Raw genomic sequence first — 57,671 nt, forward strand, 5'->3', positions numbered from 1 at the left:
AGCCACTCCGCTGATCGAGCTTGTCGAGATCACTACAGCCGCACGGGGTAGCTGTGGTCGGTGATGTTCGGGATGAGCGTCTTCTCGACGAAGATCGCGTGCCAGATCATGAACATCAGGAGCGTCCAGAGGCGTCGGCTGTTCTCGACGGTGCCTGCGCGGTGCTCGTCGAGCATGTCCAGGATCGGCTGCTTGTTCAGCAGGTAGTCGGTCTGCGATTTCTCGATCGTCTCGCGCGCCCAGTCGTACATCTCCGGGCCGGCGAGCCAGTGGCGGATGGGGACGGGGAATCCGAGCTTCTTGCGATGCAGCACGTGCGCCGGGACGATCTGCTCGAGTGCCTTGCGGAGAGCGTATTTGGTGGTGCCATGGCTGATCTTCTCGTCGAACGGCAATGCTTCGGCGACCTTGAAGACCTCGTTGTCCAGGAACGGCACGCGCAGTTCCAGTGAGTTGGCCATCGTCATCTTGTCGGCCTTGACCAGGATGTCGCCGCGCAGCCACGTGTAGAGATCGATGTGCTGCATCCGCGCGACAGGGTCCCAGCCGTCGCTGCGCGCGTAGATGGGTTCGGTGACGTCGGTGTGGGTCCATTCGGGACGGTAGTCGCGCAGCACGGCGCGCAGCCGGGCGTCGTCGAAGCTCCGTGCGTTCCCGTAGTAGCGCTCTTCGAGTGTCAACGATCCGCGATGCAACAGACTCTTTCCGCGGGTGCCCTCGGGGATGCGGTCGGAGACCTTGCCCGCGAGGCGTCGAAGCGTGGAGGGCAGGCGGTCGAAGCCCTTCAGGGAGAGGGGCTCCTTGTAGATGGTGTACCCGCCGAAGAGTTCGTCGGCGCCCTCGCCCGAGAGCACCACCTTGACGTGCTCGCGAGCGGTCTGGGCCACGAAGTACAGCGGGACGAGTGCGGGGTCGGCGACCGGATCGTCGAGGTACCAGATGATCTCCGGGATCGCGGCGATGTACTCCTCGGGGGTGACGGTCCGCACGATGTGCCGGGCCCCAATGGCGGCCGCAGACTCCGCTGCGACGTCGGCCTCCGAATAGCCTTCGCGCTCGAACGCTGCGGTGAAGGTGATCAGATCGGGGTTGTGCTGGATCGCGAGCGCCGCGATGGCCGTCGAATCGATACCGCCGGACAGGAACGATCCGACGGTGACGTCGGCGCGCATGTGCTTGGCGACGGAGTCGGAGAGGACGTCGGCGATCTCGTCGTAGCGCTTCTGACGTGTGGCGTCGGTGAAGGGCCGGACCGAGAACTGCGGGCTGAAGTAGGGGGTGACCGATGGCGCGCTGCCGGGACGCACGGTTGCGTACGAACCGGACTCGAGCCGACGGATCGATGAGTGTAGCGACTCGGGCTCTGGAACGTACTGCAGCACGACGTAGTGCTCGAGTGCGCGCTCGTCGAGGGTGTCGGGAAGGCCGAGGCGCCCGATCAGCTCCAGGAGGCTCTTCTTCTCGCTGCCGAACGCGGTCCCGCCGGGGCCGGTCGCGATGAACATCGGCTTGATGCCGAACGGATCGCGGGCGAGGAACAGCGAGCGTGTCTCTGTGTCCCAGATCGCGAAGGCGAACATCCCGCGAAGGCGTCGGACGGCGTCGGGTCCCCAGTGATGGAAGGCCGCGACGATCGCCTCGCCGTCGCCCTCGGTGCGGAACGTCGCGCCTTCGTCCGCGGCGAGCTGCGCGCGGATCTCGAGGTAGTTGTAGATCTCGCCGTTGAAGACGAGCGCGTACCGGTCGGGGTTCTCCGGCGGTCCCCAGCGCAGTGGCTGATGCGAATGATCGATGTCGATGATCGACAGGCGATTGAAGCCGAGCACGATGTCGGCGTCGTTCCACGTGCCGGGCTCGTCCGGACCGCGGTGGCGCATGCAGTGCGAGGCGTTGGCGACGAGGTCGACGGCACCAGCCGCCGTCTCATCGGAGGTCAGCAGACCGAGCAAGCCACACACCAGTAAAGCCTCTTTCGACGTGGAAAACAGGGGCGGCGATGACGTCACCGCCGCGGTGACGAGTATGCCGTATGCGGGGTCGGGGCGACCTTCCGGATAGGGCTCGCGGGTCGTCGAAACACGCGGTCGGGAGGGCATTACCTGGGCCGGAAAACGATTTCGACGCGCGAAGTCACCCCAACCGAAAAAGTTCCCGCGAGTTGGTCTACGCTGCGTAGTACATGGCGCGAAGGCTGCGCTTCGGTGCCCGCTGCACGGTGACTGTTGCCTGCGGGTTCGATGTCGCCAAGCGTGTCATTGCAGGTCAGGTGGGATGCGACTCGGACGTCTGATCGACGGTTCCGAGCTGGCAGGAAGGCGTGAAATTGGCACACGGTGAACGGCCCCGCGTACGGCGTGCCTCGTCGGCGTCGCGGATGGCCAACCGGGTCGGCCTCAAGCGGGTCGGAGCTGTCGCGGCGCTTGGCGTCGGCGCACTGTTGATGTCGGGTTGCGACGGACGAACCGCGATGCGGTTCGGCTGGCCGCACGGTGTGACCCCCGAGGCCACGGACATGGGCAACCTGTGGAGCTGGTCGGTCATCGCGGCACTCGTGATGGGCATCATCGTCTGGGCCCTGATCTTCTGGACGATCACCTTCCACCGCTACAAGCCGGGTAAGGGCAAGGACGAGTTCCCTCGCCAGACCGCCTACAACGTGCCGCTCGAGCTGGCATATACGGCCATCCCGTTCGTGATCATCGCGGTGCTCTTCTACTTCACCGTCATCGTTCAGACCAACGTCGAGAAGAAGACCGACGATTCGAAGGTCGTCGTCGACGTCACCGCGTTCCAGTGGAACTGGAAGTTCGGCTACCGCGACGTCACGTTCGACGACGGTAGTAAGTACAACGGCTTCGTCCGCGACGGTAACCCGTTCGATCTCGAGACCGCGAACACCCGTCAGATCCACGACGGCGAGACCATCGAGCTTCCGGGCCCCGACGGTGGCCGTAGCAACGACGTGCGTGACTACCTGAAGTTCAACCAGATCGAGACTGTCGGATCGTCGGCGACGATCCCCGTTCTCGTGCTGCCGACGAGCAAGCGGATCGAGTTCGATCTGGCGTCTGCTGACGTCATCCACTCGTTCTGGGTTCCGGAGTTCCTTTTCAAGCGCGACGTCATGCCGTTCCCGAAGCAGAACCACACCGACAACCGCTTCCAGATCTCCTCGATCGACCGTGAAGGTGCATTTGTCGGTCGCTGCGCGGAAATGTGCGGCACGTACCACTCGATGATGAACTTCGAGGTTCGTGCAGTGTCGCCACAGGACTTCGACGCGTACATCAAGTACCGGCAGGAGAACCCCGGCAAGACGAACGCGCAAGCGCTGCAGCACATCTGCCAGCAGCCCGAGTCGGTTGTGACCGTTCCGTTCGATACGCGTCGGGCCACAGACGGGTCCGTCGGAGCGTCCGGTGACGCCGGCAACACGAAGCTTGCGAACTGCACGATCGGAGCACTTCAGTGAAAATCGAAGCGAGACTCTTCGAGCTGCTCACGCTCTTCTTCGCAGGTTGCGGTGTCATCTACACGGTGTTGACCGCACTCACTGAGAACGGCGTCGAGTGGGTCGGTGTCACCGGCATGTTCTTCAGCGCCGGACTGACGTTGATTGCCGGTACCTACTTCCGGTTCGTCTCACGACGCGTCGAGATCCGTCCCGAGGATTACGAGGACGCCGAAATCGAGGACGGCGCAGGCGAACTCGGCTTCTTCAGCCCGGGTTCGTGGTGGCCGATCGTGATCGCCGCGTGCGCAGCCCTGTTTGCCGTCGCATTCGCCACCGGCAACCTCTGGCTCGCGATCTTCGCGGCGGCGTGCATCATCGGTGGTGCTGCCGGAATGGTTTTCGAGTACATCGTCGGACCCGAAAAGCACTGACACACCGACCCATCTCGCATTCCATGACAGCCGCATCCGACCCTCGGGTGCGGCTTTGTCATACCGCCCACCTCGAGCCGGGGCGGATGCCCCAACTGATGCGCCTACTCGACGCGGCGTTCGACGGTGACTTCGACAGCACCGACCTCGACCACGCGCTCGGTGGGATGCACGCACTCATCGTCGACGATTCCGACGAACTCATCGGTCACGCCGCCGTCGTCGCCCGGTCGTTGCTCATCGACGACCAACCACGACGATGCGGTTACGTCGAGGCGGTCGCTGTCGCGCCAACCCATCAACGTCAGGGGCTGGGAGATGCGCTGATGGCAGCCATCGAAGACGTCATCGACAACGCGTACGACCTCGGCGCGCTCGGTGCCTCGGACGCCGGCAGGCATTTGTACGAGTCGCGGGGTTGGACCCCGTGGCTGGGCACGCTCGGTGTGCTCAGCCCGGACGGATGGGCGCCGACCCCCGACGACGAGGGGGCGGTTCTGGTTCGCAACGTCGAGATTTCCTCAACCACCGCCCGGCTCTCCTGCGATTGGAGAGCCGGGGACGTCTGGTGATGCGGCGGTCTGGTGATCCGGCGGTCTCGTGGGTGGTGCGGCCCGCCGCGTAAGGCTCAGTCCTCGTCGACGATGCTGTGGCCGTAGACCTTCAGAGTTCTGTACTCGGCGCGAAAACGCGCGGAGGTGTACGACTCGCCGACCTCGCCGTCGTGGGCGATGGTGGTGGGTTCGTCGGTGGTGAAGGCAAACTCGGGCACCTGCATCTCGTGGTAGAGCTTCGATCGCTGCAGCAGCCCGGTCACGAGGCTCGCCAGTACCCGTAGGGTCGCCAGCCGCTTGCCTGCCTCGAGGAAGCGGACGTCGAGGAGCCCGTCGTCGAGTCTTTCGCGTCGTGCCGGTGCAAACCCTGCCGAGCCGTACATCGACGTTCCGACGAGGAACAGTGATGTCTTGACGGTCTTACCGTCGATGGTGATCTCGACCGGTGTGGAGTGACGGGCGACCTGGAGCATCGCCAGTGCACTGGCAGCACCCTTGCCCACGCGGTGCTCCCACTTGGTCCTGGCGCGTACGTAATGGGGGTAGGCACCGATGCTCCCCGTGTTGAGGATGAGCCGTTCGTCGTTGAGTGTTGCCGCGTCGACGGCGGTCGTGACGCCCGCACTTACCTTGGCGAGCGCTGAATCGACGGTGTCGCACCCGATGTCGCGTGCGAAGTGGTTGAACGTGCCACCGGGGAAGACGGCGAGCGGGAGGTCGGCCGCGTGCGCCGCTGCCGCGACGGTGGCCACCGTGCCGTCGCCGCCGCACACCCCGAGCGCGCTGGCTCGTCGAGCTGCGTCACGCGCGACCGACGCGTAGTCGTCATCTGGCCCGAGTTCGATGATCTCGGCGCCCGGCAGCTCCGCCCGGACGGCCGCAAGCACCTTCTCGCTGTTGCCGTCACCCGACGCCGGGTTACCGAGGACCACCAGTCCCGAACCGTCGACGGGTAGCGGCGCAGCCTCGGTGGTGGGGGTGGGTGTCGCGATGTTGTGCGGGATGATCGGCGGCGCGATCTTGCCACCGAGCGTGGCTACCGCTGCGCCGATCCCGAACCCGATGAACACGTCGCCCGGATAGTGCGCTCCGGTGGCGACGCGGGACAGTCCGACAAGGCCTGCGAGTGCAGACATGACCAGGCCCAGTGGCGGGGACTCGAGCGCCACACCGACGGAAAAGGCTGCGGCACTTGCTGAATGGCCTGACGGCAGAGAGTTCGACGTCGGCTGGTGCGCCGCCCGCCGCACCAGTGGCACGACCGACGGTGAGGGTCGCTTGCGTTGCCGGATCCGTTTTGCGCCCTGGTTGGTGACGAGACTGGACACTGCGAGCGACGCGAGCCCGCGGACCGCTGCTCGCTGCCAGCGAGGGCGCCCGCTGAGTATGAGTCCGGCTCCGATGCCCATCCACAGCTTCGAATAGTCGGCTGCCGCGGTGAGTTTGGGCATCGTCTTATCGAGCAGCGGGCTCGGTGAACGAGCGATCGCCTGGAAGAGGTTGGCGTCGAGTGTGCCGAGCTCCTTCGTCAGCTGATGTAGTTGGTCTTTGTCGCGATGTCCGATGTGTCGCACTCGTGTCATCGTTCAACCGTAGCGGTCGGCGGGGGAGGGGAGTGCTTGTCCCACAACAACACACGGCTGCCGTCGGGAGTGCGACGGCAGCCGTGTGGAGACTGCTGTTTTCGAGAGCTGGTCAGTCGAGCGGGTTGCCGCCCTTGGCCTGCAATTCGCGCAGGGCGTCGATCTCTTCGCGTTCCTGCTCGTGCTCGAACTCGACGTTGCGCTTCTGCTGCTCGGGCGGGTCGGCGACAAGCACCGAACCGGTGCCCGGAGCGCCGGACTGCCCGAGTTTGTTCATTCGTTTCGGAACCGCAGCGCCCTCGTACGGCAACGGGATCGCGTGACCGTGATCGTCGACCGGGCCGAGCGGCTGGTGGATCTCGATGTACTCGCCCTGAGGCAGACGCTTGATGATGCCGGTCTCGATGCCGTGCTCGAGCACCGCGCGGTCGCTGCGCTGCAGGCCGATGGCCCACCGGTACGCGATGAAGTAGGCGATCGGCGGCACGATGATGAGACCGATACGACCCATCCACGTCGTCGCGTTCAGCGAGATGTGGAACTTCAGGGCGATGATGTCGTTCATACAGCTCAACGTCAGGATGATGTAGAACGAGAACGCCATCGCGCCGATAGCCGTGCGCACCGGGGTGTCGCGCGGACGCTGCAGCAGGTTGTGGTGAGCGTCGTCGCCGGTGAACTTCTTCTCGATCCAGGGGTAGGCGAACATCACGACGAACATGAGCGTGATGATCACGACGACCCAGAAGATCGCGGGAATCGTGTAGTGACCCAGGTACAGCTCCCACGCAGGCATCAGACGGGCTAGACCGTCGGTCCACATCATGTAGATGTCGGGCTGAGAACCGGCCGACACGTGTGCGGGGTTGTACGGTCCGATCACCCACACCGGGTTGATCTGGAAGATGCCCGCCATGATCGCGAGAATGCCCGCGGTGAACGCGAACATCGCTCCACCCTTGGCGGCGAACACCGGCAGGATACGGACGCCGACAACGTTCTTCTCAGTGCGTCCCGGGCCGGGGAACTGGGTGTGCTTCTGGTACCACACCAGCGCCAGGTGGGCACCGATCAGAGCGAGGATGATGCCCGGGAACAGCAGGATGTGCAGCACGTAGAGGCGCGGAATGATGATGTCGCCGGGGAACTGTCCACCGAACAGTGCCCAGTGAATCCAGGTACCGACCAGCGGGATTCCCAGCACGATGCCGCTCATCGCGGCGCGAACGCCCGTGCCCGAAAGCAGGTCGTCGGGCAGTGAGTAGCCGAAGAAGCCCTCGAACATCGCCAGGACCAGCAGCAGGCAGCCGATGATCCAGTTGGCCTCACGCGGGCGACGGAACGCGCCGGTGAAGAAGATGCGGGCCATGTGGATGATGATCGATGCCGCGAACAGCAGCGCTGCCCAGTGGTGGATCTGGCGTACGAACAGACCGCCGCGCACCTCGAAGGAGATGTTCAGGGTGGTCTCGTACGCGCGGGTCATCATGACGCCGTTGAGCGGCTGATATGCGCCGTGGTAGGTGACCTCGGACATCGACGGATCGAAGAAGAAGGTCAGGTACACACCGGAGATCAGCAGGATGACGAAGCTGTAGAGCGCGACCTCACCGAGCATGAACGACCAGTGGGTCGGGAACACCTTGTTGATCTGGCGCCGCATACCCGCGGCGAGGTGGTACCGGGAATCGACCTCTTCGGCCTGCTTCGCGAGACGATTGCTCATGACTTGCGCTCCCAGAATGCGGGTCCGACGGGTTCGATGAAGTCGCCTGCGGCAACCATGTACCCCTGATCATTGACCGTCAGCGGCAGTTGCGCCAGTGCACGCGCGGCCGGACCGAACACCGGCTTGGCGTACTCGAGTGCGTTGAACTGCGACTGATGGCACGGGCAGAGGATGCGGTTGGTCCGCTGCTCGTACAGCGAGGTCGGGCAACCGAGGTGGCTGCAGACCTTCGTGTAGGCGAAGTAGTCGCCGTAGTTGAAGCTCTCCTGGCCCTTGCGCTTGATCGCCCGGGCTGCGTCCTCGGGACGCAAGCGGATGAGCATCACGGGGTTGGAGACGTAGCGCAGTCCCCAGAGCAGCTTCTCGCGCGACTCCTCGGTCTCGCCATATCCATCGGAGACGCGCCACGGGAACACGGTCTCCATGCCGCCTGCGTCGAGGTCCTCGGGCCGGACCAGGGCCACCTGGTGCGGGTTGCCGGTATCGCGACGAAGGAAGACGGTCTCGTTGGGCTGCGATTTGGGGTTGTAGATCGGCGACCAACCGGTATGCCACAGGGGAGCGTCCTCGCGCTTGGCCCACGGGTTCTTGATGAATCCACCCAGGCCTGCGACGACGCCGGTCAGCGCGAGCGCACCGAATGCGAAGAGGCCGGAGCCGATCAGCATCTTGCGACGGCCGAGCGTCGACTTCGAGCCCGAGTCGACGAGTTCGGCGACGATGGTCTTCTTGTCGACCTCGGTCGATCCCGGACCGTCGTGACGGTCCTGGACCGCGATCTCGGACGGGATGAACTTCTTCGTGATGAGGACGAGCGCAACGCCGATCGACAGGATCGACAGACCGAACGTCACACCGAGCAACGGTGTGTTGAGGGTGTAGCGCCAGTAGTCGGAGGTCCCCGGCAGCGCGAACTCCCAGTGGTTCCACAGGAAGATCACGAAGCAGGCCAGCGCGGAGATGCCTGCGATGATCAGCCAGACGGCGATCTGGCGTTCTGCGCGCTTCTCGGCCTTCGTGCCCGGCTCAGGAAAGCGCTCACCGCGATGGATGATCTCGACGCCGTCGAGGTTGGTACCGAGCTTGACCAGTTCATCGTTGGTCATCTGGTCAAGCTCATCAGCGGACGGAGTGTCCTTGTCCGTGGTGCTCATGTTCGTGATCCCATCCACATCGCGGCGGCGACGACCGCCACAACTCCGACAAACCACATCACCATGCCCTCACTGACCGGGCCGAAGCCGCCGAGGCTCAGTCCGCCCTGGGGCTTGGATTCGGTGACGTACTTGATGAAGCCGATGATGTCCTTCTTCTCGTCCAGCGAGAGCTGGCGATTGGAGAACTTCGGCATGTTCTGCGGTCCGGTGAGCATCGCCGTGTAGATCTGCTGTTCCTTGACGTGGTCGAGCGTCGGCGCGTACTTACCCGACGACAGCGCACCGCCGCGTCCGGTGAAGTTGTGGCACGACGCGCAGTTCAGACGGAACAGTTCGCTACCGCGGCCGAGGTTGTCGCCGCGCAGCGAGTCCTGTGCGAGGACCGGCAGGACGACTTCCTTCATCGAACCGTCGGCTTGACGCTGCATGACCTTCTCGGTCTTGCGGGTGCCATCCGGATTCTTCTCGAACAGCGGACGCGGACCGCCACCCTGCGACTGGATGTAGGCGCCGAGCTGGTCGATCTGCGCGGTGTCGAACTTCGGTGGCTTGCGCTGGGCCTGAGCCTCGCCACGTGCGGCGGGCATACGGCCGGTGGAAACCTGGAAGTAGACGGCCGCATCGCCTACGCCGATCAGCGAGGGGCCGCGGTCGGCCACACCCTGCAGATTGGCGCCGTGGCAGGTGATGCACGAGCTCTCGTAGAGCTTCTTGCCGTCCTGGATCAGAGCGGCGTCGTTGGTATCTGCGACGGCGACCTGGGGCTTGGGCGACAGCAACGACGCGAGAACGCCTGCCATCATGAGGCCGGCGAGCAGCAGCAGCGCGCCACTGGCGCGGCGGCGCAACTTGCGACGCGAACGAGCCTTCTTCGCGGCGTTCGGCGCCTTGCTCGAGGTAACTGTGTCGACCTGACCGACGTCGGAAGGGCTATCCGACGGTCCCGGTGGAGATGAACTCATCGTGGTCTCTCTACTAGCGGACGGACTTCTCAGCTGTTGGCGAGAACGTGGTTCGGGATGGAACCGTTCTCGCCTCATGTCAGTTATTCGTTGCGATCGGTGTCATCGGATGAAGTGCTCATCGGATGAAGTAGATGGTGACGAACAGGGCGATCCACACGATGTCGACGAAGTGCCAGTAGTAGGACACGACGATCGCAGCAGTCGCCTGGTTCGGAGTGAACTTGGCGAGCTTGGTGCGGACCAACAGGAAGATGAAGGCGACGAGACCGCCGATCACGTGCAAGCCGTGGAAGCCGGTCGCCATGTAGAAGACCGAGCCGTAGGCGCTCGACGAGAGGGTCGTGCCCTCGGCGACCAGGTGGTAGTACTCGTAGGCCTGGCCGCAGACGAAGAAGGCGCCCATCACGAACGTCAGGATGTACCAGCGGCGCAACCCGAAGACGTCGCCGCGCTCGGCGGCGAACACGCCCATCTGACAGGTCACCGACGACAAGATGAGGACGGTGGTGACCGGGATGGCCAGTTTCAGATTCAGTTCGGTGGGCTCCGGCGGCCAACCGGCTGGGCCGGCGTTGGCGCGTGCGACGAAATACATCGCAAAGAGTCCAGCGAAGAACATCAGCTCACTGGACAGCCACACGATCGTGCCGACACTCACCATGTTGGGGCGGTTGAGCGAGTGCACGCGCGAGGTGATGGCTGTTCCCGAGGTACCTACAGCGCTAGTCACAGGTTGAAGTATGACGGTTCGTAGTACGCCCTGACCACTCGGGTCGGATATTCGTGGGAACTATTTCTCTTCCCGCTGGTAGGCGCCGGTCGGAGGTGTCTTTCGGCGTGTCAGGGGTGCCGGTGGACCCAGGGGTCGGCGCCGTGCTTTGCTCGATTCCATGGGTACCTCCGACCACGACGATCCGGAGTCGCGGCGCGACGGCCGACAGTTCGATCTCAACGGTCGGCCGATGGCGCCGCGACGCTGGGAAACGTTGCGGCGCGCGATGATCGGAGGCCGAGCCACGCCGCGCGACGTCCTCACGGTGACCGAGCGCGACGTCGTCGTGGTCGGTGAGTCCGACGACGAGGCAGCGTCGAGCTCATCGATCCTCGAGACTTCGACGCTGCGTCCCGACGCTCAGGCCGTGGTGAGGCATGTCCTGGCGCTGCCGGACCAGAGTGTCGAGGCGGCAGTGGGCCTGGCTGCGCTCGATGAGTACGAGGCGATACCCGTCGACGTTGTCGCCGACCGGTTCGCGATTCCGGCCGGGTTGGCACCGGTGGTTCTTGCGCGCGTCCAGCTCGTCGACGCGCTGCACCTCTCGCAGGAGCGCTCGCGAATGGCGAGCTTGGCGTCGAGGCACGCGGGTGTCGCGGTGGGGTGGCAGATAGTCCAGCGGCGGGGGTGAATCGCACCGCGGGCTTCGCTGCGTGCGCATCGCACGACGCAGGGCGTGACCGCGAGCAGGTCGTGTGCGCAGGTCAACTAAGGTGCATGGGGTGAGCAGCGAGCAGAGCTACACCTGGCCGCAGGTCCTCGGGGCCGTCACCGACGGCATCGACCTGACCGTCGACCAGGCACGATGGGCCATGGACGAGGTCATGACCGATAGCGCGACGTCGGCGCAGATCGCCGCGTTCGGCGTCGGCGTGAAGATGAAGGGCGCTGCGCCGGCAGAACTCGCAGGCCTGTCGCAAGCGATGCTCGACCACGCCACCCTCGTCGACACCGACCGTGCGGCGATCGACATCGTCGGAACGGGAGGCGACCGCTCGCACACCGTCAATATCTCGACGATGACGTCGATCGTCGTCGCCGCTGCAGGCGTGCCGGTGGTCAAGCACGGTAATCGCGCGGCGTCGTCGAAGAGCGGCGGAGCCGACGTGTTGGAGGCCCTGGGCGTGACGATCTCGCTCGGTGCCACCGAGGTTGCCGCGTGCATCGACCAGATCGGCATCGGGTTCTGCTTCGCCCCGGTCTTTCACCCCGCGTTCCGCTTCACCGCTCCCGCACGCCAGCAGATCGGTATCCCGACTGTGTTCAACGTGCTCGGCCCGCTGACGAACCCGGCACAACCGCGTGCGGGATTGATCGGGTGTGCGTTCGACGATCTCGCTCCGGTTCTCGCGCGTGCATTCGCAGAGCGGGGCAGTTCCGTACTCGTGGTGCGTGGCGACGACGGCCTCGACGAACTCACGACGACCACCACGTCGTCGGTGTGGCAGGTCGTCGACGGCACGGTCACCGAACTGACGATCGATCCGCGCGACCTCGGGATCGACTACGTCGACCTCTCGGCGCTGCAGGGCGGAGACGCGACGGTGAACGCCGCCATCGCGCGGGAACTGCTGTCGGGAACGACGGGTCCGGTACGCGACGCGGTGCTCCTCAATGCTGCGGGGGCACTCGTCGCCAACGAGCAGACGTCAGCCACCGACAACGCCGGGCTCACCGCGGCATTCGCGGCGGCAACCGAGCGCGCCGCGGAGTCGATCGATTCGGGCGCTGCCGCGCGGCTGCTCGACCGGTGGGCTCAGGTCAGCGGAGAACTCGCCAACAACTAGGTACCGACTGCCCGGTGTGGGTCACTTCGGTGAGGGTCACTCCTCGCCGATGGAGAAGCCACCCTCAACCGCGCTCGACGAATAGCTGCGGAACGCGATGTGGGTCGCGCTGTGTCGTACTCCCGGTAGCCGATTGATCTTTCCGGTCACGACCTCGGCGATCTGCTCGTGGTCGCGCACGCGGATCTTCGCGATCAGATCGACATCGCCCGCACATGAGTACACCTCTTCGACGCCCGGGATGTCGGCTACGGCCTGTGCCGTTTCGGGGATCTGGTGGACGTCGGCGTCGATCAGGACGATGGCGGTGATCATGCGGGCAAGCGTAGTCGGCCACCATCGGCGCGCGGGCGTGACCGGTGACCCGACGTGCGGATGCCCCGCGCCTCGTGGGCGCTGTGTGACCACTCCAGCCAGCGCTGCGCCGATCCGATGGGGGTGGCGAGCGGGTCGCTGGCGTCGACGATGCGCGTGGCGGGGTCGGACACCCAGCGATAGAGCAGACCTGCCTCCTCCGGCGAGGCGCCCCGAAGCGGGGTGTCGTCTGGCAGCACTGTCTCGGCCGCCGAGACCAGCGCCGCGACCACCGGCATCGGTGCGTGTCCCCGAGGAGCGGTGCCCGCCGCAGCGAGGCGTCCGTGCCGAATGACCGCCAACTCCCAGCCGCCTGCGCCGTCTGAGCGTGCGACGACCAGCTCGGTGATCGCGCAGAGGGAACTCAGACGCTGACTCCGTGCGAGTTGATCGATGGTTGCGGCCATCCGGTCCCTGTGGCGCGCGGCGGTCTCGTACATCTGTGCTCCCGCGACCACGTCGAGCCGGTGTGAGAGCCGCGTGAGGATGGTGTCGGATCGTCCGAGTAGTAGGTCGACGACGGATGTGACCGCGGGTAGGTAGTCGGGAAGCGTCTGGGGGCGTGTCGAGGCGGCGGCACATCCACCGACGACCTGACCGCCGTCGTCGGGGAGTCGACACCAATGATGGCTGGCGGTCGCGCCGAGACGGGTTGTGCAGGTGCGTAACCCTGCGGCGTGAGCGATGAGGTCGGCGATCGCGGTCGCCGTGGTGCGCTTACCGATCGGCCCGATGCCCACTTCTCCCGGGGTGCGGGCGACGCGCAGCCGCGCGAACCGCTCATTGCTCAGCGTCACCCACCAGCCGCGGTGGGGTTGTGTCGAGCGTCGGTTGTACGCGGGGGCGTGCGCGGCGAGCAATCGGAGCTCGCGAACTCCTGCCTCGAGCGCGTGCGCGCACTCGACGTGATCGACGCGTTCGGCGAGCATCACCATCTCGCCGATCCTGCGTCGGGGATCGGCTCCCGAGAAATAGGACCTCACACGTCGACGGAGATCCGATGCGGTGCCGACGTAGAGGACCTCGTCGCTTGGCCCGCGGAACAGGTAGACGCCCGGGCGCGCGGGGATGCGGTCGGCAAGGTGCCGCTTCGCGCGCAGTCGGGGATCGGTGCGGGGCAGGTAGCGGGTGAGCTCGCGATAGCTCTGCACGCCCTGATTCCCGACGCGCTCGAGCAGATGGTGAAAGACCTCGACGGTCGCGCGGGCGTCGTCGAGGGCGCGGTGCGTGGGGCGGACTGTGACGTCGAACAGATCGGCCAGGGCGGACAGGCGCACCGTCGGCGCCTCGTCGCGTCCGAGGATGCGTCGGGCCATGGTGACCGTGCACAGTGTTGCGCTGAACGGCCACTGCAGGTGTAGGCGCAGGGCGTTCTGCCGCAGGAACGACATGTCGAACCGGGCGTTGTGGGCGACGAGAATCGATCCGCGCGCGAATTCGATGAATGACGGCAAGACCTCGTCGATACGCGGCGCGTCGTAGACCATCGCCTCGGTGATCCCGGTCAGCGCCACGATCTGCGGAGGAATAGGTAGTCCCGGATCGACGAGGGTCGCGAACTCGCCGAGTACCTCACCGCCGCGGATCTTCACCGCGCCGATCTCGGTGATGCGGTCGTTCGTGGCACTTCCGCCGGTGGTCTCGAGGTCGACCACGACGAGCGTGGTGTCGAACAGGGACCGATCGGAGAACTCGTCGTCGAGAGCGTTCTCGACATCGGAGCCCTCGAGGTCGGAGCTCGCGAGGTCAGAGAACGAGAGCTGGTCACCAAAGGACGTCACGTCGCGAACAATAGTTCGAACCACCGACACCGATGGTTCGTTGCTGGTGAGACAGGTGTTCCGGATGTTGCGACTTGCCCTGGGCCGCCTGTAGGCGCGACATCTGCTCGACGCGGTCGACCGGACTTGTCGGTGGGGGTGCCTAGTCTCCCCGTCAGAAGGAGTCAGTGGTGCGCGACGCCGGCGGGAGGAGGGGAAGCCTCCCGACGACATGCGCATCCCCGAGGATTTCACCCCACTGAGACGGAGATCACATCATGGACATCGATTGCAGCACCTGCCCCGGTCGCGACCACGCATGCGACGGCTGTGTGATGACAGTGCTTTTCGGCCCGCTGAACAGCCAGGATGCCGCCGCTGGCGTACGGCGCGGATGGCCGAGAGAGGCCCGAGATAACGACGCCGAGATCCATGCCGCCATCGATACATTCACGCATGCTGCAATGGCCTCCAACGCCGATGCACGATCTGCAAGAGCAACCATCTGTGCAGTTCAAGCGGCCAATTCGTCGTCTGGATCGCCGACATTGCGTGCTGGCTGAGGTGCGGCCGTCGAACACGCTGTTTGTCGGTTAGTGGACAGACACGCATCCGGTTTCGTAACCTTTCCGAGACCTTTGCGAAGCGTCCCGCTCCAACAGGAGAGGTTCGCGGGGGTCACCGCTCAATCGCCAAGGCTATGAGTCTTGGCGTACCGGGGAACCACTCATTTTTTCGGAGCTTTCCGAATGGGGGTGAATCGCGCTCTCGATCCGGGTGTTCGCACTCGAATCGCATGCGTGTAGGGCCATTTCTTCCGGCCCGAACCCGACAGCTAACCCGGTCGGCGGTAGAGGGAGAACAAAAGGAGAACACCCTTCGTGGCCAAACATCGTTTGGAACAGCCCGACCGCGGCAAGGTCGCAAAGAAGGCGGTAATCGCCGGGTCGATCACGTTCGGCTCACTTGCCGCTGCCGCAGGTCCCGCTCTGGCCGCGCCGGTCACCGTGCCCAATGTCGGCGCGTTCGAGCTTCCCGGCGTCGACACCAAGCAGATTCCGGCACAGTTCCAGCAGCAGAAGGCGCCGGTCGTCAAGAAGCAGGACGTCGCGAAGGCGCCCGACGCCACGGTCGAGATCCCCAACGTCGGCAAGTTCACGCTTCCGGGCATCAGCGACAACCAGATCCCACAGCAACTGCGCCCGCGCGGCGGAGCTCCGCTGCTCGCACCGACGCAGACCGCCGGTGAGAAGGCTGTGCGCGCTGCCGAGACCAAGATCGGCTCGCCCTACTCTTACGGTGCTTCGGGCCCCAATGCCTTCGATTGCTCGGGCCTCACCAGCTGGGCATTCCGTCAGGCGGGTCTGACGATTCCGCGCGACAGCTACGGACAGCTCGGCGGCGGCACCGCGGTTGCCTCCCTCGCCGACGCGAAGCCGGGCGACATCCTGGTGTTCAACGGTGGCGGACACGTTGGCCTCTACATCGGCAACGGACAGTTCATCCACGCATCGACCTACGGCGTCCCCGTGAAGAAGGACGTCGTGAAGAATTGGAGTTTGGTCGGTATCCGTCGCTACTGAGCGGCGAGATCGATCGAGTTCGTGAGGTCGGGCAGATCACGCAGGAACGCGTGATCTGCCCGACTCGCAGTCGCTGCCCGCGACGCTCACGTTAGGGTGGAGCGCGGCGTTCGGGTCTCCTCTGTGGAGACCGGAGGCTGCTGGCGGTGAGGGGAGTGAACACAGAAGTGGTTGCGGGATCGCAGGCAATGGCGCATCGATCGCGAGCGGCATACGTCATTGTCGTGACAGCGGTGATCATCGCTGTCGCACAAGTCTTTTCGATGGCGACAGCAGGTCCGTCGAACGCGGAACCGACTCGCACACCCGATCAGCTCCTCGCCCAGTACAAGAAACTGAGTACCGACGCCGAGAAGTCGTCGGAGGCGATGCACAACGCTCAGATCGAGTACGACAAGCAGCGCGGCATCGTCACTGCAGCTCGTAAAGACTCGACCGAGGCCCAGAAGAGTCTCGAGACCTCGCGCAAAACGCTCAGCTCGTATCAGAAGCGCGTCGACACGATCGTCCGCGCCAGCTACAAGGGTGCGCGGGTCAACCGGCTCTACGCGGTGTTGGTCAGCGACTCGCCACAGTCATTGCTCGACCAGATGTCTGGCCTCGAGGTGATCTCCCGCCAGGCGTCGGCCGATCTCAAGGGGCTCAAGAAGGCTCGAGCCCAGATGGCTGCGGCGAAGGCGAAGTCCGACCGCACCGCCGCGGAGGCGACGACTGCCGTCTCCGCTGCCGAGCGTGTGCGCGGCGACCTCCAGGCCAAGCAGGCAAACCTGCAGCTGCAGGCGGTCCAGGTGCGTGCCGTGTACGAGTCGATGACCGGCAAGCAACTCGGCGCACTTCGCGGCCCCAAGTTCGACTTCGACCCCCGCGCGGTGCCGAAGGGAACGTCCGCCGCGCTCGCTGCCGTGCAGGCTGCGCTCACCCGCATCGGAGATCCCTACGTCTGGGGCGCCACCGGACCCGACTCCTTCGACTGCTCCGGTTTGATGGTGTGGGCCTACCAGCAGGCGGGTAAAACGCTTCCGCGCTCGAGCGAGGCACAGATGGGCTCCGGAACGGCCGTCGACCGCGGCAATCTTCAGCCCGGCGACCTGATCATCTACTACCCGGATGCCCACCACGTCGGCATGTACGTCGGCGACGGCTACGTGATCCATGCGTCGACGTTCGGCGTGCCCGTCAAGGTGGTGCCGATCGACCAGGCCGGGCCGTACGCGGCCGCGCGGCGATACGCCTGATGTGCGGACAGCGTGCACGCTGAGACCTCGGCTGCGCGCGTCGCGTGTGTGATCCTCGCTGCCGCGACACTCGCAGCGGGTATGTCGGCCTGTTCGTCGGATAGTCAACCGCAGCAAGCGACGTCGTCGTCGGTCACGACGACGACCACGAATCCCAACATCTACCTGCAGGAGCGCTCGGAGGGTGTCGCGCGACTCCTCGACGACCTCACCCTGGCCCTGACGGATGGGGATCGGGCTCGCCTCGACGGACTCCTCGACTCCTCGACGTCTCCGACGTTCCGCGATTCCCTGAACGTCGCGGCCCATAATCTCTCCGGAACAGGCACCTCCACACCTACCTCGGCCGCAGCGTCGCAGCCGTCGACAAACCCCCGGTCAGCAAACCCCCAGTCGCCGTCCTCACAGTCGCAGCCTTCGCCGACCACGGTGCCCGCGCGTGGAACCGCTCTGAAGCTCAAGGAGTTCGGCTACCAGCTCGCGTCGACGCAGGGTACGGAGGTCCAGATGCCCGCAGAGGTTGCCGCCCGACTCGAAGCGCAGGGCAGTACCGACTCGTGGGTCGCGCCGGTGCAGTTGCGTTATGCGCTCGGCGGTGCCGGCACGCCGGGCGTCGACGAGCCGACGGTCACGCTGGATCGCGAGCTTGTGGTGGCGCGATACGGGGACAGCTGGAAACTGGTCGGCGACGCAACGCTTCTCGGCGACGACGCCCCGGCAACCCAGCTCTGGAACCTGCCGGGTCTCGAGGCCACGGACGTGCTCACCGGGGGAGGGCCGTCGGCAGTGGTGTCGTATCCGGGTACCGACGTCACCGTGGATCGGACGCGACGCTCGCTGCGTCAGGCGGTATCGGCCGTCACCGCGTTCTGGGGTTCGGAGTGGCCGCGCCGAGCCGTCGTCGTCGCAACGGCGACACCGGAGGAGTTCTCCGCGATCGCACACAGTTCTGCGACCGACACCTCCGCCGCCGCGGCGGCCACCGTGTTCGATCGAGTCGACGGTGACACGGTGATCGGTCAGCGCGTCGTGCTCGCTCCGTCCGCCAACGACCTACCCGCCCCGGCTCTCGCCGTGGTCTTGCGGCACGAGCTCACGCACGTCGCGACGCGTTCAGTGACTGCAAAGGATGCGCCGCTGTGGATCACCGAGGGTGTTGCCGAATACGTCGGCCGTAAGGGAACCTACGTGCGTCTCGACGACGCCGCCCCGGATCTCGCCGCGCAGGTGCGCGCGGGGCAGAGTCCCGATGCGCTGCCGTCGGACGAGAATTTCGGTGTGGCGACCGACAAGTCGGCTCTGGCGTACCAGTCCGCGTGGGCGCTCGCAGCCTACGTCGCCGACCGCTACGGTGAAACACGTCTGAAGGCCCTCTATCGCGGGGTGGCGGCGTCGGGAGACGTCGGCCGACAAGACAACGCGATCGCGACTGCTCTCGGTGTCGATCGCAACCGTCTGATCGCCGACTGGCGCAGATGGCTCGCGGAACAGGTTCCGGGATAAGGAGTACGGTCCGTGCGTCGAACCCTGTTGGTGACCAACGACTTTCCGCCGCGGGCCGGTGGAATCCAGTCGTATCTGCAGAATCTCATCGACAGATTGCCGCCAGAAGACGTCGTCGTCTATGCGCCCCGATGGAAGGGCAGCGTGGAATTCGATGCGCGACAACCGTATCGCGTCTACCGGCACCGAACGACGTTGATGCTGCCCACGCCATTCGTCGCGCGTCGCGCCGCCGAGATCATCCGCAGTGAGGGCATCGAGACCGTGTGGTTCGGTGCTGCGGCACCGCTCGCGGTGATGGCTCCCGCGATGCGTAGGGCGGGCGCGGAGCGCGTCATCGCCAGCACTCATGGCCACGAGGTGGGGTGGTCGATGCTGCCCGTTGCCCGACAAGTGCTGCGCCACATCGGAAATCACACCGACGCGATCACCTACGTCAGTAAGTACACCAGGGATCGCTTCGCTTCGGCCTTCGGGCGCGCTGCCTCACTCGAGTACCTTCCGCCCGGCGTCGACACCGATCGTTTCGCGCCGAATCCTGTTGCCCGCGAAGAGGTTCGCGCACGGTTGGGACTCGGCGATGCTCCGACCATCCTGTGTCTGTCGCGGTTGGTGCCACGCAAGGGGCAGGACATGCTCATCCGTGCCCTGCCGTTGATCCGCAAAGAGATGCCCGACGTCGTGCTGGTCATCGTCGGTGGTGGGCCATACGCCGACACACTGCACCGCCTCGCCCGCGAGGAGGGCGTGGCTGATCACGTGATCTTCACCGGTTCTGTTCCGGCAGAAGAACTTCCGGACTACCACAACATCGCCGACGTCTTCGCCATGCCTGCGCGCACACGCGGCGGCGGTCTCGACGTCGAGGGATTCGGAATCGTCTACCTCGAGGCGTCGGCGACGGGTGTGCCCGTCATCGCGGGACGCTCCGGTGGTGCTCCGGAGACCGTCGTCGAGGGTGAGACGGGCACTGTTGTCGACGGCCGCGACGTCCCGGCGATCGCGTTGGCAGCACTGGCGATGCTCGCCGATCGTTCGGCGGCTGCCGCGATGGGCGCCACCGGGCGCGTTGTCGCGCAGGACAGGTGGCAGTGGCGACATATGGCAGCGCGCCTACAGCAACTGCTGTAGGCGCGCCTGCGTGATCTCGGCGGCTGTACGCCGCTACTTGGAGTAGAGCGCGTCGATGTCGTCGGAGAACTTGTCGACGACCACGTTGCGCTTCACCTTCAGGGTCGGGGTCATCTCGCCGGTCTCCTCGGAGAAGTCGGACGGCAGGATGCGGAACTTCTTGATCGCCTCTGCGTGTGAGACCGTCTTGTTCGCCTCGTCAACTGCCGCTTGGACCTCGCCGCGCAGCTTGGGATCGTTCATGAGGGAGGCGACGTCGGCGTCGGCCGGCAGACCCATCCGCTCCTTCCATCCCGGGAAGGCCTCGGGGTCGATCGTGATGAGCGCCGAGATGAACGGCTTCTGATCGCCGACGACAACCGCCTGCGACACCAGCGGGGCCGAGCGCAACACATCCTCGAGACCCGACGGCGAGACGTTCTTGCCGCCCGCGGTGACGATGAGTTCCTTCTTGCGGCCGGTGATGGTGATGAAGCCCTCGGAATCGATGGTGCCGAGGTCGCCGGTGTGGAACCAGCCGTCTTCGAGTGCCTGAGCCGTGGCTTCCGGGTTGTTCCAATAACCGTGGAAGACCACGCCGCCGCTCAGCAGCACCTCGCCGTCCTCGCCGAGGCGAACGGCGTTGCCCGCCACAGGTTTTCCGACGGTACCGATCTTGAATTCACCCGGGGTGTTCACGCTGAAGGCCGCAGTGGTCTCGGTCAGTCCGTATCCCTCGTACACCGGGATACCGATTCCGTTGAAGAAGTGCCCGAGCATCGCACCGAGGGGCGCGCCACCGGAGATGGCGAGCTCGCACTGCCCACCCAGCGCCGAGCGCAGCTTGCTGTAGACGAGGCGGTCGAACACTGCGTGCTTGACCTTGAGGAGCAGTGGGACGCTGCCCTGCTCCGACTTCACCGAGTACTCGATGGCAGTGGCGCTCGCGGCGTCGAAGATCTTGCCCTTGCCGCCGTCGGCAGCCGACTGACGGGCGGAGTTGTACACCTTCTCGAAGACGCGGGGGACCGAGAGGATCAGCGACGGCCTGAACTGGCCGAACGTGGCGACGATGTTCTTGGTGTCGCCGGTGAAACCGACCTCGACCCGGGCCTCGATCGCGACGAGGGTGATCGCGTGTGCCAGAACGTGCGCGAGAGGCAAGAACATCAGCAGTCGCTTGCCCGGGGCGAGCAGGGTGCTCAGGTTGCCCTGCAGCACACCTCGGATCTCCGAGAGCATGTTGGAGTGCGTCAGCTCGCACCCCTTGGGGCGGCCGGTGGTTCCCGAGGTGTAGATCAGCGTCGCAGGGTCGGAAGCCTTGAGAGCTGCACGGCGCTTGGCGATCTCGTCGTCCGAGACATCCTTGCCCGCCTCGATGAGGAGTTCGACGGCACCGGGGCCGGCCTTCGGATCGATCTGGAATACCTGGACGGCTGTGGGCAGATCGCCGACAGCCTCGAACTCTGCACGATGTCCGTCGTCCTCGACGATGATGGCGGAGGCGCCGGAATCCCGCATGATCCAGTCGATCTGGCCTGACGATGACGAGTCGTAGATCGGAACGGTTGTCGCGCCCGCGCACCAGATCGCGAAATCCACCAGGATCCACTCGAGCCGCGTGCGTGACAGGACCGCGACGCGGTCACCGGGCGCCACACCGGAGGCGATCAGTCCCTTGGCTATTGCCGTGATCTGCTTGGCGGCGTCGTCTGCCCGCACCGGAAGCCACTCGCCGCCTTCTTCGCGTCGAAAGATCGTCGAGGCGGGAGTGCGCTCGGCGAGACCGAACAAGATGTCAGTACAGTTCTCGTCCTCCTCGATCGTGAAATCGGCGGGGACGCTGTACTCGTTCAACGCAGCACTCATTCGTATCGACGACCTTTCGCCATCGTTGGCAATTGACACTCGTCGCCAATCGTATCCCCGGACTTTTCACGACCCACAACCGCGCCGGAGTTGCGTGACGTGTGAGGGGTCTATCCGCTCGCGTCGGGAGTATGTGAAGCTAAGAGGCGTGACGAGCATTCAAGTGGCGGATGAGACATTCGTCGCTGCGGCGCCCGCGCTGGTGGCAGCCGTGGTGGGTGATCGCGGACGATGGCGATCCTGGTGGCCCGATCTGCGCATGGACGTGGCCGAGGATCGGGGTGCCGCGGGTATGCGTTGGCGGGTCGACGGTCCGGTGAGAGGAACGATGGAGTTCTGGTGCGAGCCGGTACTCGACGGGTTCGTGCTGCACTATTTCCTGCATGCAGAACCCGCCGGTGATCCGACAGGAGTCGACGTGGCAGCGCTCAACCATCGTTACCGCGTGATCGGGAAGCGGGTGACATTCGAGATCAAGGATCGTCTCGAATCAGGTCGCGCCCCAGGCGATCCCGCGATCAGTGAAAGTGTGGCGAGCTGATGGCCGACCATACCGAGCGTTCGATCGTCATCAACGCCGACGCCGCAGAGGTGATGGCTGTCATCTCCGACTTCGAGCACTACCCGGAGTGGGTCACCGCCGCGCGGGAGGTCGAGGTCACCGAACGCGACTCGGCCGGCAGGGCGTCGCAGGTGCGCTTCCTCCTCGATGCGGGCGTACTCCAGGACACCTACGTGCTGCGCTACACGTGGGGCGCAGACGGTGATGAGGTCTCGTGGGTGCTGGTGTCGAGTGATCTGCAGAAGGACCAGCGCGGGCGGTACGTGCTCAGCCGACAGGTGCCCGGTTCGACCAAGGTCACCTACGAGTTGATGGTCGACCTGCAGGTTCCGATGATCGGTCAGCTCAAGCGACGTGCCGAGAAGGCCATCACCGACGCAGCACTCAACGATCTCAAGAAGAGGGTCGAAGGCTGATCGACCTGACGCCCATTCACATCGTCTTCGGTCCGGGGGGATCCGGGGTAAGCGCGATCGCGGCCGCGGGCGCGGTCAGCCGACCCCGGACACGGAGACCAGCGGTGCGTTCACCGCTGGCCGCAGATCGGCACACGCTCCTGATCACGGTCGACCGCTGCTCGCCGGTTCCCGACGTGCTCGGTGTGTTCCGGTCACCCAACGAGGTCGTCGCGGTGTCGGCACATCTGCACCTCCTCTGCCTCGAACGACTCACGTCGGCGACGACGTCGTGGGCGCTGTTCGCCGAACTCCTCGCCGACACCGTGCGACGCTCCAAGATCTCGTTGCCGTTCGTCGACACCCTCGCCGGAATCGACCAGGCGGAGGTGACATCGCTGCCCGGCGTCGAGGATGCGTTGTTGCTGCGGCGGATTCGTGACGAGGCGGTCAGCGGTCAGTGGCAGCGCATCGTCGTCGACCTGTCCGGGGCAGGCGACCCGTATGAGTTGCTCGACGCACCGTCGAAGCTCAGGCACATGCTCGACCGTTTGTGGCCGAGGCACCGCAGGCTCGCGGCCGCGGCCGACCGTCCTGCGGTCGCGCAACTGACCACCGCGGTCGACACCATCGACCGCGACTGCGCCGACGTCGCAGAACTACTGCGTGACGCCGACACCACCGCAGCGCATCTCGTGGTCGGGAGCGGGTATCGCGGAGCGCGGTCGTTACCGCATCAGCTCGCGTCCGTCGACCTGCTCGGACTTCCGCTGCGCACCATCTTTCTCGACGACGCCACCGCCGAATCGGGGCGTCGGGAGCTGGCGACCGACGAGATCGACAGCGTGCCCGGCGTCGAGATCCGTGGTGTCACGGCGCTCGACGCGCCACTCGACCGGCCTGCACGTCTGAAGAAGCTCGGGGTGACGCTGCTCGCGCCGTCGGGTCGCGCGCGCGGCTCGTCGGCGCTGTCGGTGGTCGGCGACGCCGCAGACGGTCTCCACACCACGTACGAATTGTCTTGGCCGCAAACGCTTCCCGACCCCGGTCGGTTCATGCTCGGACGCTCGGGCGACGACCTGCTCGTCACCGTCGACGGTCTGCGTCACTGCCTGCCGTTGCCGTCGGTGTTGCGGCGGTGCGTCGTCGACGATGCCGACTGGGATGGTGAACAGGTGCATATCCGGTTCCGTCCCGACCCGGCGGTATGGCCTCGACGGTGAGGTTGCGGGTACCGTTTCCGTGCACATGTCCCCGGTCGAGTGTCGGGGCCCGCGAGCAGCAAAGGACCAGCCGCCCGAGATGAGCAGCGACGACCGTGGCAATCCGTCGGGGGGACGGCAGACGCCGGGAGACCGCGACGACGCGTTCACCGGAGACCCCATCGGTGACCCTGTCCGCGACTTCGTGCTGGGCATCGCGGGGCAGATCGACCAACTCGCCGCCATCATCGGCGGAGGGGGACAGTCGGCGTCGAGCGGGGCGACTCGGGGAGCGGGCGCGCGACATCAGGCATTCGGCGACGTCGCAGGCGAGATCAGTTCACTCGTGGCCGAGATCGGCGATCTCGTCTCCAGGCTGATCGCCGCGCTCATCGCGGTACTCGAAGCCGTCGCGAACGCGCTACGCGCAACCCCTGCCACGCAGGCCTCGCCGACCGCGCAGTACCAACCGATCTCGGTACGGATCGGTACGTCGACGCCGCACCGGACGGCCCCACGCCAGACGACGCGCGAGCAGGGCGACGATAAGCACGGCCCGGCGCGACAGAGCCGCGCCGGGCAGGAAGCCAGCACGCACGACCCTGGCATGCACGACCCCGGCTCCTATTTCCCCGATCCCTTCCGTCCCTCCGTTGACCGCAGGCACCTCGATGGCGACACCGAGACGTGATGAGGACTGAGAAATAATGGGCGAGTTGACGATTGGCATCGACATCGGCGGCACCAGCGTCCGCGCCTCGGTGGTCGACGAACGCGGGCGGATGCTCGACACCCTGCGGGCCGCGACGCCGGGCACGGCGCTGGCACTCGAGCACTGCCTCGATCGACTCGTCGGCGAGCTCACCTCACGGTGGGCGGCGCGTGCCGTCGGCCTCGCGGTGGCGGGCTTTCTGACGCCTGATCGTCAGGTTGTCCGGTTCGCGCCGCACCTGCCGTGGCGTGAGGCGCGAGTCGCGGAGGAGATGAGCGCGCGCATCGGTCTGCCGGTGGTCACCGAGCACGACGCCAACGCCGCGGCCGTCGCCGAGTTCCGATTCGGCGCTGCGGCGCGCGGACACAACTCGCTGGTCTTGGCCATCGGGACGGGCATCGGTGCCGGGTTGCTCATCGAGGGCGAGATCTATCGCGGAAGCTTCGGTGTGGCGCCGGAACTCGGACATCTGACCGTCGTCCCCGACGGTAGGCCGTGCTCGTGCGGCAAGCGCGGATGCTGGGAAAGGTATTGCAGCGGAACCGCTTTGGTCGACACCGTCGTCGAATTGCTCGCCGATGGCGATTGGGGGAGAAGCCAGCTCGCCGCCGACGTCGCAGCCGATCCCGGTTCGCTGACGGGGCGTCGTGTGGCGGGTGCGGCCGCCGACGGTGACGCGGTGGCGATCGCGGCGTTCGCGGCCTTCGCGGCGTCGCTCGGTCAGGGGCTGGCGATGATCGCCGACATCTTCGACCCCGACCTGATCGTCCTCGCCGGCGGCGTCGGCGCGGCGTCGGGCCTGTTCCTCGACGAGGCGCGCGAGCACTACGCCAGATTGATCACCGGTTCGGGGCACCGGCAACTCGCGCGCATTCGAGGCACCCAGCTCGGCGAGAGCGCAGGCGTCATCGGCGCCGCGGAGGTGGCGCGCGCGGCACTACGGTCCGAGGATGTGGCGCTCGGCGATGCAGGGTGGTCGACGGCACACTGAGAGCACGCCCTGATGGCCCACGCAGGTGTGGGGGCTTGAGTAGAGTCATCTCACAACGTCCCGTCGGCTCACTGCGAGACTCGCCTCTCTTCGAGTTCTCACGGTGTTCTGTCCGGCGACGACTTCACCAGTGGCGACGCGGCGATGATGGAGTGAGTCTCAATGTGGTACTACCTGTTCAAGTACGTTCTCCTCGGACCGCTCCTGCGGGTACTCGGCCGTCCCGAGGTCGAAGGCCTCGAGAACCTCCCCGAGCGCGGACCGGCGATTCTCGCCAGCAACCACCTGGCCGTGATGGACAGCTTCTTCCTGCCGCTGATGGTGCCGCGTCGGATCTACTTCCTCGCCAAGGCCGAGTACTTCAACGGCACCGGGATCAAGGGTCGTTTCCAGGCGTGGTTCTACACCGCCGTCGGTCAGATCCCGATCGACCGGACCGGTGCGGAGGCGGCTGCCGATGCGCTCAAGGCCGCGCGGGGCCAGCTCGAGGCAGGCAACCTGATGGGCATGTACCCGGAGGGCACCAGGTCACCCGACGGCAACCTCTACAAGGGCAAGACGGGGTTGGCCCGAGTCGCGCTCGACACCGGGGTGCCGGTGATCCCCGTCGCCATGATCGGCACCGACACCTTCAACCCGCCCGGAACCGTGCTGCCGCGCCCGACCAGGGTCAAGGTGAAGATCGGCAAGCCGCTGAACTTCGCCCGCTACGAGGGAATGCAGGGCAACCGCTTCATCGAGCGTGCCGTGACCGACGAGATCATGTACGAACTGATGCAGCTCTCCGGCCAGCAGTACGTCGACATCTACGCCGCCTCGCTCAAGGAGCCGAAGCCCGAGGTGCAGGAGCCCGCGCAGCCGGGGGAGGCCTCGGCCGCATGAGCCCCACCGGTCGTCTGCGCTCCACGGGTCGTCTGCGCTTTACCGGTCGTCTGCGCTTCACGGGTCGTCTGCGCTTCAACGGCCGCCCCGTCGCGCGTCGGCGGGACGCGGAGACTACCGCTCAGGCAGATCGGACCTCGGCGAGCGGCTGATCGGCTGCCCGTGTGGCGGCCCGCGCGGGGGAGAACGGAAGCAGCCAGATCACGACCAATGCGGCGATTCCCCACAGCGAGAACGCGTTTCCGACGATGTGGTCGAATACGGTCCAGTGTCGGGCCACCATCGGCAGGAACTGGTACGGGCCAACGGCGAAGATCAGGACGCCGCTGACGGCGATCGCGCTGTAGGCGACGTACGCGCGCCGCGAGTCGGTGCGTGCGGCCACCACGAGGCTCGTCAGGATCAGGGGAATCGACCACACCCAGTGGTGTGCCCACGATGTCGGCGAGACGAGAAGCCCCCAGACCGCGACGACGCAGGTCGCCAGGAGCGCGTTGACGCGCCCGTTCCGACCCGCACCCCGACCGAATGCGGCAGCGGGCTTGCAGGCGAATAGCGCTGCGCCTGCCAGCACCGTTGCCACGAGTGAACTCAGCACCCACGCGAGTTGTGCCGCACTGGCCTCCGGGAGGAGTCGAATCCACATCGCATTCAGGTTCTGGTTGATCCGGCCAGACGGATCACCGATGCGCGTGGTGTGGAACAAGGTGTGCGTCCAGTACCCCCACGAGTCCGACGGCATCCAGATCCATGCCAGCGCCGCCGCGGCGACGAACGTCGCCGCAGCCGTGACGACCGCGCGCCAGCGTCGAGCCGACGCGAACAGCACGATGAAGACGAGCGGGGTCAGCTTGATCGCCGCCGCGAGCCCGACCAGAACGCCCTGTAGGGGTCCGAAGGCACGGCGACGTCCCCGGCCGACGAGAAAGATGTCGACGACGATCATCGCCATGAGGATCACGTTGATCTGACCGAAGCCGAGCGTCATCCACATCGGATTGAGCCAGAGCGCGGCAGTGGAGACCACTAGAGCGAGCCACCATCGGTTGCCGATGCGCCCGACGGAGAGCACCGTCAGCACGATGTGCACGACGACGACGAGGAGTCCGATCGTGATCAGTGACATCACGACACCCGCGATGGTGAGCGTCATTGCGCCCAGCGGCACGAAGGCCATCGCGGCGAACGGCGGATAGGTGAACGGAAGCCAGATGCCGTCGCTGGTGAACGGCATCGAGCCGTCGGCGTAGAGACTCTGGCCCTGCTGCCAGATCTGTGCCCCGAGCCGGTAGACGTCGAGGTCGATGCGCGTCCTGGTACCGAAACTGCTGGTGAAAGGCACACCGATCATCTGGAGTAGCGACGACGCCGCGAATGCGACGACGATGAGCGCGCGCGCCCACCGCGTCGGAACCCACCGACGGAGCCGGGCGTCCGCGGCGCTGCAGAATGTGGGCATCGATGGCCTTTGTGTAGGCCCCACGTCGGGGGCATGTGGGTCGGTCGGGTGTCGGTGTGCGCGTTCGGTGGCTAATACTTGGCGGTATGCGTTTCTTCTACGATTCGGAGTTTATCGAGGACGGCCGCACGATCGATCTCATATCGATCGGTGTCGTCGCGGAGGACGGTCGTGAATATTATGCGGTGTCGACCGAATTCGATCCCGGGCGCGCCGGTAGTTGGGTGCGCGCCAACGTCCTGCCCAAGCTTCCGTCCCCCTCGTCGTCGCTGTGGCGGTCGCGGGCGCAGATCCGCGAAGGCCTGCTGGAGTTCCTGACGGAAAAGGGCAACGACATCGAGTTGTGGGCGTGGGTGGGTGCCTATGACCACGTTGTTCTGTGTCAGTTGTGGGGGCCGATGACCGAGCTGCCCCGCGCTGTTCCGCGTTTCACGCGTGAGCTCAAACAGCACTGGGAGGCTGCCGGTCGCCCGCCTCTGCCCTCCGCGCCCGACGACGCTCACGACGCCCTCAGTGATGCTCGACACAACCTGCGCAAGTGGGAGGCCATCGAGCGTGCCGGCGGTGTGCGTGCGTGAGCCCGGCTAGCCGACGGGGCCGACCTGCGGGGGCGTGGTCGGCGCCTATTACGCTGGAGGGGTGGTGAACTGGACCGTAGACGTTCCGATCGACGAACTTCCCGAACTGCCCCCGCTTCCCGGCGACCTGCAGGCGCGCTTTGCCGACGCCATGAGCAGGCCGGCACTCCAGCAGCCGAGCTGGGACCCCGAAGACGCTCACCGGATGCGCACGGTGCTCGAGAGTGTGCCGCCGATCTGCATGCCGGCAGAGGTCGAGGCGCTGTCGTCGCAGCTCGCCGATGTCGCCGAGGGCCGCGCCTTTCTGCTGCAGGGCGGCGACTGCGCGGAGACGTTCGCCGACAACACCGAACCGCACATCAAGGGCAACATCCGCACGTTGCTGCAGATGGCCGTCGTACTGACCTACGGCGCGAGCCTGCCGGTCGTGAAGGTGGCCCGCATCGCCGGGCAGTACGCCAAGCCACGCTCGGCCGACGTCGACGCGCTCGGCCTGAAGTCCTACCGCGGCGACATGGTCAACGGATTCCCGCCCGTCGAGGCGGCACGAGTGCACGATCCGTCCCGCCTGGTCCGCGCGTACGCCAACGCGTCGGCCGCGATGAACCTGGTGCGCGCACTGACCGGTGCCGAAGCCGACCTGCGTCGTGTCCACGATTGGAATCGCGAGTTCGTCCGGACGTCACCCGCCGGCGCGCGGTATGAGGCCCTCGCAGGCGAGATCGACCGCGGCCTGAAGTTCATGGACGCCTGCGGCGTCACCGATTCGAGCCTGAAGTCCGCCGCGATCTTCGCCTCACACGAAGCGCTCGTGCTCGACTACGAACGCGCGATGCTGCGCCTGGCCGACAATCCCGATCTCGACGGTTCCGGCAATGCGTCCGAACTCGACGAGAAGGTGCTCTACGACCTTTCGGCGCACTTCCTCTGGATCGGCGAGCGCACCCGCCAACTCGACGGAGCGCACATCGCATTCGCCGAGCTGATCCGTAACCCCATCGGGGTCAAGATCGGACCGACGACGACGCCGGAGCAGGCCGTCGAATACGCCGAACGGCTCGACCCGCACAACCGTCCCGGACGGCTGACCTTCGTTGCCCGCATGGGCAACTCGAAGGTGCGCGAGGTACTCCCGCCGATCGTGAGCGCGGTGGAGGCGACCGGCCACAAGGTGATCTGGCAGTCCGATCCGATGCACGGGAACACCCACACCTCGCCGACCGGGTACAAGACCAGGCACTTCGACCGCGTCGTCGACGAGGTGCAGGGCTTCTTCGAGGTCCATCACGCGCTCGGTACGCACCCGGGTGGTATCCACATCGAGCTCACCGGTGAGAACGTGACCGAGTGTCTCGGTGGCGCACAGGACATCTCCGACGTCGACCTGGCGGGTCGATACGAGACCGCGTGCGATCCGCGGCTCAATACCCAGCAGTCGCTGGAATTGGCATTCCTCGTCGCGGAGATGCTGCGCGGCTGAGCATTTCGACGTCCTGAGCGGTCAGCCCACGATCAGCGCGCCGACCCACCAGCCGGCCGAGCCGAAGCCTGCGGCCACCAGCAGCACGACGGTCAGCCAGATCAGCGCCTGCAGTCTTCCGCGCCCAGGGTCGTGGGTCGGTGTGTCGTCGGTCGGTCGATCGGGAATCACCGTGGGGCGCTTGGTCGTCGCGGGTGGCGCTGTGGTCGGTTGGGGACGCGCAACGAGCGACTCCGCGACCGGTTGCTGTGCGGTCGCGGGGACAGCGCGCGGCGCAACGGGGCGCGGTCGTGGACGCACCGCGGCGGCCTGTGCCGCGCGTATCCGGAGCATCGTCTCCCGCTCGGCCGAGCGGCGCGGTGCGGGAACTGTGAACGGCGGCAGGTCGAGGTCGTCGGCCGCGGCGAGCAGGGCGTCGCGCATCTCGAAGGCGTCGACGTAGCGGTCGCGCGGCCGACGTTCCGTCGCGCGCAGGATCACTTCGTCGATCTCCTCGGGTACGCCGTCGATCACGTCGCCGGGGGCCGGGACGTCGTAGGAGAGTCGCTGGTAGGCGAGTGCCAGTGGCGAGTCGCCGTGGAAAGGTGTTCTGCCGGTGAGTAATTCGAACATCATGACGCCCATGGAGTAGACGTCGCTCCTGGCGTCGGCGTCGGCCGACTCGACCTGCTCGGGCGACAGATACGCCGCCGTACCCAGGATGACGCTCGCCGACGTGACGCCGGCCTCGGCGACCGCGCGCACCAGTCCGAAGTCGGCGACCTTGACCTCGCCCGCGTCGGAGATCAGCACGTTCTCGGGTTTGACGTCGCGGTGGACGAGGCCTGCTCGGTGCGCGGTGCCGAGACCGCCGAGGACGGGATCGGCGACCGCGACGACGGCGTGCGGCGGCATGGGACCGCGCTCGCGCAGCAGTTCGCGCAGGCTGCCGCCCTCGACGAGTTCCATCACGAGAAACGCCGTGCCGTCGTCGATGCCCTGGTCGTAGACCGCGACGAGACCGGGATGCTTCAGGCCCGCGACAGCCCGCGCCTCGAACTCGAAGCGGCGCACGAACTGTGGGTCGCCCGAGTAGCGTCGATCCATCACCTTGACCGCGACGTCGCGACCCAACCGCAGATCGGCGCCCAGATAGACCGCCGACATTCCGCCGCGCGCGATGGGCGCGTCGAGGCGGTAGCGGTCCTCGAGGACCGCACCGAGCAGGGTGTCGGCCGGGCTGTTCACGACGTCGAATCTACCCGGCACCACCGACCGCGGGCCCGTACGTACACGCCGTGGCGTGTGCTGGACGACGAGTTGTACACAGCGTGACGACCGCCTGTCGGCATGCACGGCGAAACGGTAATCTCAGGCGGGTGAGTTCTCTGCCCCTCTCGACCGACAACCTCCCCGCCGACACCCCCACCTATTCGCTCGACGATGTCGCCGCACGCCTGCATGTCTCGACGAACAAGGTGCGCAACCTCATCCGGGATCATCACCTGCTCGCGATCTCGCGTAACGGTCAGCCCACGGTGCCGCAAGTGTTCTTCGACGACGAAGGCATCGCGAAGCACTTCACCGGACTCGTCGACGTGTTGTTCGACGGCGGCTACACGCGCGACGAGATCATGACGTGGCTGTTCACCGAACAGGACGACCTCGGCCTGACGCCCGCGGACGCGCTGCACACCCACTCCGCGCGCGAAGTCATCCGTCGCGCGCAGGCACAGGCGTTCTGACGCCCCACATACGACGTCCGAGAGCACCGATCCGCAGTGGATCGGTCCGCATCACCGACGCTGCCGCGAGGCCACCGAGCGCCAGCGCCAACAGCGTCTCGGGCAGTTTGTAGAACAAGATCGAGTCGTCGGGCTGAAAGACGATCAGCATGAACGTCGAGATTCCGACGACCAGCGAGCGCACCCACGTCGGAAGCGTGAACGCCACGGCCAGGCACAGCACCCACGTGTAGTACCAGGGGAGCGTCGACGGTTCGAGGACCACGACGGCCAGCATGGCGAGCACGATGCCCGCCATCGCGTCGCGCTCGGAATGCCGCTGCCGCCACCACAACACGACGAGGATGACCGCGAGCAGAACCTCGCCGACGAGCCGGGTGATCGGCAGCACGGTCTGCAGGTTGAGCGGTGTGAACGGCGCGGCGACGAGTGTCACGAGGTGAGCGAGCACCGTCGGCAACGTAAACCAGTTCACGATCCGATCCGCCCAGCCCAAACCAGTGAGCCAACCCAGGCCCAGCCCGACGAGCGCGGTCCACGCCGCGAACACGGCGACGGTGATGCCCACGATCGCGGCGAGCACGACTGCCACGTCGCGCGCGCCCACCTGGCGCTGTTGTCGAATGTGCGCCAACCAGATCCACAGCACGAAGGGGACCGCGATCCCGGCGGTGATCTTGATCGAGACCGCACACCCGAGCAGCACGAGCCCGCCGACGTGTCGCCCGGTGACGACCAACGCCATCCCCGCGGACAACACACCCATCATGAGTAGTTCGACGTGCGGTCCGCCCACCAGGTGGATCAGGACGAGCGGGTTGAACAGCACCAGCCACAGTCCCGCGGCGGGCGACGCCCCGAAGTGACGGGCGAGGCGCGGAATTGCCCAGAGCGACAACAGGAGTCCCGGCAGCAGTACCAGTCGCATGGCGAGCACACCCAGGATGACGTGATCGCCGGTCACCGCGACGACAAGGAGGTGTGTCACCCACACGAAGAGCGGGCCGTAGGGCGCCGTGGTCGACGCCCAGACCTGCGCCATGCTGTCGACGAGCGGTCCCGGATTGTGCGCCGGGCCCTCGGCGTACGGCGAGAAGCCCGCCCCGAACAGGGCGCCCTGCCCGAGGTAGGCGTAGACGTCGCGACTGTAGAGCGGCACGGTCACCATCAACGGCGCGGCCCACGCCAACACCCACCGGCCCAGGTGGAGGCCGCTGTGATCACTGTCGCGGTCGCACAGGATGCGCCCCAGGCGTACCCACGCGATCACCATGAGCGTCACGCCGACCCAGAATGTGATGCCACACAGAGATTTACCGTGCCCGTAGGTGAGCCAGCTCAGTCCGGTATCGGTCAAGATCGGATGGTTACGGGGTATGTCTGCGATGCCGAAACCGCCGAGGCACACCATGATCGAACCGATCAGGCCCGCGATGAGGGTGCGCCGCGTCGTCGTCGACGATGTGCGACCGGCGCTCGCGTCGGCGTCCACTTTCACGTCGGTGTCCATGCTCAGGCGTCGTCCACGCTCACGCGTCGCGATGCGCCATACGACGCGCGACGGCAACGAGGTCGGTGTACACGGCGTCGTCGATATCGGTGCTCTCGAGGGTGGTGACGGCGGACTCGAGCAGTGTGTCGATGGTGCGTTCAACGTCGGCGACGGCGCCCACGTCGGTCAGAATCCCACGCGCAGTGGCCAGTTCGTCTGCCGACAGTTCGGTTCCGATCATCGAACGCAACGTGTCGCCGAGTGCGGGATCGTGAGCGTCGGCGCGGGACAGTCCCAGCGCGAGAAGTGCTGTCCGCTTGCCTGCGACGAGATCGTCGCCCGAGGGCTTGCCGGTACGGGCAGGGTCGCCGAACACACCGAGCAAGTCGTCCTGTAGTTGGAACGCGATGCCGAGATCGTGGCCGACCGAACGCAGGCGGTCGACGAGTTCCTCGGAGGCACCCGCGGCGCGGGCGCCGAGCTCGAGCGGCCGCGCGACCGTGTAGGCAGCCGTCTTGAACTCCATCACGCGATAGGCGGCTTCCGTCGATTCCTCGCCGCTGACCTCGTTGACGATGTCGAGGACCTGGCCGCCGAGCACCTCCGTGCGCATCGCCGCCCACGTCGCGATCACTCCCGGTGGCAGGGGCGCAACGGGCGGACCTTCGACTGGCCTGCCCGCGGGCGACACGGTCGCGGGGGCGTACCCGTGGACGAGGTCGTCGGCCCATGCGAGTGCGAAATCGCCTGCCAGAACAGCCGACGCGACGCCGTGTTCGGCCGCGTCGCCGCGCCATCCCGCGTCGCGATGGGCGCTCTCGAACACCCGGTGCACCGTTGGTCGACCGCGCCGTGTGTCGGAGGCGTCGATGATGTCGTCGTGAATGAGCGCGCAGCCCTGCACGAGTTCGAGGGCGGCACAGATTCGCAGTGCGTCGGAGTCAGTGAGGCCGGTCGGCACGCCGTTGGCGTCGCCGCGGCCCGCCTGCCACCCCGCGTACGCGAAGACGGGGCGGATGCGCTTGCCGCCCGACAGTACGAAATCGGCGACGACCTGCGCTGACGACCCGACGACCGGCGAAATGGCTGCGGCGGTCGACACCGCGGTGCCGAGAAAGTCGCGCAGCACGGATTCGACTGCGCCGGGAACCTCGGCGAGGCGCGTTGGTACGGGAGCGGTCGAGGTCACGTGTCACAGGCTAGCCCGTACACTGGTCCGGTGAATTCATCCGCCCCGGTGCCGTCCGTCGTCGAACGTCTGTCTGCGCCGCATCCGGGACAGGTGCCCTTCTCCGTCGAGTTCCTCCCACCCAAAGACGCCGAGGGCGAGGCACGCCTGTGGCGCGCGGTCCGTGTCTTCGAGCGGCTCAATCCCGCGTTCGTCTCGCTGACGTACGGGGCGGGCGGCAGCACACGTGATCGCACCGTGCGGATCGCGGGTCAACTGGCGACCGAGACCACGCTGGTGCCGGTGGCCCACTTGACCGCGGTGGACCATTCGATCGCCGAATTGCGCTCGCTGGTCGGTGCGTACGCCGACAAGGGCATCACCAATATCCTTGCGCTGCGCGGTGATCCGCCGGGAGATCCGCTCGGTGAGTGGGTCAAGCATCCCGAGGGCGTCTCCTACGCCGAAGAACTCGTCGACCTCATCGGCGAACTCGGCCAGTTCCACGTCGGTGTCGCCTCGTTCCCCGAGGGCCATCACCGTGCTCCCGATCTCGACCACGACACCCGCGTCCTGGTGAGCAAGCTTCGCGCGGGCGCCGAGTACTCGGTCACCCAACTGTTCTTCGACGTCGAGTTCTACCTCCGCCTGCGCGACCGCGTCGCCGCGGCCGACGCCGAGCAGGGCGCCAAGCCGATCATCCCCGAGATCATGCCGATCACGTCGCTTGCCTCGGTTCGACGGATGGTCGAGTTGTCGGGGTCTGTTCTGCCCGAGAGCGTCGAACGGCGGCTGATCGACGCCGCGGGCTCCGGTGAACAAGAGGATCGCGCAGCGGTACGCGCTGTCGGCATCGACATCGCCACCGAGATGTCGCAACGTCTCATCGCCGAGGGCGTCCCCGGGCTGCATTTCATCAGCCTCAACTTCGCCAAGGCCACCTGCGAGGTGCTCGACCGCCTCGGCGTCGACACCTCCGACGCCCTGCCGCTCGTCTCCTCGAACTAGCTACTCGCGACCGCGATGCGGAACGGGTCGCTGTTCAGTGGTCCGTTCTTCGCGGCGAGGCGTGCCGTCGTGTCGGCGGTGACCTGCACGGTGATCGGCTCTTGCCCGAGGACCGCGGCGAAACCTCGGTAGCGAATGCCGACTGCGACTCGGTGTTCGCCGGGCTCCGCCGCGATTCGGAATGGCTGTCGCCAGGCCAGGGTGTGCGCGGCGCCATCGACGGTGAGTACCGGGAGTGCGACGGCGCGGACGAACCAGGAGTTGATCCAGTGTGCGTCCACGGTCACTTCGATAGCAGATCCCACAAGCGCTGATCGTGGCACATAAGCGCTGCAGAGGCAGCGACATGCGCACTGCCCCTTGAATAGTCGCCGGACTACACAGCGCTTAGCCGGTGGGGCCGCCGCTCTCCGGCTTCTGGCCGCCCGCCGCGGAGGCATCTGCGCGCGCGCCGGAGGAGGTCGTCGTCGACGATGCGGTGGCCCGCGGTGTCGTCGCCTTTTGGGCAGGCGCGGTTCGACGCACAGGCCGCGGCCGTCCTGGGCGCGGGCTGGTGTCGCGGTGCGAGTACGCCAACCAGATGACGAGTGCGACGACGAGCAGGCACACGACCACGAGGAGCCACGTCCACCCGGTGAACGCCGCGGTCGCGGGGTCGGGGTAGGTCGCGTCGGCGATGAACTCGGTGACCTTGCCCGGTTCGGGCGTCCACGTGACGGAGGTCTCCGAATCCTGCTTCGGGACGTTGCTCGCGGTGATCGGACCCGCGAACGCCAGGGTGAACTTCAGGTAGTCGCGTTCGTCGAGTCCGTTGAGATCGGCGCTGCCGCGAAAGCGGACGACGTCGCCGCTGCGCTTGGCGTTCAATTCCATCGTCATCGACGTGTCGCCGAACGCGTTGGCGACGATGTCTCCGAGCTGACTGAGCTGACCGGCGGTCAGATCGGAGAATGTCGCCCTGGTACCGACCCGGCTCGCGCCCTGCCCTGTCGCTCCGGGCTGTGCGGCCGTGGACGAGGCGCCCGTGGAGGGGGCGCCCGCAGAAGCAGAAGCGGACGGGTTCGCCGAATCACCGCCCTGGCCGGTGCGCGGGCCCTCGCGGTAGTCGGAGGTCGACACGTTGTTGTGCATCGACTCGGGAATGTCGAGTCGCGGCGCGCCGCTGGGATTGTCGGGGGCGGTCGCGACGATGATCGTGCCGGCATACCGGTCGCCGACAGTTGTCGAGCGGGTCAGGCAACCCGACAGCAGCGGCATTGCCGTGAGCAGGATCAACAGCGACGCAATCGTGGTTCGCACGGTACGTCGGCTCGTCGGATCGGTGGGGCGTCGCGTGGTAGCCGGTTGCACGTGCTCATCGTGCCAGATGAAGTTGTGTCGGACTGTCAGTGCCGCCGCCGACTCGCCGCGATCGCGAGCTGTCCTGCGATCCGTCCGCTGGCACCGGTCACCCCGCCTCCGGGATGCGTCGACGCCCCGGCGAGGAAGAGTCCGGCGGCGCCGGGTATCCGATGCCCGGCGAGGTCGGCGTGCGGCCGATAGGTGAACATCTGATCGATCGTCATCTCGACGTGCATGATGTTGCCGCCGACCAACCCGAGCTCCGATTCCAGATCGGCGGGCGTCTGGACGTAACGGTGGTCGACCGACGCGCTGAATCCCGGCGCATGGCGATCGACTTCGGCCAGGATCTCGTCCGCGGCGACCGAGCCCGACGTCGACCACTGGCCGTCACGCAGCTGTCGCGGGTGCCACTGCGACCACACCGTGATCGAATGCCGTTGTGCGGGAGCAAGTGTCGGATCGATCGCCGAGAAACTCATCACGACGCACGGTGGGCGTGGTGGTAACTCGCCGACTGTGGCCGCGGTATACGCGCGACGAAGCTGCGCGCGGTCGGTGACGAGAAGTCCCAGCGCCGAATGCACGCCGTGCGGCGGGAGGTCCGACGGCAGGTCGCGGTAGGCGGGCAGGGCGCGCGTGCCGAGCCGGACCGCCATCCCGATACCGGAGCCGATATCGATCTCGCGACGCCATCGGTCGATCTCCGCTGGTGGAACGGCTCGCCCGGCGTCGAGCATGTCGAGTGTCGCGAAGATGTGGCAGGCGGCGATCACCTGACGGGTGCAGTGGCTGTCCCCGTCGGTCTGCACGCACCAATGATCGCCACACCTGCTGATCGACGTCGCGGGCGATCCGGTGAGCACCTGCGCGCCGTCGGCGTCGAGCCGGTGCATAAGGGATTCGGTGAGCGCGCCGCTGCCGCCGACGGCCCTGCCAGGGGGAATCCGGTGCATGAGCGCTGCGAACCCGACCATGGGTGCGGTTCCCGGCGCGTTCATGGGCGGACCCGATTGCGCGCCGAACCACGCGAGAGCCGCTTTGAGTCGTTCGGAGGTGAACCAGCGATCGAGAAGGGCGTCGCCGGACATCATCAGTTCCTGGGTCGCCGACATGAGCGACCCCGCACGTCGACCGATGAACCCGGTGCGCGCGGTGTGGGCGGTGTGGCCGATGCCGGCGAATGCTCGTCCGAAGCGGGGGAGTGTCGCCGGGGAGTTGAACGCATCGAGCACAGCCCGTGACCGCGGTCCCCACACGCCGACGAATCGTCGGTAGGCGTCCGCGTCGGCGTCTGAGCACGCGGCGGCGATCGACGCGCAGGTCGCGTCGAGGTCGGTGCGGAACACCAGCGGTGGTCCGTCCTGCGTCGCGGGTGCGAAACCCCAAGGGTCGCAGTCGATATAGCGCAGCCCGTGGGCGGAGAGATCGAGCTCGTCGATGATCGGGGAGTGTCGGATCATCAGATGCGCCGACGACCCGCGGTCGACGCGATAGCCCGGAAAACGTTCGACGGTCGAGACGGCACCGCCCGGAATGTCGTCGCGTTCGACGACGAGAACCGAACGTCCCGCGCGGGCGAGGTAGGCGGCCGCGATGAGGCCGTTGTGACCCGCGCCGACGACAACGGCATCGTGCCGGGGCTGGTGGCCGGAGCGGGTCAAGCGGCTCACCGCGCCGCTGCTGGTGGTGGTGTGCGTGGTGTGCCCACGATCGGTTCCGGCGCGGCGTCGAGCGGGAGTCGTCGACCGAGGAAGGCGAAGGGACGTGGGTCGCCGGTGAAGGTGAAGTGCCGCAGCACGTCGTCGAAACCCATCCTGCGATAGAGCGACCACGCCCGATTCTGTTCGGCGGGAATCTCCGGGGTGGACAGCACGACGTGGTCTTCTTCGCGGTCGCTCAGCAGCGCGGTCAGCAACCACTCGCCGATGCCGTGGCCCTGGGCGGTCGGGTGAACGTGCAGCTCGGTGAGTTCGAAGTAGTTCGTGGCGACGCGCTCGATGGTCTCGCGGCTGCAACCCGAGAGTCGGAGTCCTGTTCTGAGCTGGTGATTCCACCACTGGTCGTCGGCACCGCGATAGCCGTAGGCGATGCCGACCATGATCTCGTGTCCCGACGGCGAGACCGGAGGGCCGATGAGTCGACGCTGTGCGTCGGGGTCGAGACGGAGGTCGGGGGGAACGGCCGTCAGCGCGGCGTATGCGGTCCACCCGCGACGGGCGATGTGCTCACGCCAGAGCGGAACCCGGTGGTGTTCGGTACCGCGTGGGTAGTCCATCGCGGTCACGTAGACGTTCAGGGCAGCGTCGAGCCAGGCCGGGGCGTCTTGCCCGGTCAACCGAACGAGTCGGGTCGCCAACTGCTCGTCGTCCTTCCTTCCGCACCGATCCTTCCGCACCAAGCCGCGCGTCGAGTTCGTGGCAGGCCGCGGCCGATCGGGAATGTCGGTACCGAGTTCTACGCTTCTGCTGTCTGGATCGGGCCACATCTCCACTTGAAGAGTGTCGCCGTTCTAGCTATATTGAATATGTCGAACGGGTGTTCGATGAACGTGCCTCCGCAAGCCGTTCTGCTTCACCCACGACAGTCTGGGCGGTCCGGCGACGGACGAGGGAAGCGTGCATCGTCGGACCGCACCGGGACTCGGTCACATGCCCGGTTCGTTCGAGAAGGCGCAACACCGAAGGGGGCGCGACATGGCAGTCAACAGGCCGACGCGCGGCACAGTGCGTCACGCACGGCGAGGTGCGGTGGTGCGTCCAGAGATCGACCCCGTGGTCGTCGTCCGCGCTCGTGACCTCCTCGAACGCGCGGAGATCCTGGCGGAGAACGCCGACGGTGTGCCAGACGACGCCGAGCGCTTCCGTCAGTACTACCTCGCGGCACTGCGCGCGGCGGGTGCCGCGCTCGCGGTGTATGAACCGCCGACCAAGCGTGTTTCCCGACGTGTATCGCCGAATGCATGGTCGCGCATCTCGTCGGCTGTTCCTGATCTCGCCGAGTTCGCCGAGGCATTTGCTCGCCTGTCGGCTGTTCGTATGGAGATCGAGTCCGGTTTGCGCCGCTCGGTCGAGGGCTCGGCGGTCGCCGCGCTCCGTTCCCGCGTGATGTCGTTCCTCGACGCCGTCGAGGACATCATCGTCGGCTACGAACAGGGAAAGCTCGCGCACCAGTCGATCGACCGGTCCGACTACGGCTACGACCACATCGCCTGAGAACACATCGCCTGAGACCGCGGCGCGTGACTCACACCACGCGCCGACCGGCGGCCGGAGGCTTCTGTGGGCTCGCCAGGCGGTTTCGCTCGGCGTGACCCTTGGTCTCAATTTGTGTCTATTGGCGTACTTGAGGTGACCGTCGGATGGTTATGGTGGTCGCGCTTGCGATCACCTCGTATCATGGAAGCTGTAAGCCGCGAACACATGTCACGAGACGGGCGTCCGCGGTCGCCACAATCTCGTTGAAGTGTGAATCGGCAACGTAGTAAGGAGGGTCGGTGCCACTCTCGGAGCACGAGCAGCGCATGCTCGAACAAATCGAAAGTGCTCTATACGCCGAGGACCCGAAGTTCGCGTCCAGCGTGAAGCGTCGACGGCTGGGCCGATCGTCGGGTCGTCGTCGTCTTCAGGCGGCGGCGATCTTTGTCGTCGGTCTTGTGCTGCTCATCGTCGGTCCTCTGGTGGGTCTGAGCATCGCCGGCCTTCCCGTCGTCAGTCTGATCGGGTTTCTTGTCATGTTCGGCGCAGGTCTTCTTGCTCTCTGGGGTGGCGGACGTTCGGCTCCCGAGGGTTCGGCACCCGCCGACACCGCCCGTCCGGCAGGCAACAAGCGTAAGTTCACCGAGCGCATGGAAGAACGGTTCAACCGCCGCTTCGACCAGGAGTGACCGAGCCGCCTGACTGATCAGGCGCCTCACTCTTCTCGGCCTCATCGCCTCCGCGGTGCTCGAGAGTCAGGCCTGGCCGCCCCCCGCGGCCACATGTGTGCCGTATCTCAAGGTTGGTGTGCTGCAGCACCCACGGCATTCGACAAGACACTTCTTCGAGTCCACCACCGCCCGCCGAGCCGTACCGCAGGCCCACTTCTCAGATCAGCAGGGCAACACATCGCACCGATGTGTTGCCCTGCTGTCGTATGTCGTGGCTGTCTCATTGCCGGGGTTCTCTGGATCCCACACAGGGCTGCCGCGCGCCGATCCACACCCTGGTTCCCACCCCGCCCCGCTGGTTTCCCCACGACGCCCCACCCTGGCTCCCCACACCGCCCCACCGGTCGCCCCACAACGCCCCACGGGCGCGACAAATCGGCTCCCATCAGTCACTTTGGTGCCGTTGTGCCCTTCTGGACACACCTGTGGACGCCTAGGACACGCGGCAGGTCACGACATTCACCACCACATTTCTCGTAGCTGACCTGCATCAACAGTTGTCCGCGCCGACTTCGGGGGGTGGAAGGGGTGGAAAGTGGTGGAAAGTGGGGTACTGTGGCAGCACTGGGTGAGACGGACCGGAACGGATCGCCCAGGGGGCAGGAGGTGTCGACATGTCGTCCGTTCGATTTGTCGGCACCTACACACCCAAGTTGGACGACAAAGGGCGACTGACGTTGCCCGCCAAGTTCCGCGACGCACTGGCAGGAGGCGTGATGGTCACAAAAGGCCAAGACCACAGTCTGTCGGTGTTCCGAGCCGAGGAGTTCGACGAGATCGCCGCCCGCATCGTGGAGGCATCCCGTAACGATCCGCAGGCGCGGGCCTTCCAGCGCTACTTCTTCGCCAGCACAGAGGAGCAGCGTCCGGACGGGCAGGGTCGGATCAGCTTGTCTCCCGATCATCGGGAGTACGCGGAGCTGACCAAGGAGTGCGTGGTGTTCGGCAGTTTCGATCACCTCGAGATCTGGGACGCGCAGAAGTGGCGCGAGTACCAGAACGAGCACGAGGAGAACTTCTCGGCAGCCAACTCGGCCGCACTGAACGCGGTCTTGTAGCCGAGGAATGGCACACGATGGACAGGGCTTCGGGTGGATCGAGGCCCCGGTCCGGAACGACCCTGGCGTACTTCCCCAACGCCAGGTGCGCGACCGGACCGGGACCCCGCTTCACCCGGCGAGACAACCCGACACAGCCTGCGACGCACGGCATTCGTATGTGCGTCGGTCGCAGTCACGGCAGGGGCAACCCCGGCACCGTGACGCATGGCGAGCCCGATCGGGGCAACCAGCGTCTGTGTCAGGGATTCGAGATGAGTGTGCGTGGCCGCAACGGGTCGGGGCGTGCAGACAGCACGCGTCGGGAGGTGATTCGGTGAACGCGCCACACGACGGCGAACGTCGTTCCGGAGAATTCGGCCACGTGCCCGTCATGGCACGGCGGATCACCGAACTTCTCGCGCCGGCATTGACGGCTACCGGTGACGACCTCTCGGATGCCGAGCGTCCGGTGTTCGTCGATGCGACATTGGGAGCGGGCGGCCACAGCGAACTGATCCTCACCGAATTCGACGACGCACGCGTCATCGGCATCGACCGTGACGAGTCAGCGTTGAACATCGCGCGCGATCGCCTCGCTCGTTTCGGCGACCGGATCTCGTTTCACCAGTCTCGATTCGACGGCATCGACGACGTTCTCGCGGCCGCAGGCGTCGACCACATCGACGGTGCGCTCTTCGATCTCGGTGTGTCGTCGATGCAACTCGACCGCGCCGATCGCGGATTCGCCTACGGCGTCGACGCCCCGCTGGACATGCGGATGAATCCGGACGACGACCTGACCGCGGCGGACGTGCTCAACACGTATTCGCACGGCGACCTCGCGCGCGTGCTGTCGGACTACGGCGAAGAACGCTTCGCGGGCAAGATTGCATCCGCCGTTCTGCGGGCCCGTGAGACCGAACCCTTCACCACGAGTGGGCGGCTCGTCGAATTGCTTTATGCCGCAATCCCTGCGGCCACACGTCGGACGGGTGGGCATCCCGCGAAACGCACGTTCCAGGCATTGCGGATCGAGGTGAACCACGAACTCGACGCCCTGCGCCTGGCGTTGCCTGCGGCACTCGATGCGCTATCGGTGGGTGGACGTGTGGTGGTGATGAGCTACCAGTCGCTCGAAGACCGAATCGTCAAGCGTGAGTTCGCGTCTCGCACCACCTCGACGTCGCCTCCCGGCCTTCCGGTCGAACTGCCCGGAACCGCACCGCAATTCAAGCTCATCACCCGAGGTGCCGAGCAGGCTGGCGAGGCCGAGCTCGCCGAGAATCCGAGGTCGGCCCCGGTCAGGGTCCGCGCCATCGAACGTGTCGAGAGGAATCGGTCATGACAGTGCTCGACGACCGCACCGTCGCCGACAGTGCAGGTGCTGGTACCGCAACGCCAACCCGTCGTCCACGCCGGGAGAATCTCGAATCGGAGCGAGCCAACCGCTCGCGGGCGGCGCAGCGCGCGCTCGACCGGCGTCGCAATCGCGTTGTGGCGCAGGGTTCTACGTCGACGCGCGGTGGGCTCGATTCGGGCGTACGACAGGGCTCGTTGTTCAGTCGTGCACGGTCGGTTCCGTTCGTGGTGCCCGTCCTCGCTCTGCTTGTCGTCGGTTTGGGGTTGAGCCTGTGGTTGTCGACGAAGGCTGCTCAGGATTCTTACCGACTCGGAATCGAGCGCAAGGCCAATCAGTCGCTCGTCGACCGCCGTGACAGTCTCAAGCGCAGCTACGAGTCGGGCGACTCTGCGCCCGAATTGTCCGACAAGGCAGCGAAATTGGGAATGATCCCGGTTCAGAATCCAGCCCGGATGGTGGTCGGCGCCAACGGCAAGCCCAAGGTGCTCGGCGATCCCGAACCCGCGTCCGGCAAGCCGATGGGGACGATCAACCCCGACGACAAGCCCGATCCCACCAGCAAGATCGACAAGAGCAAGGTCAGCGATTCGATGGGTCTCGGGGGCGCAGGCGCTTCGGACTCGAATGCCACTTCGTCTGCTGATACGAACTCCTCCGGCTCAACCAATTCGCCAGCGCCGAACCAGAATACGACTCCCGGGCAGAACACTGCGCCGACCCAGAACCAGAGTGCCAACGCTCACGCACGCGCCGATGCTCCGGCGCCGGGAGCCGCTGCCGCGCCCAATCCGAATGTCGCGCCCACGGCTCAGACGAATGGCAACCCGCCGAGCGCAAATTCGGCGGGAGCCCGCTAGGGCGGTGGACAATTGACAACCATGACACGCGCCAGTTTTCAGCGGATCGGTGAGCGTTTCGACCCGCCCGCTGCGCAGTCCCGGTCAGGACGACGTCCCACTTCCGCGGGCGGATCGGGGAGTGGAGGATCGGGTACCGGGGGCCGCGGTGGAGGTCCGGGACGAGGTCCCCGCACCTTCGAATTCCGTAGTCGCGCTGTGGGAGTCGTCATCCTCCTCGTGGTGTTGGCGGTGGCGATCCGGATGATCGTCGTGCACACCATCGAGGCGTCGTCGATCTCGGCAGAAGCGGCCCAGCAACGTGAGTACACCCAGGTGCTGACGGCCAAGCGCGGAGCGATCCTCGACCGCAACGGACGTCCTCTCGCCTATACCGACGAGGCGCGGTCACTCACGTTCCTGCCCAAGGCAGTTCGCAAGTCGATCGAGGCCGAGCACAAAAAGAATCCGGAGTACCCCGACGTCGACAAGCGGCTCAAGGAGATCGCCGACGGCGTGTCGTCGGCGCTCGGTGGGTCGATCAGTTCCGACGATCTGCACAAGAAGCTGACAAGCGATGACGGCTTCGTCTACCTTGCGCGGTCGGTCAGCCCCGAGGTCGCGGCACGGATCGTCGCCGACTATCCAGAGGTGGGTGCCGACCCGCAGGCGATCCGTCTCTATCCGGGTGGCTCGCTGGGAGCGAACGTCGTCGGCGACGTCAATTACGACGGGAACGGGCTGATCGGTCTCGAAGCGTCGATGGATTCGGTACTCGCCGGGACCGACGGCTCGAAGACCTATGACCGCGGCTCCGACGGCGCGGTGATCCCGGGAAGTACACGCAACGTGCACCCCGCGATCAACGGTGCAACGGTGAAACTGACGCTCGATTCGGACATCCAGTGGTTCGTGCAGAGCGAGGTCAACAAGGCCAAGCAGGCGTCGGGAGCGAAGTCGGCGTCGGCCGTCGTACTCGACGCCAAGACCGGCGAAGTACTCGCGATGGCCAACGACGGCACCTTCAACGCGTCCAAGCCGCTGTCGGAACAAACGAAGGCCGACCTCGGCAACCCGGCTGTCACCTCGCCGTTCGAGCCGGGTTCGGTGAACAAGATCGTCACCGCCTCGGCCGCCGTCGAATACGGGCTGACAACGCCGGGCGAGGTGTTGCAGGTGCCCGGCCGTATCAACATGGCCGGTGTCACCGTGAACGACGCGTGGTCGCACGGCGTCGAGCCGTACACCACGGCGGGAATCTTCAGTAAGTCATCCAACGTCGGAACCCTGATGCTGGCCAAGCGTGTCGGTGAACAACGATTCGCCGACATGGTCAAGCGTTTCGGGCTCGGGCAGCGGACCGGCGTCGGACTTCCGGCGGAGAGCGGTGGAGCGGTTCCCGCACTGAGTCAGTGGTCGGGTGGTTCGTTTGCCAATCTGCCCATCGGGCAGGGTCTTTCGATGTCGCTCCTGCAGATGACGGCGATGTATCAGGCGATCGCCAACGACGGGCTCCGCGTGCCACCGCGCATTCTCGAGTCCGAGCAGCACGACGGCGGGAACGTCGAAGATGCCGATCGGCCCGCCGGTATCCGAGTGGTCAGTCCGCAGACCGCGCACACGGTCCGCGATATGTTCCGCGGGGTCTTCCAGGAGGACCCGATGGGCGTGCAGTCGGGAACGGGCTACAAGGGTGCGGTTTCGGGCTATCAGATGTCGGGCAAGACGGGTACGGCCCAGCAGGTCGACCCGGCCTGCGGGTGCTACTCGAACTCGAGCTACAACATCACGTTCGCGGGCATTGCGCCCGCCGACAACCCACGCTTCGTGGTGGGCATCATGCTCGACAACCCCAAGCGGAGCTCCGACGGCAGCGGGGGACAGTCGGCGGCGCCGCTGTACGGAACGATCGCCTCGTGGATTTTGCAGCGTCAGCAAGTGCCGCTGTCTCCCACACCCACACCGTGGATCAAGCTCGAGGCGCGCTGATTTGCCGATGGGCGCGCCCTCACGAATTGCCCTGACGGTATCGTGAGTGCGTTCCGGAGAGCGGAGCATCCGCACACACCCGGGTTCGAGCCGCACCGGCGCGAACACGCGACACCGATACCACTGCTGAGGGAGGCGATCGCATCATGGCGTCGAATCGCCGGTCCGCAGGACTGAACAGACCAACTCACGTCGAGCCCACGGCCGTCTCCGTGCTCTCGACCGCCACCGGCGCACGCCTCGATCTGATCGGGACGGTGCCTGCCGACGCCGCCGTGTCCGGGGTGTCGTTGCGTGCGCAGGACATCGTCGCGGGCGACCTGTTCGCGGCGCTGCCGGGTGGCCGCACCCACGGCGCGCGGTTCGCGGCCGAGGCGCTCGAGCGGGGTGCGACGGCGATCCTCACCGACGCGGCTGGCCGCGCAGAACTCGGTCGGGTGCTTCCGCCCGACGCCGCGTGTGCGGTACTCGTGCACGCCGACCCCCGCTCGGTCCTCGGCGGGGTGAGCTCACGGATCTACGGCAACCCGTCGCAGCGCCTCAAGCTGATCGGCATCACCGGCACGTCCGGCAAGACGACGACGGCCTACATGGTCGAGGCCGCGATGATGGCTGCAGGCCACACCGTCGGATTGATCGGCACGGTCGAAACTCGCGTCGACGGTGTCGCTCAGGCGAGTTCGCTGACGACGCCCGAGGCGCCGACCCTGCAGGCACTGCTGGCCGCGATGCTCGAGCGCGGCGTCGACGTCGTGGTCATGGAGGTGTCGAGTCACGCGTTGGCACTCGGACGCGTCGACGGAGCCCACTTCTCGATCGGTGCGTTCACCAATCTGTCGCAGGACCACCTCGACTTCCACCCGACGATGCGCGACTACTTCGAGGCCAAGGCACGACTGTTCGCGGCGGGATCACACACGCGGGCGGTGCGTTCGGTGGTGTGCGTCGACGACGACTGGGGTCGACGCATGCTCGACGTCGCGCGGCGAGGTGAGGTCATAGCGCCGATCACGGTCTCGACGACCGACATTCCGGCCGAGTGGCATGCCGGACCGTCGACGATCGAGTCCGACGGTGCACAACGCGTGGAGATCACCGACGCCGCAGGGATCGGCCACGATCTGACGCTTCGGCTGCCCGGCCGCTACAACGTCGCCAACGCGACGCTCGCGGTCGCGGTGGCGGTCGCAGCGGGTGTGCCCGTCACGACGGCGACGTCGGCGATCGCCGAGGTGTCGGTTCCCGGTCGGCTGCAGCGCATCGATCGTGGGCAGGACTTCCTCGCCATCGTCGACTACGCGCACAAGCCGGGAGCGCTCGAAGCGGTGCTGGCCACCCTCGACGAGCAGGCGCGTGGACGTGTCGCCGTCGTCATCGGCGCCGGTGGCGACAGAGACAGCGCCAAGCGTCCACTGATGGGCGAGGTGGCAGCGCGTCGCGCAGACTTCGTCGTGATCACCGACGACAATCCGCGGACCGAGGACCCTGCCGCGATCCGCGCCGCTGTACTAGCGGGTGCGCATGCGGTGCCCGACGACGAGCGTCGAGAAGGCGTCGAGATCAGGGAGATCGGCGACCGCCGTGCTGCGATCGAGACGGCTATTGCGTGGGCACGGCCCGGCGACATCGTGCTGGTGGCAGGTAAGGGCCACGAGGCAGGCCAGGAGATCGACGGCGTGAAGCATCCGTTCGACGACAGGAACGTCGTCGCCGAGGCGCTCGCGGGCGTCGTCGAGAAGACGTCGGGGGCCGCTCGATGAGTCCTGATGGTGGCCAAGAGGAACGACGGGTAGTCATCGTGCCTGCGGATGTGGAGACGGTGTCGCGTGCGATCCGCGACCTCGTCTCTCGCGCACGGGATTCGTCTGAGCGTGTGCGCACCTGGGCGATCATCGGCGACATGGACACACGCGATGGGCTCACCGAGAACGAGCGTGTCGTCGAACACGACAGGGTTGGCCGGCTCGCCGTGCGGCTCGCCGTCGACAAGACGCTGTGTGTCGGAGAGTCGCGCTCGGTCCGTGCATTGCATCAGGGAGCCGTGATGGAGGGTTCCTGGGGCGACGAGGCGAGGTTGGTCGAGACGGTCGACGACGCGGCCGCAACTCTCGACACCGACGAGTGGCGCCCGGCGCCCGACGACATGGTGCTCGTCGCAGGCGTCGATCCGGCATTGGCTGATCTGGCGGCGGGATCGAGTACATGAGCTGCGGGGCCTGGATGGGGCTGGGGGAGATGACGAGACAGGAACGAGGAGAGCGACGAGTGACGGTCGGGCGAACTGAGGGAGGGATGCTGCGGTGACCCAGATCCTCATTGCGGGTGCCATCGCCGTTGCGGTGTCGATCCTGCTCACTCCGGTGCTCATCCGCGTGTTCTCCCGTCAGGGATTCGGGCAGGAGATCCGCGTCGAGGGGCCGCAGAGTCACCAGACCAAGCGCGGCACCCCGTCGATGGGTGGCGTGGCCATTCTGATCGCGCTGTGGGCCGGCTACTTCGGAGCGCACATCGTCGGAGTGTTCACCCATGACGGGAACGGGCCGACGGCATCCGGGCTGCTCGTTCTCGGTCTCGCGACGGCACTCGGCGGCGTCGGATTCCTCGACGACTTCATCAAGATCCGCAAACACCGAAACCTGGGGCTCAACAAGACGGCCAAGTCGATCGGGCAGTTCCTCGCGGCCATTCTGTTCGGCGTGCTCGTCCTTGGCTTCCGCAACGACTCGGGCTACACGCCCGCGAGTCCGCATCTGTCCTACGTCCGCGACATCGACGCGATCTCGATGGTCTCGGTCGCGTTCGTGGTGTTCTGCTGGCTGGTCGTCGCGGCATGGTCGAACGCAGTCAACTTCACCGACGGTCTCGACGGTCTCGCTGCCGGGTCGATGGCGATGGTGCTGGGAACCTACGTGTTGGTGACGTTCTTCCAGTTCGTCAACGCCTGCTCGGGTGGCGCCAAGCCCGCCGCCGACATCCCTCGGGGCTGCTACCAGGTACGCGACCCGCTGGATCTCGCACTGATCGCGGTTGCCGGTGGCGGCGCGTGTCTCGGATTCCTCTGGTGGAACGCGGCACCGGCCAAGATCTTCATGGGCGACACCGGTTCGTTGGCTCTCGGCGGTCTGCTCGCGGGACTGTCGATCACCACCCGCACCGAGCTGCTCGCGGTGGTCATCGGCGCGCTGTTCGTCGCTGAGATCATGTCGGTCGTCATCCAGATCGCGTTCTTCCGGACGACGGGTCGTCGCGTGTTCCGCATGGCGCCGTTCCATCACCACTTCGAACTCGGTGGCTGGGCGGAGACCACGGTGATCATCAGATTCTGGCTGCTCACAGCCATCGCGTGTGCGCTCGGGCTCTCGCTGTTCTACGGCGAGTTCCTCACGGTCAACGGCTGAGCGCGATGACCTCACCGTCGGAGCTGCATCTGAGCGGCAGGCGCGTACTCGTCGCGGGCGCGGGCACAGCGGGGATGTCGGCGGCACGATTCCTCCTCGGCGTCGACGCCGAGGTCACGATCGCTGACGCGAGATTCGGGGGAGCCGAGACGACGAGCGTTGTCGGGACGGACGCCGCGCGTACCGCCGGTGCACGCCTCACCTCGATCGCCGATCTCCTCGCCGACGACTCCTGGCCTGCGGCGACCGACCTCGTCATCGCGTCGCCGGGATTCTCGCCGACCAATCCTTTGATGGTTGCCGCGGCCGAACACGAGATCCCCGTGTGGGGCGAGGTCGAGCTCGCGTGGCGGGTCGACCGTGCCGGACTGTTGGGCGCCCCGCGCACCTGGCTGGTCGTGACCGGAACCAACGGAAAGACCACAACGACGTCGATGTTGACCGACATCGTGATCGAGGGCGGTCGCGATGCCGCAGCGTGCGGCAACATCGGGTTGCCGGTGCTCGACGCGATGCAGACGCAACCGAGGGTTGACGTCCTGTGCGCCGAGCTGTCGTCGTTCCAGCTCCACTGGGCGCCGTCGATCACTCCCGACGCTGGTGTCGTGCTCAACATCGCCGACGATCACCTCGACTGGCACGGGTCGTTCGCCGCGTACGCGGCCGACAAGCAGATCGCGCTGCACGGCGACGTGGGTGTGGTCGGCCTCGACGACGCGGTCGCCGCAGACCTACCGGTGCCGGGACGGCGCGTGGGGTTCACCCTTGGCGAGCCCGCTCCGGGTGAACTCGGCGTCGTCGACGGCGAGCTGGTCGATCGGGCGTTCACGGCTGAGCAGGACGGCACGTCCGGAGGCACGCCTCTGATCGCCGCCACGGCGATTCACCCCCCGGGGCCGTCGGGAGTGTCCGACGCGCTGGCCGCCGCAGCGTTGGCGCTGGCGATCGGCGTCGCACCGTCGGCGATCGGTCGGGCGCTGAGCGCTTTTCGGCCCGCGGCGCATCGGGGCGAGGTCGTCGTGACGATCGACGGCATCGACTTCGTCGACGATTCGAAAGCCACCAATCCGCACGCGGCTGCGGCCGCGATCGGTGCGCACCGGAGCGTCGTGCTCATTGCGGGTGGCTTGTTGAAGGGCGCGTCGGTCGACGACATGATCACCGGCTCCGCGGATCGACTGGCCGGAGTTGTCGCGATCGGGCGAGATCGGGACATCATTGTCGACGCGATTTCGCGACACGCCCCAGAAGTCCCAACAGTCACAGTATTCACAAGAGACGATGGCGGTGTGATTGCACAGCGCGCCTTCGGATCAGAGACGGGTCCGGCGCCGAGCGGGGGACAACCCTCATTCGACGCCCCCGGGAACTCCGACGACCTCGCGACCGCGGTGATGAACCGTGCAGTCGCAGAGGCGTGGACGCTGGCCACGGCCGACGATCCGCGCCCCGACGCAGTGCTTCTGGCACCCGCGGCGGCGTCGCTGGACATGTTTCCCGGATACGGACGACGTGGTGATGCCTTCGCGGCCGCCGCGCGCTCGTTGCCGGGGAGCGCTCCCCGGGCGACGCAGCCGTGACGGCAACACGGGAAGCGGCGACACAAGAGGCTGCGACACAAGAGGCTGGGACACAAAAGGCTGGGTCGACCGACACGAAGAGCGTCGACGCCGAGAGCTCCAGTGCATCGACCTCGCGCGCCTCGTCGAAACGACGGACCGCGGCGAAGGCTCCCCGCTTGCGCGGTGATGCTGCCGCGATCCCCGCCACCATCGTCGAGGGGATCCGCAATCTCCTCAGCCGGCCGCTGGCGTCCTACCATCTGATCCTGACGATGGCCGCGCTGATGACGTCGTTCGGTCTGATCATGGTGCTCTCGGCGTCGTCGGTGGAGGGCTACTCCGCAGACGGGTCGGCCTACGGTTTGTTCGCCAATCAGGTCATCTTCGTGGTGCTCGGTGCGGTTGTCTTCTACCTCACGTTGCGCATGCCGGTGCGATTCTTTCGTCGCATGGCGGTCCCGCTGATCGCCGCCACGACGATCATGTTGGCGCTCGTCCTCGTGCCGGGAATCGGCACCCTCAGCCAGGGTGCGCGCCGCTGGTTCGACATCAACGGCCTCTCGGTGCAGCCGTCCGAGCTGGTCAAGGTCGCGCTCTGTGTCTGGGGCGCGCATCTGCTCGCGTCACGTCGACGCGACAACGCGTCGCTGCGCGAGCTGCTCGTGCCTCTCGTGCCGGTCGGCCTGCTGATCTGCCTGCTGATCATTCTCGAGCCCAACCTCTCGACGACGATCACCATCGCGATCATCGTCGGTGCTCTGCTCTGGTTCGCAGGGCTGCCGATCAAGGTGTTCGCGGCGTTCGTCATCACCGGTGTCGGCATCGCCGTCGTCCTGGCGCTCGTCGAGAGCTACCGGTCGCAGCGCGTGATGAGCTTCCTCGGTGGCATCGACGATCCGCAAGGTGCCGGCTACCAGGCGCGGCAGGCGACGTTCGCGTTGGCCAACGGCGGCGTCTTCGGAGTCGGACTCGGTCAGAGCCGCGCCAAGTGGAACTACCTGCCCAACGCGCACAACGACTTCATCTTCGCGATCATCGGCGAGGAACTCGGGTTGATCGGCGGACTGCTCGTCGTCTTCCTGTTCGTCGTGCTGGCGTTCACCGGCTTCCGTATCGCTCACCGCTGCACCGACCCGTTCCTGCGGCTGATGACGTCGACCATCACGGTCCTGATCACTGCGCAGGCCTTCATCAACATCGGATACGTCATCGGGCTGCTGCCGGTGACCGGAATCCAGTTGCCGCTGTTGTCGGCGGGCGGTACGTCGACGTTGACGGTGTTGGCGATGCTCGGCCTGTTGGCCAATGCCGCGCGTCATGAGCCCGAGGCCGTCGCCGCATTGACGACCGGGCGCAGTCGCGTCAGCCGCTGGTTCCGCTTGCCGACGCCTGTTGCCTACAAGCCGACCCGGGCCGAGAGCGCGCGGAATCGTCTCGACACGCGTGATCGCCGCGCACCGGCCTCGTCCGGTGGACGACGTTCTGCGACACCCAATCGGGTACCCGCCTGGCGTCGCGCGATCGGCGTGCGCTTCTTCGGTGCGGCGCCGGAGCCGAGTCCACCCGTCGATCGACGCGGGGCACCTCGGTCGGGTCCGGTCCGTCTCGACTACCGTGTCGGGTATTCAGGCCGCCAACAGCGTCGGGACGACGCCCGTGGTCACGAGCGACAGAACCCATCGCGACGATCGTCAGAGTCCGCTCGTGCAAGCCAATCCGCCCGTCGCGCGACGGGCAGGGGAGTGCCGAGTTCGACGCGAACAGGGTCGTCGACGGGGGCGTCGCGGTCGGACTCGGGGCGCTATTCCGGTCACACCGGGCGAGCTGACAAGATGTCGGGTGGGTCGCGGTGGTCGGGCACCGGTCGCTGATCTCCCGAGGTGAGCAGAACAGATGTGAACGGAGTGCAGACCGTATGGGTCCGGACGAAACACGGGTCACGACAACCGACCACGGGGCTGCGGGAGGCAGTGACCGAAAGCTGTCGGTTGTGGTCGCCGGTGGCGGCACCGCCGGTCACATCGAACCGGCACTTGCGGTAGCGGATGCGGTGCACAGACTCGATCCCTCCGCACGGATCACCGCACTGGGCACCTCTCGTGGACTCGAGACGACGCTCGTTCCCGAACGCGGTTACGACCTCGCGCTGATCCCGCCCGTCCCGCTGCCACGTAAGCCCGGCGTCGAACTCGCGAAGACACCCGCGCGGTTGTTGCGCTCGGTGCTCGCAACCCGCAAGGTCCTCGCCGACGTGAAGGCCGACGTCGTCGTCGGATTCGGCGGATACGTCTCGATGCCCGCCTACCTCGCGGCCAGGGCACATTTGCGGCCGAGTCGACGTCTGCCGATCGTGATCCACGAAGCCAATGCCAGTGCCGGTGTCGCGAACAAGGTCGGCGCCCGCTTCGCCGACGTCGTGATGGCCGCGGTCGACGGCTCTGGACTCGACGGCGCCGAGGTGGTCGGTATCCCGGTGCGCGGCGTCATCGCTGACCTCGACCGCAAGGGTCTGCGCGCCAAGGCCCGCCACTACTTCGGCCTCGACGAGGACGCCCCGACCCTGCTCGTATTCGGCGGATCGCAGGGGGCGCAACGACTCAACGAGGCGGTCGCGGGTGCTGCTGACGCGTTGGGGCGCGCCGGGATCGGCGTGTTGCACGCGTATGGACCCAAGAACACGATCGATCCGGTGTCACCCGAGGGCGCTCCGCCGTATCGGGCCGTCGGATATCTCAAACGCATGGACCTCGCCTATGCGGCCGCCGATCTCGTGATGTGTCGGTCGGGCGCGATGACGGTTGCCGAGGTGTCGGCTACCGGGCTCCCCGCGATCTACGTGCCCCTTCCGCACGGCAACGGCGAACAGCGGCTCAACGCGCTGCCGGTCGTCGAAGCCGGTGGTGGGGTGCTGGTGGCCGATGACGAGGTCACCGCGGACTGGGTGGCCGCGGAGGTTCCCGCACTCCTCGGCGATCCGGAACGGCTCGCCGCGATGTCGGCGTCCGCGTTCGGGACGGGCCACGGCGATGCCGCGAATGCCGTTGCACGTGCGGCCCTCGACCTCGCTGCGTCGCATCGGCCCGGACGTCGGGCGCGCGCCGCGCAGCGCGTCGAGGCGGCAGAGGCCGACGCGAGCGCACCGGCCGCGACCGATGATCGAGCGTCGGATGCTCGCGATGAGGGCGCGCGCAAACCCGGTGATCCCGATGACGGGGCGGCGTTTCGTTCGACCGAATCGGCTCGCGAGCGGTGACAATCGACGATGTGACCCCCGCACACCCCGGATCCCCAGCACAGCCCGAGCCGGGAGCCGCCCCGCTGCCCGAAGAGCTCCGTAGAGTCCACATGGTCGGAATCGGTGGGGCCGGAATGTCGGGCCTGGCGCGCATTCTGCTGTCCCGAGGTGGTCAGGTGTCGGGATCGGACGCCAAGACCAGTCGCGGAATCATCGCGTTGCGTGCGCGCGGCGCCGAGATCACGATCGGTCACGATGCCGCTGCGCTCGACGTGCTGCCCGGCGGTCCGACCGTCGTCGTCACGACGCACGCCGCAATACCCAAGACCAATCCGGAACTCGTCGCGGCACGCGAGCGTGGGATCCCGATCCTGTTGCGGCCCCACGTCCTCGCGGGACTGATGGCCGACCACCGCACGCTGCTCGTCGCCGGAACACACGGCAAGACGTCGACGACGTCGATGGCTGTGGTCGCGCTGCAGCATGCAGGCCTCGATCCGTCGTTCGCGATCGGCGGCGAACTCAACGAGTCGGGTACCAACGCCCATCACGGTAGCGGCGACGTATTCGTCGCGGAGGCCGATGAGAGCGACGGGTCGCTCCTCGAATACACCCCCGACATCGTGGTGATCACCAACATCGAAGTCGACCATCTGGACTTCTTCGGCAGCGTCGAAGCGTACGTCGCGGTGTTCGACGAGTTCACCGAGAAGATCCGGCCGGGCGGCACGCTCATCGTCTGCCTCGACGATCCGGGGACCGTGGCACTCGCGCAACGACTCGCCTCCGAGCTGACCGCGCGCGGTGTCCGGGTGCTCGGGTACGGCACCGACGCCGACACGGTCTCCATCCCAGATGTCATCCCGGCGGCCACGCTGCTTTCGTGGGCGCCGCAGGGGAGTGGCGGGGTGGCCGATGTGAGGTTCACACAGCCGGTTGCCGACACCGCTATCGAGGTCCCGATCACTCTCACGACCCCGGGAATCCACATGGCGCGCAACAGCCTTGGCGCGATCCTCGGTGCGGTATGCGCGGGCGGCGAGCTCGCCGAGGTCGTCGCGGGAGTCGAGGCGTTCGGCGGTGTCCGACGTCGCTTCGAATACAAGGGCAGTGCGGCGGGCGTCTCGGTGTACGACGACTACGCCCACCACCCGACCGAGGTCGCCGCAGTGCTTGCCGCAGCACGGGGTGTCGTGGCCCGGGGAGTCGGCGACCACGCCCGCGATGCCGGCAACGGGCGGGTGATCGCCGTGTTCCAGCCCCACTTGTATTCGCGCACAGAAGAATTCGCGGAGGAGTTCGCCTCGGCTCTCGACGCCGCAGACGAAGTGATCGTCGCCGACGTCTACGGGGCACGTGAGGCACCGATTCCCGGTGTGAGCGGTCGGAGCATTACGGACAGACTGACCGGGAACCACCGGTTCGTCCCGGATCTCTCGACGCTTGCCGGGCTCGTCGCGTCGATCGCGCGGCCCGGCGACATCGTGCTGACCCTCGGCGCCGGAGACATCACCATGCAGGGACCCGAAATCCTTGCCGCACTTGACGACACCCGCGCGGCATCGCGGACCACCAGGGGAGGCGAGGGCACCTCGTGACCCGGTTCCTGCCGGAACGTCGAGGAGCGCGCATGCTGCTCGGGGTCGGTGCTGTCGTGATCGTCGTCGTGGGACTCGTTCTCGTCGCGTTCTTCACGCCGCTGATGTCGGTGCGCAGTACCACCATCGAGGGTGCCAAAGGTGTGCAGACCGGCGAGATTCTCCACGCCGCTGACGTCGCGTCGGGGACACCGCTGCTACGCGTGGACACCCGTGTCGTCGCGCAGCGGATCGCGGCGATCCCATCGATCGAGTCCGCGCGCGTCCAGCGTGAATACCCGTCGTCGCTGTTGATCACGGTTGTCGAGCGGCAACCGACCGCCAGCGTCGTCGACGGCGACAAAGTGCACGTCCTCGACCGCACCGGCGTCTCATACCTGACCTACGCCACCAGAGGGCTGCCCGGCGAGTACGCCGCACTTCCCGTGTTCACCACGCCCAACCCCGGACCATCGGACCCGACAACCGTCGCAGCCATGAAGGCAACCGCGGGACTACCCGACGACATCTCGGAGCAGGTGACGGCGATCGACGCATCCTCGCCCGTCGACATCAAGTTCACCCTCAAGGGCAACCGCAAGGTCGTCTGGGGCGATTCGGCCAGAGGCGACGAGAAGGCGCGGACCCTCGGATACCTGCTGCCGCGCAAGGCATCCGAATACAACGTGTCGAGTCCGGACTTCCCGGCTGTCAAATAGGCGGCGGCTTCGCCGCCGCATGCCCGGCGAGCTCTAGCACCGTGCCTTCCTCCTCATCGCATCGTCGCTACGCTCCTCGCTCTTCGTGGTGCAGGCACGGCGCGCTCGCCGGGGGTGCAGAGTTTTTGGCGTCGGCTCCGCCGCCGCGGGCCCGGCGAGCTTTTAGCGCCGTGCCTTCCTCCTCATCGCATCGTCGCTACGCTCGTCGCTCTTCGTCGTGCAGGCACGGCGCGCTCGCCGGGCGTGCAGTTCGACGGGTGTGGGGTCGGTCGAGTGGTCGCGTCGTCGCTTTCGCTGATCGAGTCGATCCTTCGCTGATCGAGCTTGTCGAGATCACCCACCCACCCGACCGAGCCCGCCGCGAGCAGGTCGCGGCGTCGGTGGAGTGGTGAGCGGGCGCGGGAACGCGTCGGCGGAGTGGTGCGCCGTCGCGTTCTGGACGACGAGCGAGCGAGGAGCGCAGCGACGATGTGAGGGAGGAGGAAGAACGCGACTAGAGGCGCACCACTCCGCCGCGCCGATAAACACAGCGACGATGTGAGGGAGGAGGAAGAACGCGACTAGGGCGCACCACGCAGCCGCCGCCAAAAAACACAGCGACACGCCGCGCCGCCTGCTGGCTCCGGGGGCAGTGGGTGCATAGCGTTCTTGGCAACAGACCACTTGACATAACTCTAAATCTATGGTTCAGGTTTAGGGTTTTGGATCGATAAGGAAGGCGAGCGCCATGACGCCACCGCACAACTACCTGGCCGTGATCAAGGTCGTCGGCATCGGCGGCGGCGGCGTGAACGCCGTCAACCGAATGATCGAGCAGGGCCTCAAGGGCGTGGAGTTCATCGCCATCAACACCGACGCGCAGGCGTTGCTGATGAGTGATGCCGACGTCAAGCTCGACGTGGGCCGTGATTCGACGCGCGGCCTCGGAGCAGGCGCCGATCCCGAGGTCGGCCGTCGGGCCGCCGAGGACGCACGCGACGAGATCGAAGAGCTCCTCAAGGGCGCCGACATGGTGTTCGTGACCGCGGGTGAGGGTGGCGGCACGGGCACCGGCGGTGCACCGGTTGTCGCCTCGATCGCACGCAAGCTGGGTGCCCTGACCGTGGGTGTCGTCACCCGGCCCTTCGGCTTCGAGGGCAAGCGTCGCGGAGGACAGGCAGAGGCGGGCATCACGGCCCTGCGCGAGT

At 66.5% G+C, this 57,671-nt stretch carries 51 protein-coding genes and 1 riboswitch (1 of these 52 running past the window's edge); of the genes, 34 read left to right on the forward strand and 17 right to left on the reverse strand.

The window, feature by feature from the left end; all coding sequences use genetic code 11:
• Positions 1 to 32: 32 nt before the first annotated feature.
• The gene (gene asnB, locus GOSPT_RS09325) at positions 33 to 1,958 is read right to left on the reverse strand and encodes an asparagine synthase (glutamine-hydrolyzing) (RefSeq protein WP_005205515.1); all 1,926 of its coding nucleotides are present in this window, start codon (positions 1,956 to 1,958) and stop codon (positions 33 to 35) included.
• 416 nt (positions 1,959 to 2,374) lie between these two features.
• Between asnB and ctaC the strand changes: the two genes are divergently transcribed.
• The 3 genes from ctaC to GOSPT_RS09340 are packed head-to-tail and all read left to right on the forward strand — an operon-like array spanning position 2,375 to position 4,457.
• Positions 2,375 to 3,472 (forward strand): aa3-type cytochrome oxidase subunit II, encoded by a 1,098-nt coding sequence (gene ctaC / locus GOSPT_RS09330; RefSeq protein ID WP_005205517.1) that lies wholly within the window; start codon positions 2,375 to 2,377, stop codon positions 3,470 to 3,472.
• A complete protein-coding gene (locus GOSPT_RS09335) occupies positions 3,469 to 3,885 on the forward strand; it encodes a cytochrome c oxidase subunit 4 (protein WP_005205519.1) in 417 nt (138 codons plus the stop codon). Before ctaC ends, GOSPT_RS09335 begins: the two co-directional genes overlap by 4 nt.
• 23 nt (positions 3,886 to 3,908) lie before the next feature.
• On the forward strand, positions 3,909 to 4,457 hold the full coding sequence (locus GOSPT_RS09340; protein ID WP_005205522.1) for a GNAT family N-acetyltransferase: 549 nt from the start codon (positions 3,909 to 3,911) through the stop codon (positions 4,455 to 4,457).
• A 56-nt stretch (positions 4,458 to 4,513) separates the two neighbouring features.
• Here the strand turns inward: GOSPT_RS09340 and GOSPT_RS09345 are convergent, their stop codons facing one another.
• The 5 genes from GOSPT_RS09345 to ctaE all read right to left on the reverse strand — a co-directional run bounded on the left by GOSPT_RS09345 (position 4,514) and on the right by ctaE (position 10,603).
• Positions 4,514 to 6,022, reverse strand: a complete 1,509-nt coding sequence (locus GOSPT_RS09345; RefSeq protein WP_005205523.1) for a bifunctional phosphatase PAP2/diacylglycerol kinase family protein — start codon at positions 6,020 to 6,022, stop codon at positions 4,514 to 4,516.
• A gap of 112 nt (positions 6,023 to 6,134) precedes the next feature.
• Positions 6,135 to 7,748, reverse strand: coding sequence for a cytochrome bc1 complex cytochrome b subunit (gene qcrB / locus GOSPT_RS09350; protein WP_005205525.1), 1,614 nt, complete (start codon positions 7,746 to 7,748; stop codon positions 6,135 to 6,137).
• The gene (gene qcrA / locus GOSPT_RS09355) at positions 7,745 to 8,905 is read right to left on the reverse strand and encodes a cytochrome bc1 complex Rieske iron-sulfur subunit (protein ID WP_005205527.1); all 1,161 of its coding nucleotides are present in this window, start codon (positions 8,903 to 8,905) and stop codon (positions 7,745 to 7,747) included. The genes qcrB and qcrA overlap by 4 nt, the downstream gene beginning before the upstream one ends.
• Entirely contained in the window at positions 8,902 to 9,870 is a 969-nt protein-coding gene (gene qcrC / locus GOSPT_RS09360; protein WP_005205528.1) for a cytochrome bc1 complex diheme cytochrome c subunit, read from the reverse strand. Before qcrC ends, qcrA begins: the two co-directional genes overlap by 4 nt.
• Positions 9,871 to 9,988: 118 nt before the next feature.
• Positions 9,989 to 10,603, reverse strand: coding sequence for an aa3-type cytochrome oxidase subunit III (gene ctaE / locus GOSPT_RS09365; RefSeq protein WP_174273044.1), 615 nt, complete (start codon positions 10,601 to 10,603; stop codon positions 9,989 to 9,991).
• Between the two features lie 160 nt (positions 10,604 to 10,763).
• Between ctaE and GOSPT_RS09370 the strand changes: the two genes are divergently transcribed.
• On the forward strand, positions 10,764 to 11,276 hold the full coding sequence (locus GOSPT_RS09370; RefSeq protein ID WP_051993801.1) for a hypothetical protein: 513 nt from the start codon (positions 10,764 to 10,766) through the stop codon (positions 11,274 to 11,276).
• Between the two features lie 91 nt (positions 11,277 to 11,367).
• Complete coding sequence (gene trpD, locus GOSPT_RS09375) at positions 11,368 to 12,432, forward strand: anthranilate phosphoribosyltransferase (protein WP_039855421.1); 1,065 nt, start codon at positions 11,368 to 11,370, stop codon at positions 12,430 to 12,432.
• 36 nt (positions 12,433 to 12,468) lie between these two features.
• On the opposite strand, the gene GOSPT_RS09380 is transcribed toward trpD, so the two are convergent.
• Both GOSPT_RS09380 and GOSPT_RS09385 read right to left on the reverse strand, forming a co-directional pair.
• Positions 12,469 to 12,747 (reverse strand): Lrp/AsnC family transcriptional regulator, encoded by a 279-nt coding sequence (locus tag GOSPT_RS09380; protein WP_005176218.1) that lies wholly within the window; start codon positions 12,745 to 12,747, stop codon positions 12,469 to 12,471.
• Positions 12,744 to 14,567, reverse strand: a complete 1,824-nt coding sequence (locus GOSPT_RS09385) for a DEDD exonuclease domain-containing protein (RefSeq protein WP_051993803.1) — start codon at positions 14,565 to 14,567, stop codon at positions 12,744 to 12,746. The genes GOSPT_RS09380 and GOSPT_RS09385 overlap by 4 nt, the downstream gene beginning before the upstream one ends.
• Before the next feature lie 659 nt (positions 14,568 to 15,226).
• Positions 15,227 to 15,411, forward strand: a riboswitch (cyclic di-AMP (ydaO/yuaA leader).
• A 16-nt stretch (positions 15,412 to 15,427) separates the two neighbouring features.
• On the opposite strand from GOSPT_RS09385, the gene GOSPT_RS09390 reads away from it, so the two are divergent.
• The 4 genes from GOSPT_RS09390 to GOSPT_RS09405 all read left to right on the forward strand — a co-directional run bounded on the left by GOSPT_RS09390 (position 15,428) and on the right by GOSPT_RS09405 (position 19,998).
• Positions 15,428 to 16,129: a C40 family peptidase gene (locus GOSPT_RS09390; protein WP_005205547.1), complete on the forward strand. Its 702-nt coding sequence runs from the start codon at positions 15,428 to 15,430 to the stop codon at positions 16,127 to 16,129.
• 263 nt (positions 16,130 to 16,392) lie between these two features.
• Complete coding sequence (locus tag GOSPT_RS09395) at positions 16,393 to 17,364, forward strand: C40 family peptidase (protein ID WP_245548701.1); 972 nt, start codon at positions 16,393 to 16,395, stop codon at positions 17,362 to 17,364.
• Between the two features lie 12 nt (positions 17,365 to 17,376).
• Complete coding sequence (locus GOSPT_RS09400) at positions 17,377 to 18,867, forward strand: peptidase MA family metallohydrolase (protein ID WP_005205551.1); 1,491 nt, start codon at positions 17,377 to 17,379, stop codon at positions 18,865 to 18,867.
• 12 nt (positions 18,868 to 18,879) lie between these two features.
• Positions 18,880 to 19,998: a glycosyltransferase family 4 protein gene (locus GOSPT_RS09405; RefSeq protein ID WP_005205552.1), complete on the forward strand. Its 1,119-nt coding sequence runs from the start codon at positions 18,880 to 18,882 to the stop codon at positions 19,996 to 19,998.
• Between the two features lie 33 nt (positions 19,999 to 20,031).
• Here GOSPT_RS09405 and GOSPT_RS09410 read toward each other — a convergent pair whose 3' ends face one another.
• The gene (locus GOSPT_RS09410) at positions 20,032 to 21,846 is read right to left on the reverse strand and encodes an AMP-dependent synthetase/ligase (RefSeq protein ID WP_005205553.1); all 1,815 of its coding nucleotides are present in this window, start codon (positions 21,844 to 21,846) and stop codon (positions 20,032 to 20,034) included.
• Between the two features lie 148 nt (positions 21,847 to 21,994).
• Here GOSPT_RS09410 and GOSPT_RS09415 point away from each other — a divergent pair, with 148 nt between their 5' ends.
• From GOSPT_RS09415 to GOSPT_RS09440, 6 genes are all read left to right on the forward strand, one after another.
• The gene (locus tag GOSPT_RS09415; protein WP_039855428.1) at positions 21,995 to 22,387 is read left to right on the forward strand and encodes a hypothetical protein; all 393 of its coding nucleotides are present in this window, start codon (positions 21,995 to 21,997) and stop codon (positions 22,385 to 22,387) included.
• Entirely contained in the window at positions 22,387 to 22,824 is a 438-nt protein-coding gene (locus GOSPT_RS09420) for an SRPBCC family protein (protein ID WP_005205555.1), read from the forward strand. The genes GOSPT_RS09415 and GOSPT_RS09420 overlap by 1 nt, the downstream gene beginning before the upstream one ends.
• Positions 22,825 to 22,844: 20 nt before the next feature.
• Entirely contained in the window at positions 22,845 to 24,026 is a 1,182-nt protein-coding gene (locus tag GOSPT_RS09425; protein ID WP_039855431.1) for an ArsA-related P-loop ATPase, read from the forward strand.
• A 79-nt stretch (positions 24,027 to 24,105) separates the two neighbouring features.
• Positions 24,106 to 24,696, forward strand: a complete 591-nt coding sequence (locus GOSPT_RS09430; RefSeq protein WP_005205557.1) for a hypothetical protein — start codon at positions 24,106 to 24,108, stop codon at positions 24,694 to 24,696.
• A gap of 16 nt (positions 24,697 to 24,712) precedes the next feature.
• On the forward strand, positions 24,713 to 25,708 hold the full coding sequence (locus GOSPT_RS09435) for an ROK family protein (RefSeq protein WP_005205559.1): 996 nt from the start codon (positions 24,713 to 24,715) through the stop codon (positions 25,706 to 25,708).
• A 162-nt stretch (positions 25,709 to 25,870) separates the two neighbouring features.
• Positions 25,871 to 26,590, forward strand: a complete 720-nt coding sequence (locus GOSPT_RS09440) for a lysophospholipid acyltransferase family protein (protein WP_005205561.1) — start codon at positions 25,871 to 25,873, stop codon at positions 26,588 to 26,590.
• Between the two features lie 121 nt (positions 26,591 to 26,711).
• On the opposite strand, the gene GOSPT_RS09445 is transcribed toward GOSPT_RS09440, so the two are convergent.
• Positions 26,712 to 28,049: a glycosyltransferase 87 family protein gene (locus GOSPT_RS09445; protein WP_005205563.1), complete on the reverse strand. Its 1,338-nt coding sequence runs from the start codon at positions 28,047 to 28,049 to the stop codon at positions 26,712 to 26,714.
• An 86-nt stretch (positions 28,050 to 28,135) separates the two neighbouring features.
• On the opposite strand from GOSPT_RS09445, the gene GOSPT_RS09450 reads away from it, so the two are divergent.
• Positions 28,136 to 28,627: a polyadenylate-specific 3'-exoribonuclease AS gene (locus tag GOSPT_RS09450; protein ID WP_005205565.1), complete on the forward strand. Its 492-nt coding sequence runs from the start codon at positions 28,136 to 28,138 to the stop codon at positions 28,625 to 28,627.
• Positions 28,628 to 28,688: 61 nt separating this feature from the next.
• A complete protein-coding gene (locus GOSPT_RS09455) occupies positions 28,689 to 30,107 on the forward strand; it encodes a class II 3-deoxy-7-phosphoheptulonate synthase (protein WP_039855434.1) in 1,419 nt (472 codons plus the stop codon).
• A gap of 21 nt (positions 30,108 to 30,128) precedes the next feature.
• On the opposite strand, the gene GOSPT_RS09460 is transcribed toward GOSPT_RS09455, so the two are convergent.
• Positions 30,129 to 31,334: a protein kinase domain-containing protein gene (locus GOSPT_RS09460; protein ID WP_005205570.1), complete on the reverse strand. Its 1,206-nt coding sequence runs from the start codon at positions 31,332 to 31,334 to the stop codon at positions 30,129 to 30,131.
• Between the two features lie 131 nt (positions 31,335 to 31,465).
• Between GOSPT_RS09460 and GOSPT_RS09465 the strand changes: the two genes are divergently transcribed.
• Positions 31,466 to 31,831: an Rv2175c family DNA-binding protein gene (locus GOSPT_RS09465; RefSeq protein WP_005205572.1), complete on the forward strand. Its 366-nt coding sequence runs from the start codon at positions 31,466 to 31,468 to the stop codon at positions 31,829 to 31,831.
• Here GOSPT_RS09465 and GOSPT_RS09470 read toward each other — a convergent pair.
• Positions 31,800 to 33,341 carry an alpha-(1->6)-mannopyranosyltransferase A gene (locus GOSPT_RS09470; protein ID WP_005205575.1) on the reverse strand — a complete coding sequence of 514 codons (1,542 nt, stop codon included), beginning with the start codon at positions 33,339 to 33,341 and terminating at the stop codon, positions 31,800 to 31,802. The genes GOSPT_RS09465 and GOSPT_RS09470 overlap by 32 nt on opposite strands.
• A gap of 19 nt (positions 33,342 to 33,360) precedes the next feature.
• Positions 33,361 to 34,512, reverse strand: a complete 1,152-nt coding sequence (locus GOSPT_RS09475; protein WP_005205577.1) for a polyprenyl synthetase family protein — start codon at positions 34,510 to 34,512, stop codon at positions 33,361 to 33,363.
• Here GOSPT_RS09475 and GOSPT_RS09480 point away from each other — a divergent pair, their 5' ends adjacent.
• Positions 34,513 to 35,499, forward strand: a complete 987-nt coding sequence (locus tag GOSPT_RS09480) for a methylenetetrahydrofolate reductase (protein WP_005205579.1) — start codon at positions 34,513 to 34,515, stop codon at positions 35,497 to 35,499.
• On the opposite strand, the gene GOSPT_RS09485 is transcribed toward GOSPT_RS09480, so the two are convergent.
• The 4 genes from GOSPT_RS09485 to GOSPT_RS09500 form a co-directional block, all read right to left on the reverse strand.
• Complete coding sequence (locus GOSPT_RS09485) at positions 35,496 to 35,786, reverse strand: hypothetical protein (protein ID WP_005205581.1); 291 nt, start codon at positions 35,784 to 35,786, stop codon at positions 35,496 to 35,498. The two genes, GOSPT_RS09480 and GOSPT_RS09485, sit on opposite strands and share 4 nt — an antisense overlap.
• Positions 35,787 to 35,886: 100 nt before the next feature.
• Complete coding sequence (locus GOSPT_RS09490) at positions 35,887 to 36,798, reverse strand: LppM family (lipo)protein (RefSeq protein WP_005205583.1); 912 nt, start codon at positions 36,796 to 36,798, stop codon at positions 35,887 to 35,889.
• Positions 36,799 to 36,884: 86 nt separating this feature from the next.
• Positions 36,885 to 38,513 (reverse strand): phytoene desaturase family protein, encoded by a 1,629-nt coding sequence (locus tag GOSPT_RS09495; RefSeq protein ID WP_005205584.1) that lies wholly within the window; start codon positions 38,511 to 38,513, stop codon positions 36,885 to 36,887.
• Positions 38,510 to 39,199: a GNAT family N-acetyltransferase gene (locus tag GOSPT_RS09500; RefSeq protein WP_005205586.1), complete on the reverse strand. Its 690-nt coding sequence runs from the start codon at positions 39,197 to 39,199 to the stop codon at positions 38,510 to 38,512. Before GOSPT_RS09500 ends, GOSPT_RS09495 begins: the two co-directional genes overlap by 4 nt.
• A 337-nt stretch (positions 39,200 to 39,536) precedes the next feature.
• Here GOSPT_RS09500 and GOSPT_RS09505 point away from each other — a divergent pair, with 337 nt between their 5' ends.
• From GOSPT_RS09505 to ftsZ, 15 genes are all read left to right on the forward strand, one after another.
• Positions 39,537 to 40,055 (forward strand): SAV_6107 family HEPN domain-containing protein, encoded by a 519-nt coding sequence (locus GOSPT_RS09505; protein ID WP_051993809.1) that lies wholly within the window; start codon positions 39,537 to 39,539, stop codon positions 40,053 to 40,055.
• A 281-nt stretch (positions 40,056 to 40,336) separates the two neighbouring features.
• Complete coding sequence (locus tag GOSPT_RS09510) at positions 40,337 to 40,726, forward strand: SCO2097 family morphological protein (protein WP_005205589.1); 390 nt, start codon at positions 40,337 to 40,339, stop codon at positions 40,724 to 40,726.
• A 656-nt stretch (positions 40,727 to 41,382) separates the two neighbouring features.
• Positions 41,383 to 41,826 carry a division/cell wall cluster transcriptional repressor MraZ gene (gene mraZ, locus GOSPT_RS09515; RefSeq protein ID WP_005176306.1) on the forward strand — a complete coding sequence of 148 codons (444 nt, stop codon included), beginning with the start codon at positions 41,383 to 41,385 and terminating at the stop codon, positions 41,824 to 41,826.
• 316 nt (positions 41,827 to 42,142) lie between these two features.
• On the forward strand, positions 42,143 to 43,153 hold the full coding sequence (gene rsmH, locus GOSPT_RS09520; protein WP_005205593.1) for a 16S rRNA (cytosine(1402)-N(4))-methyltransferase RsmH: 1,011 nt from the start codon (positions 42,143 to 42,145) through the stop codon (positions 43,151 to 43,153).
• Positions 43,150 to 44,025, forward strand: a complete 876-nt coding sequence (gene ftsL / locus GOSPT_RS09525) for a cell division protein FtsL (protein WP_005205595.1) — start codon at positions 43,150 to 43,152, stop codon at positions 44,023 to 44,025. The genes rsmH and ftsL overlap by 4 nt, the downstream gene beginning before the upstream one ends.
• 21 nt (positions 44,026 to 44,046) lie before the next feature.
• Entirely contained in the window at positions 44,047 to 45,993 is a 1,947-nt protein-coding gene (locus GOSPT_RS09530) for a peptidoglycan D,D-transpeptidase FtsI family protein (RefSeq protein WP_039855438.1), read from the forward strand.
• Positions 45,994 to 46,139: 146 nt separating this feature from the next.
• Positions 46,140 to 47,753, forward strand: a complete 1,614-nt coding sequence (locus GOSPT_RS09535) for a UDP-N-acetylmuramoyl-L-alanyl-D-glutamate--2,6-diaminopimelate ligase (RefSeq protein ID WP_039855441.1) — start codon at positions 46,140 to 46,142, stop codon at positions 47,751 to 47,753.
• Complete coding sequence (locus tag GOSPT_RS09540) at positions 47,750 to 48,199, forward strand: UDP-N-acetylmuramoyl-tripeptide--D-alanyl-D-alanine ligase (protein ID WP_039855444.1); 450 nt, start codon at positions 47,750 to 47,752, stop codon at positions 48,197 to 48,199. Before GOSPT_RS09535 ends, GOSPT_RS09540 begins: the two co-directional genes overlap by 4 nt.
• A gap of 94 nt (positions 48,200 to 48,293) precedes the next feature.
• Positions 48,294 to 49,391: a phospho-N-acetylmuramoyl-pentapeptide-transferase gene (gene mraY, locus GOSPT_RS09545; RefSeq protein WP_005205603.1), complete on the forward strand. Its 1,098-nt coding sequence runs from the start codon at positions 48,294 to 48,296 to the stop codon at positions 49,389 to 49,391.
• Between the two features lie 5 nt (positions 49,392 to 49,396).
• Positions 49,397 to 50,971 carry a UDP-N-acetylmuramoyl-L-alanine--D-glutamate ligase gene (gene murD / locus GOSPT_RS09550; protein ID WP_005205605.1) on the forward strand — a complete coding sequence of 525 codons (1,575 nt, stop codon included), beginning with the start codon at positions 49,397 to 49,399 and terminating at the stop codon, positions 50,969 to 50,971.
• Positions 50,968 to 52,824, forward strand: a complete 1,857-nt coding sequence (gene ftsW, locus GOSPT_RS09555; protein WP_005205607.1) for a putative lipid II flippase FtsW — start codon at positions 50,968 to 50,970, stop codon at positions 52,822 to 52,824. The genes murD and ftsW overlap by 4 nt, the downstream gene beginning before the upstream one ends.
• A gap of 44 nt (positions 52,825 to 52,868) precedes the next feature.
• On the forward strand, positions 52,869 to 54,206 hold the full coding sequence (gene murG, locus GOSPT_RS09560; RefSeq protein WP_005205609.1) for an undecaprenyldiphospho-muramoylpentapeptide beta-N-acetylglucosaminyltransferase: 1,338 nt from the start codon (positions 52,869 to 52,871) through the stop codon (positions 54,204 to 54,206).
• Positions 54,207 to 54,298: 92 nt separating this feature from the next.
• The gene (gene murC, locus GOSPT_RS09565; RefSeq protein WP_051993811.1) at positions 54,299 to 55,786 is read left to right on the forward strand and encodes a UDP-N-acetylmuramate--L-alanine ligase; all 1,488 of its coding nucleotides are present in this window, start codon (positions 54,299 to 54,301) and stop codon (positions 55,784 to 55,786) included.
• A gap of 32 nt (positions 55,787 to 55,818) precedes the next feature.
• The gene (locus GOSPT_RS09570) at positions 55,819 to 56,484 is read left to right on the forward strand and encodes a cell division protein FtsQ/DivIB (protein ID WP_005205612.1); all 666 of its coding nucleotides are present in this window, start codon (positions 55,819 to 55,821) and stop codon (positions 56,482 to 56,484) included.
• Between the two features lie 727 nt (positions 56,485 to 57,211).
• Positions 57,212 to 57,671, forward strand: the start of a protein-coding gene (gene ftsZ / locus GOSPT_RS09575; protein ID WP_005205614.1) for a cell division protein FtsZ. The gene runs 713 nt beyond the window's last position; the window shows 460 of its 1,173 coding nt (coding positions 1–460); its start codon is at positions 57,212 to 57,214; its stop codon lies beyond the right edge, outside the window.

This window comes from Gordonia sputi NBRC 100414, from assembly GCF_000248055.1.
Taxonomy (GTDB): domain Bacteria; phylum Actinomycetota; class Actinomycetes; order Mycobacteriales; family Mycobacteriaceae; genus Gordonia; species Gordonia sputi.

What these genes read in the sequence shown, in the direction of transcription:
- GOSPT_RS09505 (WP_051993809.1), top strand. Translation starts at nt 39,537, where the DNA reads ATGGCAGTCAACAGGCCGACGCGCGGCACAGTGCGTCACGCACGGCGA.
- qcrB (WP_005205525.1), bottom strand. Translation starts at nt 7,748, where the DNA reads ATGAGCAATCGTCTCGCGAAGCAGGCCGAAGAGGTCGATTCCCGGTAC.
- qcrC (WP_005205528.1), bottom strand. Translation starts at nt 9,870, where the DNA reads ATGAGTTCATCTCCACCGGGACCGTCGGATAGCCCTTCCGACGTCGGT.
- ftsL (WP_005205595.1), top strand. Translation starts at nt 43,150, where the DNA reads ATGACAGTGCTCGACGACCGCACCGTCGCCGACAGTGCAGGTGCTGGT.
- GOSPT_RS09445 (WP_005205563.1), bottom strand. Translation starts at nt 28,049, where the DNA reads ATGCCCACATTCTGCAGCGCCGCGGACGCCCGGCTCCGTCGGTGGGTT.
- GOSPT_RS09380 (WP_005176218.1), bottom strand. Translation starts at nt 12,747, where the DNA reads ATGATCACCGCCATCGTCCTGATCGACGCCGACGTCCACCAGATCCCC.
- GOSPT_RS09440 (WP_005205561.1), top strand. Translation starts at nt 25,871, where the DNA reads ATGTGGTACTACCTGTTCAAGTACGTTCTCCTCGGACCGCTCCTGCGG.
- murC (WP_051993811.1), top strand. Translation starts at nt 54,299, where the DNA reads ATGGTCGGAATCGGTGGGGCCGGAATGTCGGGCCTGGCGCGCATTCTG.
- GOSPT_RS09345 (WP_005205523.1), bottom strand. Translation starts at nt 6,022, where the DNA reads ATGACACGAGTGCGACACATCGGACATCGCGACAAAGACCAACTACAT.
- GOSPT_RS09450 (WP_005205565.1), top strand. Translation starts at nt 28,136, where the DNA reads ATGCGTTTCTTCTACGATTCGGAGTTTATCGAGGACGGCCGCACGATC.
- GOSPT_RS09435 (WP_005205559.1), top strand. Translation starts at nt 24,713, where the DNA reads ATGGGCGAGTTGACGATTGGCATCGACATCGGCGGCACCAGCGTCCGC.
- GOSPT_RS09395 (WP_245548701.1), top strand. Translation starts at nt 16,393, where the DNA reads ATGGCGACAGCAGGTCCGTCGAACGCGGAACCGACTCGCACACCCGAT.
- GOSPT_RS09370 (WP_051993801.1), top strand. Translation starts at nt 10,764, where the DNA reads ATGGGTACCTCCGACCACGACGATCCGGAGTCGCGGCGCGACGGCCGA.
- GOSPT_RS09540 (WP_039855444.1), top strand. Translation starts at nt 47,750, where the DNA reads ATGAGTCCTGATGGTGGCCAAGAGGAACGACGGGTAGTCATCGTGCCT.
- murD (WP_005205605.1), top strand. Translation starts at nt 49,397, where the DNA reads ATGACCTCACCGTCGGAGCTGCATCTGAGCGGCAGGCGCGTACTCGTC.
- GOSPT_RS09420 (WP_005205555.1), top strand. Translation starts at nt 22,387, where the DNA reads ATGGCCGACCATACCGAGCGTTCGATCGTCATCAACGCCGACGCCGCA.
- GOSPT_RS09470 (WP_005205575.1), bottom strand. Translation starts at nt 33,341, where the DNA reads ATGGACACCGACGTGAAAGTGGACGCCGACGCGAGCGCCGGTCGCACA.
- GOSPT_RS09535 (WP_039855441.1), top strand. Translation starts at nt 46,140, where the DNA reads ATGGCGTCGAATCGCCGGTCCGCAGGACTGAACAGACCAACTCACGTC.
- ctaC (WP_005205517.1), top strand. Translation starts at nt 2,375, where the DNA reads ATGGCCAACCGGGTCGGCCTCAAGCGGGTCGGAGCTGTCGCGGCGCTT.
- murG (WP_005205609.1), top strand. Translation starts at nt 52,869, where the DNA reads ATGGGTCCGGACGAAACACGGGTCACGACAACCGACCACGGGGCTGCG.
- mraZ (WP_005176306.1), top strand. Translation starts at nt 41,383, where the DNA reads ATGTCGTCCGTTCGATTTGTCGGCACCTACACACCCAAGTTGGACGAC.
- GOSPT_RS09340 (WP_005205522.1), top strand. Translation starts at nt 3,909, where the DNA reads ATGACAGCCGCATCCGACCCTCGGGTGCGGCTTTGTCATACCGCCCAC.
- GOSPT_RS09410 (WP_005205553.1), bottom strand. Translation starts at nt 21,846, where the DNA reads ATGAGTGCTGCGTTGAACGAGTACAGCGTCCCCGCCGATTTCACGATC.
- GOSPT_RS09530 (WP_039855438.1), top strand. Translation starts at nt 44,047, where the DNA reads ATGACACGCGCCAGTTTTCAGCGGATCGGTGAGCGTTTCGACCCGCCC.
- GOSPT_RS09570 (WP_005205612.1), top strand. Translation starts at nt 55,819, where the DNA reads ATGCTGCTCGGGGTCGGTGCTGTCGTGATCGTCGTCGTGGGACTCGTT.
- qcrA (WP_005205527.1), bottom strand. Translation starts at nt 8,905, where the DNA reads ATGAGCACCACGGACAAGGACACTCCGTCCGCTGATGAGCTTGACCAG.
- GOSPT_RS09430 (WP_005205557.1), top strand. Translation starts at nt 24,106, where the DNA reads ATGAGCAGCGACGACCGTGGCAATCCGTCGGGGGGACGGCAGACGCCG.